General features: G+C 71.2%; 51 protein-coding genes. 27 read left to right on the forward strand and 24 right to left on the reverse strand.

Annotation, left to right across the window (positions count from 1 at the left end):
- From ACIGO6_RS18255 to glgB, 4 genes are all read left to right on the forward strand, one after another.
- Positions 1-458, forward strand: a 458-nt coding sequence (locus ACIGO6_RS18255) for a DUF3459 domain-containing protein (RefSeq protein ID WP_399877056.1), incomplete at its 5' end; no start/stop codon positions are given.
- On the forward strand, positions 455-2,155 hold the full coding sequence (treS, locus tag ACIGO6_RS18260; RefSeq protein WP_399877059.1) for a maltose alpha-D-glucosyltransferase: 1,701 nt from the start codon (positions 455-457) through the stop codon (positions 2,153-2,155). The genes ACIGO6_RS18255 and treS, both read left to right, overlap by 4 nt.
- Positions 2,156-2,276: 121 nt before the next feature.
- Positions 2,277-3,671: a phosphotransferase gene (locus tag ACIGO6_RS18265; protein ID WP_399877061.1), complete on the forward strand. Its 1,395-nt coding sequence runs from the start codon at positions 2,277-2,279 to the stop codon at positions 3,669-3,671.
- A gap of 52 nt (positions 3,672-3,723) precedes the next feature.
- Positions 3,724-6,201, forward strand: a complete 2,478-nt coding sequence (glgB, locus tag ACIGO6_RS18270) for a 1,4-alpha-glucan branching enzyme (RefSeq protein WP_399877064.1) — start codon at positions 3,724-3,726, stop codon at positions 6,199-6,201.
- A 3-nt stretch (positions 6,202-6,204) separates the two neighbouring features.
- On the opposite strand, the gene ACIGO6_RS18275 is transcribed toward glgB, so the two are convergent.
- The 4 genes from ACIGO6_RS18275 to ACIGO6_RS18290 all read right to left on the reverse strand — a co-directional run bounded on the left by ACIGO6_RS18275 (position 6,205) and on the right by ACIGO6_RS18290 (position 10,868).
- Entirely contained in the window at positions 6,205-8,472 is a 2,268-nt protein-coding gene (locus ACIGO6_RS18275; protein ID WP_399877066.1) for a HelD family protein, read from the reverse strand.
- A 118-nt stretch (positions 8,473-8,590) separates the two neighbouring features.
- On the reverse strand, positions 8,591-8,905 hold the full coding sequence (locus tag ACIGO6_RS18280; protein ID WP_399878167.1) for a thioredoxin: 315 nt from the start codon (positions 8,903-8,905) through the stop codon (positions 8,591-8,593).
- An 11-nt stretch (positions 8,906-8,916) separates the two neighbouring features.
- On the reverse strand, positions 8,917-9,315 hold the full coding sequence (locus tag ACIGO6_RS18285) for a MerR family transcriptional regulator (RefSeq protein WP_399877069.1): 399 nt from the start codon (positions 9,313-9,315) through the stop codon (positions 8,917-8,919).
- Between the two features lie 161 nt (positions 9,316-9,476).
- Positions 9,477-10,868 (reverse strand): cation:dicarboxylate symporter family transporter, encoded by a 1,392-nt coding sequence (locus ACIGO6_RS18290; protein ID WP_399877071.1) that lies wholly within the window; start codon positions 10,866-10,868, stop codon positions 9,477-9,479.
- 179 nt (positions 10,869-11,047) lie between these two features.
- On the opposite strand from ACIGO6_RS18290, the gene ACIGO6_RS18295 reads away from it, so the two are divergent.
- Positions 11,048-12,730 carry an ATP-binding protein gene (locus ACIGO6_RS18295; RefSeq protein WP_399877073.1) on the forward strand — a complete coding sequence of 561 codons (1,683 nt, stop codon included), beginning with the start codon at positions 11,048-11,050 and terminating at the stop codon, positions 12,728-12,730.
- The gene (locus ACIGO6_RS18300; protein WP_399877076.1) at positions 12,727-13,428 is read left to right on the forward strand and encodes a response regulator; all 702 of its coding nucleotides are present in this window, start codon (positions 12,727-12,729) and stop codon (positions 13,426-13,428) included. Before ACIGO6_RS18295 ends, ACIGO6_RS18300 begins: the two co-directional genes overlap by 4 nt.
- Before the next feature lie 16 nt (positions 13,429-13,444).
- Here the strand turns inward: ACIGO6_RS18300 and ACIGO6_RS18305 are convergent, their stop codons facing one another.
- The 3 genes from ACIGO6_RS18305 to ACIGO6_RS18315 all read right to left on the reverse strand — a co-directional run bounded on the left by ACIGO6_RS18305 (position 13,445) and on the right by ACIGO6_RS18315 (position 15,497).
- A complete protein-coding gene (locus tag ACIGO6_RS18305; protein ID WP_399877079.1) occupies positions 13,445-13,984 on the reverse strand; it encodes a hypothetical protein in 540 nt (179 codons plus the stop codon).
- Between the two features lie 87 nt (positions 13,985-14,071).
- Positions 14,072-14,614, reverse strand: a complete 543-nt coding sequence (locus ACIGO6_RS18310; RefSeq protein ID WP_399877081.1) for a DUF1707 domain-containing protein — start codon at positions 14,612-14,614, stop codon at positions 14,072-14,074.
- A gap of 4 nt (positions 14,615-14,618) precedes the next feature.
- Complete coding sequence (locus ACIGO6_RS18315) at positions 14,619-15,497, reverse strand: aminoglycoside phosphotransferase family protein (RefSeq protein ID WP_399877084.1); 879 nt, start codon at positions 15,495-15,497, stop codon at positions 14,619-14,621.
- Positions 15,498-15,616: 119 nt separating this feature from the next.
- Here ACIGO6_RS18315 and ACIGO6_RS18320 point away from each other — a divergent pair, with 119 nt between their 5' ends.
- From ACIGO6_RS18320 to ACIGO6_RS18335, 4 genes are all read left to right on the forward strand, one after another.
- Complete coding sequence (locus ACIGO6_RS18320) at positions 15,617-16,987, forward strand: extracellular solute-binding protein (protein ID WP_399877085.1); 1,371 nt, start codon at positions 15,617-15,619, stop codon at positions 16,985-16,987.
- Complete coding sequence (locus tag ACIGO6_RS18325) at positions 16,984-17,865, forward strand: carbohydrate ABC transporter permease (RefSeq protein WP_399877088.1); 882 nt, start codon at positions 16,984-16,986, stop codon at positions 17,863-17,865. Before ACIGO6_RS18320 ends, ACIGO6_RS18325 begins: the two co-directional genes overlap by 4 nt.
- Before the next feature lie 3 nt (positions 17,866-17,868).
- Entirely contained in the window at positions 17,869-18,762 is an 894-nt protein-coding gene (locus ACIGO6_RS18330) for a carbohydrate ABC transporter permease (RefSeq protein ID WP_399877091.1), read from the forward strand.
- A 92-nt stretch (positions 18,763-18,854) separates the two neighbouring features.
- Complete coding sequence (locus ACIGO6_RS18335; RefSeq protein ID WP_399877094.1) at positions 18,855-19,568, forward strand: helix-turn-helix domain-containing protein; 714 nt, start codon at positions 18,855-18,857, stop codon at positions 19,566-19,568.
- 62 nt (positions 19,569-19,630) lie between these two features.
- Here ACIGO6_RS18335 and ACIGO6_RS18340 read toward each other — a convergent pair whose 3' ends face one another.
- On the reverse strand, positions 19,631-20,656 hold the full coding sequence (locus ACIGO6_RS18340; RefSeq protein ID WP_399877096.1) for an ATP-dependent 6-phosphofructokinase: 1,026 nt from the start codon (positions 20,654-20,656) through the stop codon (positions 19,631-19,633).
- A 232-nt stretch (positions 20,657-20,888) separates the two neighbouring features.
- Between ACIGO6_RS18340 and pta the strand changes: the two genes are divergently transcribed.
- From pta to pyk, 3 genes are all read left to right on the forward strand, one after another.
- Positions 20,889-22,982: a phosphate acetyltransferase gene (gene pta / locus ACIGO6_RS18345; RefSeq protein ID WP_399877098.1), complete on the forward strand. Its 2,094-nt coding sequence runs from the start codon at positions 20,889-20,891 to the stop codon at positions 22,980-22,982.
- Positions 22,979-24,196, forward strand: a complete 1,218-nt coding sequence (locus ACIGO6_RS18350) for an acetate kinase (RefSeq protein WP_399877101.1) — start codon at positions 22,979-22,981, stop codon at positions 24,194-24,196. The genes pta and ACIGO6_RS18350 overlap by 4 nt, the downstream gene beginning before the upstream one ends.
- A 74-nt stretch (positions 24,197-24,270) precedes the next feature.
- Positions 24,271-25,701, forward strand: a complete 1,431-nt coding sequence (gene pyk, locus ACIGO6_RS18355; RefSeq protein ID WP_399877104.1) for a pyruvate kinase — start codon at positions 24,271-24,273, stop codon at positions 25,699-25,701.
- Between the two features lie 99 nt (positions 25,702-25,800).
- Here pyk and ACIGO6_RS18360 read toward each other — a convergent pair whose 3' ends face one another.
- The 4 genes from ACIGO6_RS18360 to ACIGO6_RS18375 form a co-directional block, all read right to left on the reverse strand.
- A complete protein-coding gene (locus ACIGO6_RS18360) occupies positions 25,801-27,189 on the reverse strand; it encodes a hypothetical protein (protein ID WP_399877107.1) in 1,389 nt (462 codons plus the stop codon).
- Entirely contained in the window at positions 27,179-27,763 is a 585-nt protein-coding gene (locus ACIGO6_RS18365; protein ID WP_399877110.1) for a DUF6114 domain-containing protein, read from the reverse strand. The genes ACIGO6_RS18360 and ACIGO6_RS18365 overlap by 11 nt, the downstream gene beginning before the upstream one ends.
- A 192-nt stretch (positions 27,764-27,955) precedes the next feature.
- On the reverse strand, positions 27,956-28,597 hold the full coding sequence (locus tag ACIGO6_RS18370) for a DUF6230 family protein (RefSeq protein WP_399877113.1): 642 nt from the start codon (positions 28,595-28,597) through the stop codon (positions 27,956-27,958).
- A gap of 661 nt (positions 28,598-29,258) precedes the next feature.
- On the reverse strand, positions 29,259-30,236 hold the full coding sequence (locus tag ACIGO6_RS18375) for a tetratricopeptide repeat protein (RefSeq protein WP_399877116.1): 978 nt from the start codon (positions 30,234-30,236) through the stop codon (positions 29,259-29,261).
- A gap of 251 nt (positions 30,237-30,487) precedes the next feature.
- Between ACIGO6_RS18375 and ACIGO6_RS18380 the strand changes: the two genes are divergently transcribed.
- A complete protein-coding gene (locus ACIGO6_RS18380; protein WP_399877119.1) occupies positions 30,488-31,150 on the forward strand; it encodes a TetR/AcrR family transcriptional regulator in 663 nt (220 codons plus the stop codon).
- On the opposite strand, the gene ACIGO6_RS18385 is transcribed toward ACIGO6_RS18380, so the two are convergent.
- From ACIGO6_RS18385 to ACIGO6_RS18405, 5 genes are all read right to left on the reverse strand, one after another.
- Entirely contained in the window at positions 31,147-32,847 is a 1,701-nt protein-coding gene (locus tag ACIGO6_RS18385) for a methylmalonyl-CoA mutase (RefSeq protein ID WP_399877122.1), read from the reverse strand. The two genes, ACIGO6_RS18380 and ACIGO6_RS18385, sit on opposite strands and share 4 nt — an antisense overlap.
- A gap of 75 nt (positions 32,848-32,922) precedes the next feature.
- Complete coding sequence (locus ACIGO6_RS18390; RefSeq protein WP_399877123.1) at positions 32,923-33,261, reverse strand: DUF3817 domain-containing protein; 339 nt, start codon at positions 33,259-33,261, stop codon at positions 32,923-32,925.
- A gap of 68 nt (positions 33,262-33,329) precedes the next feature.
- Entirely contained in the window at positions 33,330-33,839 is a 510-nt protein-coding gene (locus ACIGO6_RS18395) for a MarR family winged helix-turn-helix transcriptional regulator (protein WP_399877126.1), read from the reverse strand.
- A gap of 77 nt (positions 33,840-33,916) precedes the next feature.
- A complete protein-coding gene (locus ACIGO6_RS18400; RefSeq protein WP_399877129.1) occupies positions 33,917-34,210 on the reverse strand; it encodes an MTH1187 family thiamine-binding protein in 294 nt (97 codons plus the stop codon).
- Positions 34,207-34,551: a DUF3817 domain-containing protein gene (locus tag ACIGO6_RS18405; RefSeq protein WP_399877132.1), complete on the reverse strand. Its 345-nt coding sequence runs from the start codon at positions 34,549-34,551 to the stop codon at positions 34,207-34,209. The genes ACIGO6_RS18400 and ACIGO6_RS18405 overlap by 4 nt, the downstream gene beginning before the upstream one ends.
- Positions 34,552-34,724: 173 nt before the next feature.
- On the opposite strand from ACIGO6_RS18405, the gene ACIGO6_RS18410 reads away from it, so the two are divergent.
- The 4 genes from ACIGO6_RS18410 (at position 34,725) to ACIGO6_RS18425 (ending at position 37,358) form a co-directional block, all read left to right on the forward strand.
- A complete protein-coding gene (locus ACIGO6_RS18410; RefSeq protein ID WP_399877133.1) occupies positions 34,725-35,357 on the forward strand; it encodes an AIM24 family protein in 633 nt (210 codons plus the stop codon).
- Between the two features lie 2 nt (positions 35,358-35,359).
- Positions 35,360-36,010 carry an AIM24 family protein gene (locus tag ACIGO6_RS18415; RefSeq protein ID WP_399877136.1) on the forward strand — a complete coding sequence of 217 codons (651 nt, stop codon included), beginning with the start codon at positions 35,360-35,362 and terminating at the stop codon, positions 36,008-36,010.
- Positions 36,007-36,783 (forward strand): AIM24 family protein, encoded by a 777-nt coding sequence (locus ACIGO6_RS18420; protein ID WP_399877138.1) that lies wholly within the window; start codon positions 36,007-36,009, stop codon positions 36,781-36,783. Before ACIGO6_RS18415 ends, ACIGO6_RS18420 begins: the two co-directional genes overlap by 4 nt.
- 98 nt (positions 36,784-36,881) lie before the next feature.
- Entirely contained in the window at positions 36,882-37,358 is a 477-nt protein-coding gene (locus ACIGO6_RS18425; protein ID WP_073724102.1) for a MarR family winged helix-turn-helix transcriptional regulator, read from the forward strand.
- Between the two features lie 43 nt (positions 37,359-37,401).
- On the opposite strand, the gene ACIGO6_RS18430 is transcribed toward ACIGO6_RS18425, so the two are convergent.
- Positions 37,402-38,808 (reverse strand): ATP-binding protein, encoded by a 1,407-nt coding sequence (locus ACIGO6_RS18430; protein WP_399877142.1) that lies wholly within the window; start codon positions 38,806-38,808, stop codon positions 37,402-37,404.
- Entirely contained in the window at positions 38,805-39,473 is a 669-nt protein-coding gene (locus ACIGO6_RS18435; protein ID WP_399877145.1) for a response regulator transcription factor, read from the reverse strand. The genes ACIGO6_RS18430 and ACIGO6_RS18435 overlap by 4 nt, the downstream gene beginning before the upstream one ends.
- Positions 39,474-39,619: 146 nt before the next feature.
- On the opposite strand from ACIGO6_RS18435, the gene ACIGO6_RS18440 reads away from it, so the two are divergent.
- A complete protein-coding gene (locus ACIGO6_RS18440) occupies positions 39,620-40,336 on the forward strand; it encodes a PepSY domain-containing protein (protein ID WP_399877148.1) in 717 nt (238 codons plus the stop codon).
- Here the strand turns inward: ACIGO6_RS18440 and ACIGO6_RS18445 are convergent.
- The 3 genes from ACIGO6_RS18445 to ACIGO6_RS18455 form a co-directional block, all read right to left on the reverse strand.
- Positions 40,263-41,570, reverse strand: a complete 1,308-nt coding sequence (locus ACIGO6_RS18445; RefSeq protein ID WP_399877151.1) for an MFS transporter — start codon at positions 41,568-41,570, stop codon at positions 40,263-40,265. The genes ACIGO6_RS18440 and ACIGO6_RS18445 overlap by 74 nt on opposite strands.
- A gap of 165 nt (positions 41,571-41,735) precedes the next feature.
- Entirely contained in the window at positions 41,736-42,692 is a 957-nt protein-coding gene (gene meaB, locus ACIGO6_RS18450; protein ID WP_399877154.1) for a methylmalonyl Co-A mutase-associated GTPase MeaB, read from the reverse strand.
- Between the two features lie 55 nt (positions 42,693-42,747).
- Positions 42,748-43,971, reverse strand: a complete 1,224-nt coding sequence (locus ACIGO6_RS18455; protein WP_399877156.1) for an acetyl-CoA C-acetyltransferase — start codon at positions 43,969-43,971, stop codon at positions 42,748-42,750.
- A gap of 147 nt (positions 43,972-44,118) precedes the next feature.
- Between ACIGO6_RS18455 and mce the strand changes: the two genes are divergently transcribed.
- From mce to ACIGO6_RS18490, 7 genes are all read left to right on the forward strand, one after another.
- Complete coding sequence (mce, locus tag ACIGO6_RS18460) at positions 44,119-44,559, forward strand: methylmalonyl-CoA epimerase (RefSeq protein ID WP_399877159.1); 441 nt, start codon at positions 44,119-44,121, stop codon at positions 44,557-44,559.
- Between the two features lie 233 nt (positions 44,560-44,792).
- Positions 44,793-48,773, forward strand: a complete 3,981-nt coding sequence (scy, locus tag ACIGO6_RS18465) for a polarized growth protein Scy (RefSeq protein WP_399877162.1) — start codon at positions 44,793-44,795, stop codon at positions 48,771-48,773.
- Between the two features lie 207 nt (positions 48,774-48,980).
- A complete protein-coding gene (locus tag ACIGO6_RS18470) occupies positions 48,981-49,916 on the forward strand; it encodes a cellulose-binding protein (protein ID WP_399877164.1) in 936 nt (311 codons plus the stop codon).
- 133 nt (positions 49,917-50,049) lie between these two features.
- Positions 50,050-51,039 (forward strand): ABC transporter ATP-binding protein, encoded by a 990-nt coding sequence (locus ACIGO6_RS18475; RefSeq protein ID WP_399877167.1) that lies wholly within the window; start codon positions 50,050-50,052, stop codon positions 51,037-51,039.
- On the forward strand, positions 51,036-51,812 hold the full coding sequence (locus ACIGO6_RS18480) for an ABC transporter permease (protein WP_399877169.1): 777 nt from the start codon (positions 51,036-51,038) through the stop codon (positions 51,810-51,812). Before ACIGO6_RS18475 ends, ACIGO6_RS18480 begins: the two co-directional genes overlap by 4 nt.
- Positions 51,813-51,974: 162 nt before the next feature.
- On the forward strand, positions 51,975-53,237 hold the full coding sequence (locus ACIGO6_RS18485) for an ATP-binding cassette domain-containing protein (protein ID WP_399877171.1): 1,263 nt from the start codon (positions 51,975-51,977) through the stop codon (positions 53,235-53,237).
- Positions 53,234-54,103, forward strand: a complete 870-nt coding sequence (locus tag ACIGO6_RS18490) for an ABC transporter permease subunit (RefSeq protein ID WP_399877173.1) — start codon at positions 53,234-53,236, stop codon at positions 54,101-54,103. The genes ACIGO6_RS18485 and ACIGO6_RS18490 overlap by 4 nt, the downstream gene beginning before the upstream one ends.
- Positions 54,104-54,115: 12 nt before the next feature.
- Here ACIGO6_RS18490 and ACIGO6_RS18495 read toward each other — a convergent pair whose 3' ends face one another.
- Positions 54,116-54,448 (reverse strand): ATP/GTP-binding protein, encoded by a 333-nt coding sequence (locus ACIGO6_RS18495; RefSeq protein ID WP_399877176.1) that lies wholly within the window; start codon positions 54,446-54,448, stop codon positions 54,116-54,118.
- Between the two features lie 256 nt (positions 54,449-54,704).
- On the opposite strand from ACIGO6_RS18495, the gene ACIGO6_RS18500 reads away from it, so the two are divergent.
- Complete coding sequence (locus ACIGO6_RS18500; RefSeq protein ID WP_399877178.1) at positions 54,705-55,733, forward strand: LLM class flavin-dependent oxidoreductase; 1,029 nt, start codon at positions 54,705-54,707, stop codon at positions 55,731-55,733.
- A 92-nt stretch (positions 55,734-55,825) separates the two neighbouring features.
- On the opposite strand, the gene ACIGO6_RS18505 is transcribed toward ACIGO6_RS18500, so the two are convergent.
- Complete coding sequence (locus tag ACIGO6_RS18505) at positions 55,826-56,218, reverse strand: SCO5389 family protein (protein ID WP_399877180.1); 393 nt, start codon at positions 56,216-56,218, stop codon at positions 55,826-55,828.
- Positions 56,219-56,228: the final 10 nt, after the last annotated feature.

The raw sequence follows: 56,228 nt of genomic DNA on the forward strand, positions 1-56,228 counted from the left end.
AGGGCAGCGAGGAATACCTCGACAGCGAGAAGTACCAGCTCAAACCCCGCGACTGGGCCGCCGCCGCCCGCGAGGGCCGCACCATCGCCCCCCTCGTCACCAGGCTCAACACCATCCGGCGCGAGAACCCGGCCCTCCACCAACTGCGCGATCTGCACTTCCACCCCACGGACAAGGAGGCGGTGATCGCCTACTCGAAGCGGCAGGGGTCGAACACGGTTCTGGTGGTCGTGAACCTCGACCCCCACCACACCCAGGAGGCCACGGTCTCGTTGGACATGCCGCAACTCGGCCTGGACTGGCACGAGTCGGTTCCGGTGCGCGACGAGCTCACCGGCGAGACCTACCACTGGGGCAGGGCCAACTATGTGCGCCTGGAGCCGGGCCGTACGCCCGCGCACGTCTGCACGGTTCTGCGACCGTCCCACCCGCAGATCGGAGGGTCACCCACCACATGATCGTCAACGAGCCCGTGCCGGACACCTTCGAGGACACACCGGCCAAGGACCGGGACCCGGACTGGTTCAAACGAGCCGTCTTCTACGAGGTCCTCGTCCGCTCCTTCCAGGACAGCAACGGCGACGGCGTCGGTGACCTCAAGGGCCTCACCGCCAAACTGGACTACCTCCAATGGCTGGGCGTGGACTGCCTCTGGCTCCCGCCCTTCTTCAAGTCACCTCTGCGCGACGGCGGCTACGACGTCTCCGACTACACCGCCGTCCTGCCCGAGTTCGGCGACCTCGCCGACTTCGTCGAGTTCGTCGACGCCGCCCACCAGCGCGGCATGCGCGTGATCATCGACTTCGTCATGAACCACACCAGCGACCAGCACCCGTGGTTCCAGGAGTCACGCAGCAATCCGGACGGCCCCTACGGCGACTACTACGTGTGGGCGGACGACGACAAGCAGTTCCAGGACGCGCGGATCATCTTCGTCGACACCGAGGCGTCGAACTGGACCTACGACCCGGTCCGCAAGCAGTACTTCTGGCACCGCTTCTTCTCCCACCAGCCCGACCTCAACTACGAGAACCCGGCCGTGCAGGAGGAGATGATCTCCGCCCTGAAGTTCTGGCTGGACCTGGGCATCGACGGGTTCCGGCTGGACGCGGTGCCGTACCTCTACCAGGAGGAGGGCACCAACTGCGAGAACCTCCCGGCCACGCACGCCTTCCTGAAGCGGGTGCGCAAGGAGATCGACGCGCAGTACCCGGACACGGTGGTGCTGGCGGAGGCCAACCAGTGGCCCGAGGACGTCGTCGACTACTTCGGCGACTACGCCTCCGGCGGCGACGAGTGCCACATGGCCTTCCACTTCCCCGTCATGCCCCGCATCTTCATGGCGGTCCGCCGCGAGTCCCGCTACCCGGTCTCCGAGATCCTCGCCAAGACCCCGGCGATCCCGTCCGGCTGCCAGTGGGGCATCTTCCTGCGCAACCACGACGAGCTGACCCTGGAGATGGTCACCGACGAAGAGCGCGACTACATGTGGGCCGAGTACGCCAAGGACCCCCGCATGCGCGCCAACATCGGCATCCGCCGGCGCCTGGCCCCGCTCCTCGACAACGACCGCAACCAGATCGAGCTGTTCACGGCCCTGCTGCTCTCCCTGCCCGGCTCGCCGATCCTCTACTACGGCGACGAGATCGGCATGGGCGACAACATCTGGCTCGGCGACCGCGACGCGGTCCGCACCCCGATGCAGTGGACCCCGGACCGCAACGCGGGCTTCTCGTCGTCGGACCCGGGGCGGCTCTACCTGCCCACGATCATGGACCCGGTCTACGGCTACCAGGTCACGAACGTCGAGGCGTCCATGGCCTCGCCGTCCTCCCTGCTGCACTGGACCCGCCGGATGATCGAGATCCGCAAGCAGAACCACGCCTTCGGCCTGGGCACCTACACCGAACTGCCGTCCTCCAACCCGGCGGTGCTGGCCTTCCTGCGGGAGCACGAGGACGACCTGGTGCTGTGCGTCCACAACTTCTCCCGGTTCGCCCAGCCCACCGAGCTCGATCTGAGCGCCTTCACCGGACGCCATCCGGTCGAGCTGTTCGGCGGCGTCCGATTCCCGGCGGTCGGCGAACTGCCGTACCTGCTGACCCTGGCGGGGCACGGCTTCTACTGGTTCCGCCTGCGCAAGGACGCCCTCTAGGCCGTACCTCGGCCAGACCTGGGCCGGACCGGCCCGATCCCCGGGCGGCGCGGTTTCCGCCGCCCCGCCCGGGGCACGCATCAGTAACACCCCGACGACACCGGGGAAAGGACGCGACGCCATGTCGGAAGCCGTCACACGCACCGTCACGAGCCCGCCAGGCCTCCTGGCGTCACTTGATCCACTGCTGCGGGACTGGCTGCCGCGGCAACGCTGGTTCGCGGGCAAGGGACGTCCGGTCACCGGGTTCTCGCTGGTCGCCGCCACCGAACTGCTGCCGCCCGACGCCCGGGTCGGCCTGTACCACGTGCTCGTGCGCGCCCATCAGCAGCTCGTGCCGGCCCCGGCCTCCCCCGAGCAGCCCGGCGACTGCTACCAGCTCCTCATAGGCGTGCGCGAGGCGCTGCCGCCCCGGCTGGCGCCCGCGCTCATCGGGCATGTGACCGAGGGCCCCCTGGCCGGACGCACCGCCTACGACGCCCTGCACGACACCCGGCCCGCCGAGGTGCTCCTGGAGGCCCTGCGCACCCAGGCCCGCATCGGCGGGCTTCGCTTCGAGCGGGACCGGGACCGGGAGATCCGCACCGGACTGGTGCCGCGGCTGATGACCGCCGAGCAGTCGAACTCGTCGGTCGTGTATGGAGATACGTTCATTCTCAAGGTGTTGCGCCGGATCGTGCCCGGCATCAACCCCGACCTGGAGCTGCCGCTGGCGCTGGCCCGCGCGGGCTGCCCCCGGGTGCCGGCGCCGGCCGGGTGGATGGTGGCGGACCTGGGCGGCCGCACCTGGGTGCTGGGCGTGCTCCAGCCGTACGTGCAGGGCGCGACGGACGGCTGGGAGCTGGCCCTGCGCGAACTGGCCAAGGGGCAGGACTTCACCGCCGAGGCACGGGCGCTGGGGCGGGCCACCGCCGAGGTGCACACCGCGCTGGCCCGCGCGCTGCCGACCGTCACCCTCGGCCACGCCCAGATGCGCCGGCTCGCCGACGGCATGATCGAACGGCTGGAGGAGGCCGCGCAGGCGGTGCCCCTGCTGCGGCCGTACGCGCCCGCGCTGCGCACCGCCTTCACGGCCCTGGCCGACCTCGCCGCCGAGGGGCGGACCTGGACGGCGCAGCGCGTCCACGGCGACCTGCACCTGGGCCAGTGCCTGCGGTCGCCCTCCGGCCAGTGGTCGCTGATCGACTTCGAGGGGGAGCCGGCGAAACCGCTGGCCGAGCGGCGGATGCCCCAGCCGCCGGTGCGGGACATCGCCGGCATGCTGCGCTCCTTCGACTACGCCGCGCACTCGGCCGACGCCCCCGTGCCGGGCTGGGCCGAGGCGTGCCGGGCCGCGTACTGCACCGGGTACGCGGAGATCGGCGGCCGTGACCCGCGCACCGACCCGGTGATGCTGCGCGCCCACGAGACGGACAAGGCGGTCTACGAGGTCCTGTACGAGGCCCGGCACCGTCCCGACTGGCTTGCGGTGCCGCTGTCCGCGGTGCACCGCCTGGCCACGCCCGAACCGGTGTGACGCCGGTGCCGGACCCCCTTCCTGATCCCACTTCGCCCAGGAGGCCCCGCCCGTGACCCCCCGCCCCTCGTCCAGCGGCCCCGACCCGAAGAAGACGGCCGAGGAGAAGAGCGCCGCGAAGAAGGCGGCGCCGCCTCAGAAGGCGGTGGCCCAGAAGAAGACCGCGAAGGCGACACCTGCGAAGAAGGTGCCCGCCAAGAAGACGACTGCTGCGAAGACGACTGCTGTGAAGAAGGCGGCTGTGAAGAAGGCCGTCTCCAAGAAGGCCACGGCGAAGACCTCGAAGAAGGCCCCTGCCAAGAAGGCACCCGCGGCCACCGTCCCCGCCCCGGCCGAGGTCGCCGCCTCTCCCGTCCTCGACCCCGTCGACCGGGAGCGGCTGCTCGCCGGCACGCATCACGACCCGCACTCCGTGCTCGGCGCCCACCGGATACCCGGCGGAGTCGCCTTCCGGGCCCTACGGCCGTACGCCCGAGGGGTCACCGTCCTGTCCGGGGAGCTGCGGGCGGAGCTGCACGACGACGGGGGCGGGTTCTTCTCGGCGCTGCTGCCGCTGACCGAGGTCCCCGCCTACCGGCTGCTGGTGACGTACGACGGGACGGTCCAGGAGGTCGAGGATCCGTACCGCTTCCTGCCCACGCTGGGCGATCTGGACCTGCATCTGATCGGCGAGGGCCGGCACGAGCAGCTGTGGCAGGCGCTCGGCGCGCACCCGACGACCCACGAGGGCGTCCCCGGCACCCGCTTCACGGTGTGGGCGCCCAACGCGCGCGGGGTGCGGGTGGCCGCCGGCTTCAACTTCTGGGACGGCACCGGTCACCCGATGCGCTCGCTCGGTGCCACCGGTGTGTGGGAGCTGTTCCTGCCCGGTGTCGGCGCGGGCGAGCTCTACAAGTTCGAGATCACCCGCCCCGACGGCTCGCGCACCTTCCGCGCCGACCCGCTGGCCCGCCGTACCGAGGTGCCGCCCGCCACGTCCTCCGTCGTACACGCCTCGGACTACACCTGGGGCGACGAGGAGTGGCTGGCCCGGCGTGCGGAGGCGCCCGCGCACGAGGCGCCGATGTCGGTGTACGAGGTCCACCTGCCCTCCTGGCGTCCGGGACTGACGTACCGGGAGCTGGCCGAGCAGCTGCCCGCCTACGTCGGCGACCTCGGCTTCACGCACGTCGAGCTGATGCCGGTCGCCGAGCACCCCTTCGGCGGCTCGTGGGGCTACCAGGTCACCGGCTTCTACGCGCCCACGGCCCGCCTCGGCGACCCGGACGACTTCAAGTACCTGGTCGACGCGCTGCACCGGGCCGGCATCGGCGTCCTGATGGACTGGGTGCCGGCGCACTTCCCGCGCGACGACTGGGCGCTGGCCGAGTTCGACGGCCGTCCGCTGTACGAGCACACCGATCCGCTGCGGGCCGCGCACCCGGACTGGGGCACGCTGGAGTTCGACTTCGGGCGCCGGGAGGTGCGCAACTTCCTGGTCGCCAACGCCGTGTACTGGTGCGAGGAGTTCCACATCGACGGTCTGCGGGTCGACGCGGTCGCCTCGATGCTCTACCTGGACTACTCGCGCGAGCCGGGCCAGTGGACGCCGAACGAGCACGGGGGCCGGGAGAACCTGGACGCGGTGGCGTTCCTCCAGGAGATGAACGCGACGGTGTACCGGCGGGTGCCGGGCGTGGTGACGGTCGCGGAGGAGTCGACGGCCTGGGACGGGGTCACCCGGGCCACCCACCACAAGGGGCCCAGCGGTTTCGGCGGTCTCGGTTTCGGGCTGAAGTGGAACATGGGCTGGATGCACGACTCGCTCCAGTACATGAGCCACGAGCCGGTGCACCGCAAGTACCACCACGGCGAGATGACCTTCTCCATGGTGTACGCGTACAGCGAGAACTACGTGCTGCCGATCTCCCACGACGAGGTGGTGCACGGCAAGCAGTCGCTGGTCTCGAAGATGCCCGGCGACTGGTGGCAGCAGCGCGCGAACGAGCGGGCGTACCTGGGCTTCATGTGGGCCCATCCCGGCAAGCAGCTGCTCTTCATGGGGCAGGAGTTCGCGCAGGGCGCCGAGTGGTCCGAGGCCCGCGGCCCCGACTGGTGGCTGCTCGACCCGCAGTACGGGGCGGCGGCGGACCACCGGGGCGTGCTGGACCTGGTCCGCGACCTGAACACCGTCTACCGGGACACGCCGGCGCTCTGGCAGCGCGACACCCACCCCGCCGGTTTCGCGTGGGTGGTCGGGGACGCGGCCGAGGACAACGTCCTCGCGTTCCTGCGTCTGGACGCCGACGGGACGCCGCTGCTGGCGGTGTCGAACTTCTCCCCCGTCGTCCGCACCGACTACCGCCTCGGTGTCCCCGACGAGGTCCCCGCCTGGCACGAGGTGCTCAACACCGACGCCGCGCGGTACGGCGGTGGCGACGTGGGCAACCCGGACCCGGTCAAGCCGGAGCCGCAGGGGTGGCACGGCCGGCCGGCGAGCATCCGGCTGACCCTGCCGCCCCTGGCGACGGTGTGGCTGCGCCCCGCCTGACGATCAGGCCGCGTCCACCAGGCCCTTCGGCAGCGGCTCGGTGTGCAGCACGCCGAGCCGCTGGGTGGCCCGGGTGAGGGCCACGTACAGGTCGCTCGTGCCGTAGCGGCCGGGCTCGACCACCAGGACGGAGTCGAACTCCAGGCCCTTGGACTGGCGCGGGTCGAGAAGGACGACCGTGTGGGTCAGGTCGGGCTCGGCGCCCGCGGTGACCCCGTCCAGCCGGGCGGCGAGCGCGGCGTGCAGCTCGCGCGGGGCGATGACGGCGAGGCGGCCCTCGCCCGGGGTCAGCTCCCGGACGGCCTCGGCGACGGCGGCCGGGAGGTCGTCGGTGGCGCGGATCCAGGGTCGTACACCCGTGGTCCGGACCGAACTCGGCGGTTCGAACCCCGGGTCCTCGGCGCGGACCACGGCCGCCGCGACGTCCATGATCTCGGCCGGGGTGCGGTAGTTGACCCCGAGGCGGGTGTGCTCCCAGCGGTCCTCGACGTAGGGGTCGAGGATCTTCGACCAGGAGCCGACGCCGGCCGCCTCGGCGGTCTGCGCCGGGTCACCGACCAGGGTCATCGAGCGGGTCGGGCAGCGGCGCATCAGCAGCCGCCAGGCCATCGGGGACAGCTCCTGCGCCTCGTCGACGATGATGTGCCCGAAGGCCCAGGTGCGGTCGGCGGCGGCGCGTTCGGCGGCGCTGCGGTGGTCGTCCTCCTCCTGGCGTTCGGCGAACCGCTCGGCGTCGATGATGTCGTGCGCCGACAGCACCTCCGCGTCGTCGTCGTGCTTGTCCTCGAACTCGTAGGTCCGGGAGGCGTACGACACGTCGAGCACGCCCTGCGCGTAGGCGATCTGCTGCTGCCGTTCGCGTTCGGCGCGGGTGCGGGCGATGCGGTCGTCCTCGCCGAGCAGCTCGGCGGCCTCGTCCAGCAGGGGCACGTCGGCGACGGTCCAGCGCCGGGTGACCGGGCGGCGGACGGCGGCGGCGTCCTCGGGGCTCAGGAAGCCCTCGGGGGCGGCGAGGAAGTCGGCGACCAGGCGGTGCGGGGTGAGCCGGGGCCAGAGCTGGTCGATGGCGGACCAGACCTCGGGGTTCTCGGCGAGTTCGTCGCGGATCTGGGTGACGTCGCTCGCGTCGAGCAGGCTGGAGCCGTCGAAGGGGTCGGTGCCGATGCGCTCGGCGTACAGCTCGGTCAGCGTGTTGAGGATGTGCCCCTCGAAGTGCTCGCGGGCCGCGTTGTGCGGCAGCTTCGCGGCGCGGGTGCGCTCGCGGGCGACGCCGACGAGGCCGTCGTCCAGCATCAGGACCTCGCGGTCGTGCTCGATCGCGATCACCGGGTCGGGCAGCGCCTGCCGGTCGCGGACCACCTCGGCGAGCACGTCGGCCATGTCGGCGCGGCCCTTGACCGCCGCCGCCTCGGGCGTGTCCGTCGCCGTGGCCTTCACGCCGGGGAACAGCTCGCCGACCGTGGACAGCAGCACGCCGGTCTCGCCCAGGGAGGGCAGCACCTCGCCGATGTAGCCGAGGAACGCCGGGTTGGGGCCGACGATGAGGACGGCGCGCTTGGCGAGCAGCTCGCGGTGCTCGTAGAGCAGGTAGGCGGCGCGGTGGAGCGCGACGGCCGTCTTGCCGGTGCCGGGGCCGCCCTCGACGACCAGGACGCCGCGGTGCGGGGCGCGGATGATGCGGTCCTGGTCGGCCTGGATGGTCTGCACGATGTCGCCCATGCGGCCGGTGCGCGCCGAGTTCAGCGCGGCGAGCAGCACGGCGTCGCCGGACGGGTCCTCGTGGCCGGTCCGCGTCTGGTCGCCGACGTCGAGGAACTCGTCGTGCAGGGCGGTGACCTCGCGGCCCTCGCTCGCGATGTGCCGGCGGCGGCGCAGGCCCATCGGGGTGTGGCCGGTGGCCAGGTAGAAGGGGCGGGCGACCTCGGCCCGCCAGTCGATCAGGACCGGGGTGCGTTCGGCGTCGTCGGCGCGCAGTCCGATGCGGCCGATGTGGTGACCGGCGCCGGAGGTGAGGTCGATCCGGCCGAAGCAGAGGGAGCCGTCCACCGCGTTGAGCGCGGCGAGCAGCCCGGAGCGCTCGGCGACCAGGATGTCCCGCTCCAGCCGGGCCTGCATGGGGGTGTTGCCCTGCGCGAGGGCGTCCGTGACCGAGACCTCGGTGTCGCCGCGCAGCGCGTCCACGCGTGCGTAGAGTCCGTCGATGAATTCCTGCTCGTGCCGCAATTCATCGTCCGGAAATTCGGTGTTTGACAATTCCACTCCCGGCCGCATATACTGTGCCTACTGAACTTCTTCGCGGCCTCAATTTCCTGAAGTCGCGAATCAACAAATATACGCAGCGAAATCCCCCGAGCGCAATTGCTCGGGGGATTTTCGTGTGCCGGGCCGGTCAGACGACGTCGGCCAGTTCCTCGAGGAGCCGCCGCTTGGGCCGGGAGCCGACCATCGACTTCACCGGCTCACCCCCGCGGAACACCATGAAGGTCGGCATCGACAGCACCTTGTAGGCGTTCGTGGTCGCCGGGTTCCGGTCGACGTTCAGCTGCACCACCCGCAGCCGGTCGCCCTCCTCCTCGGCCAGGGCGCTGAGCACCGGCGCCATCTGCCGGCACGGCGGGCACCAGTCGGCGGTGAACTCCACCAGCACGGGCAGGTCCGACCCGATCACCTCCGCCGCGAAATCCACGTCCGTCACCTCGGGCACCCCGTTGCTCTTCATGCGTGTCCTCCCAGTTCGCACTTGGGCTCCGGACCCCCCGGAACCGCCGCCTCGGCCCGCGCCAGCTGCGCGGCGACCTGTGCGCGCACCGACGTGAGCTGATCGATCAGCGCGTCCAGCTCCGCCAGCTTGCGCCGGTAGACCACCAGGGACGCCGGGCAGGAGTCGCCCTCGGGGTGCCCGGCGCGCAGGCACTCCACGAAGGGGCGGGTCTCCTCCAGGTCGAACCCGAAGTCCTGGAGCGTCCTGATCTGCCGCAGCAGCTTCAGGTCGTCCTCGTCGTAGGTCCGGTAGCCGTTGTCGCCCCGCCGCGCGGGCAGCAGACCCCGCGACTCGTAGTACCGCAGCGTCCGCGTCGTGGTCCCGGCCCGTGCGGCCAGCTCGCCGATTCGCATGGGCACGAACGTAAGCCTTGACGCGGACGTCAAGGCAAGAAGGGGACGTCAAGGCAAGAAGCCCCGCGCCGACATCGCGCGGGGCTTCTTGCGGGGGCCGGGCGGCTGAGCAACGGGGGGAGCACCTCAGCCACCCGGAGTCCGGGGCCTTCGTACGGGCCTCAGGCCCTCGCCAGCTCCTTCTCGCCGCCCTGCTCGGGCAGCTCCGGGCCGCTGTCGTCGTCGGCGCCGTGGTGGTCGTCCAGGAGGGTCTTCTCGTCGAACGGGGCCCGGCCGGCGAGCACCTCGCCCATCCGGTCGCGGTCGATCTCCTTGGTCCAGGTGCCGATCAGGACGGTGGCGACGGCGTTGCCCGCGAAGTTGGTGAGGGCGCGGGCCTCGCTCATGAAGCGGTCGATGCCGACGATGAGGCCGATGCCGTCCACCAGGGCGGGCTTGTGCGACTGGAGGCCACCGGCCAGCGTGGCGAGACCGGCGCCGGAGACACCGGCGGCGCCCTTCGAGGCGACCAGCAGGAAGAGCAGCAGCGGGATCTGCTCGCCGATCGACATCGGCGTACCCATGGCGTCGGCGATGAACAGCGAGGCCATGGTCATGTAGATCATGGTGCCGTCGAGGTTGAACGAGTAGCCGGTCGGGACGGTGATGCCGACCACCGGCTTGCTGACGCCCAGGTGCTCCATCTTGGCGATGAGGCGCGGCAGCGCCGACTCCGAGGAGGAGGTGGAGAGGATCAGCAGGAACTCGCGGCCCAGGTACTTGAAGAGCGAGAGGACGTTGACGCCGGAGATGAGGCGCAGCATCGCGCCCAGCACCAGGAAGACGAAGAGGAAGCAGGTGACGTAGAAGCCGAGCATCAGCACGGCCAGGCTCTTGAGCGCGTCGACGCCGGCCGAGCCGGTGACGGCGGCGATGGCACCGAAGGCACCGATCGGGGCGGCCCACATGATCATCGCCAGGACGCGGAAGACCAGGCGCTGGATGTGCTCGATGCCGCGCAGGACGGGCTGTCCGGCGGAGCCCATGGCCTGCAGGGCGAAGCCGCAGAGCAGGGCGATCAGCAGGGTCTGCAGGACCTCGCCCTCGGTGAACGCGGAGACGATCGTCGTCGGGATGATGCCCATCAGGAACTCGACGGTGCCTTTGGCCTCCGCGTCGACCTGCGCCTGACCGGTCTCCTTCACGGCGTCGGTGACCGCGAGGCCCGTGCCCGGGTCGAGGATGTTGCCGACGACCAGGCCGATGGCGAGGGCCACCAGCGACATCACCAGGAAGTAGACCAGCGCGATACCGCCGACGGCGCCGACCTTGGCGGCCTTGCGCACCGACCCGATGCCCAGCACGATCGTGCAGAAGATGATCGGCGAGATCATCATCTTGATCAGGTTCACGAAGCCGGTGCCGAGCGGCTTCAGCTCGGTCGCGAAGTCGGGGGCGGCGAGACCGACGGCGATACCGAGGGCGACCGCGATGATCACGGCGATGTAGAGATAGTGCGTGCGGTCGCGCTTGGCTTTGGGTGCGGCAGGTGCCGTAGCGGCGTTGCTGGTCACGGCGGCCCTCCTTGACGACGTCGTCGGCATCACCGGCGTGCGGCTCACGTCCGGGGGATGGTGTCGGGGAATGGGTTCGGGGGTTGTTTCGGGGACGCGGTGACTATCTCCCGCGCTGTGAGCGCGGTCACCCTTGCGTTCATTTAGTTCACGATCCGGCCAGGGGGGAGACTGGCGGCATGCGCCTCCGCGTCCCCAGACCCCGCAGCCTGGCCGGTCAGCTCTTCGCCATGCAGGCCGTGCTGATAGCGGTCGTCGTGGCCGGATACGCGCTGTTCACCTACCTCAGCGACCGGGGCCAGGCGGAGGCGGCGGCCGGGCGGCAGGCCCGCGCGGTGTCGCTCGCGATCGCGGACTCGCCGTCCGTGGTGGAGGCGATCCGCACCTCGGACCCGACGGCCCGGCTCCAGCCGTACGCGGTGCGGGTCATGCGGGACACCGACGTGGACTTCGTGACGATCATGGATCCGGAGGGCATCCGCTGGACCCACCCCGACCCGAAGCAGATCGGCCTCCTCTTCCGCGGCCACATCGAGCGGGCGCAGCGCGGCGAGACCTTCACGGAGACCTATACGGGCACGCTCGGGCCCTCGGTGCGCGCGGTCACGCCGGTCAAGGACGGCGAGCGGGTCGTCGGTCTGGTCAGCGCCGGGATCAAGGTCGAGGAGATCAGCAAGCGGGCGCGGGAACAGCTGACGGCGCTGATGGGGGTCGCCGCCGGGGCGCTGCTGCTCGGCGCGGTCGGCACGTACGTGATCAACGCGAGGCTGCGGCGGCACACGCACGGGATGAACGCGGACGAGCTGAGCCGGATGCACGACTACCATCAGGCGGCGCTGCACGCGGTGCGGGAGGGGCTGCTGATGCTGGACGGGCAGTACCGGGTCGCGTTGATCAACGACGGCGGACGGGAGCTGCTGGGCGTGACCGGTGACGTGGTGGGCACCTCGGTCGCCGACCTGGGGCTGCCGGCGCAGCTGACGGGGGCGCTGCTGGCGTCGGAGCCCCGGGTGGACGAGGTGCATCTGACGGCGGAGCGGGTGCTGGTGGTGAACACCTCGCCGGTCTCCGGCGGTGAGCGGCGTGGCACGGTGGTGACGCTGCGGGACGTGACCGAGCTCCAGTCGCTGATGGGCGAGCTGAACTCCGAGCGCGGCTTCACCCAGGCGCTGCGCTCCCAGGCGCACGAGGCGGCGAACCGGCTGCACACGGTCGTCTCGCTGATCGAGCTGGGGCGCGCGGAGGAGGCCGTGGAGTTCGCGACGGCCGAGCTGGAGCTGGCGCAGGCGCTCACCGACCAGGTGGTGGCGGCGGTGGGCGAGCCGGTGCTGGCCGCGCTGCTGCTGGGCAAGACGGCGCAGGCCAATGAGCGGGGAGTGGAGCTGGTGGTGTCGCAGGACAGCCGACTGGACGACGGTCTGCTGCCACCGTCCCTGCCCGCCCGGGACCTGGTCACGATCCTGGGCAACCTGGTGGACAACGCGGTGGACGCGGCCCAGGGCCGGGTGCCGTCACGGGTGACGGTGGCGGCGTACACCGAGGCGGCCGGCGCGGACTCGACGGCGGGCGGCTCCGAGCTGGTGCTGCGGGTGTCGGACACGGGGGCCGGGGTCGATCCCGCCCACGCCGACCTGGTCTTCCAGCGGGGTTTCTCGACGAAGCCGGCCGGTGAGGGCGGCCGTGGCCTGGGGCTGGCGCTGGTCCGGCAGGCGGTGCAGCGGCACGGCGGCACCCTGACCGTGACGGAGGCCGAGGGCGGCGGCGCCCGTTTCGAGGCCCGGCTGCCGCTGGACGACCCCGGGGGCCGCGCGCCGGCCCTGGGCACGCCGACGGGCAGACATGAGCCCGGGGGTGCCGTATGAGCACCGCCGAGCAGCCCATCCGCGTCCTGGTCGTCGAGGACGACCCCGTCGCCGCCGACGCGCACATGATGTACGTCGGCCGGGTGCCGGGGTTCACGGCGGTCGGCAAGGCCCACACCGGTGCGGAGGCCCGGCGCCTGCTGGACCGTACGCCGGTGGACCTGCTCCTCCTCGACCTGCACCTTCCCGATGTGCACGGGCTGCAGCTGGCCCGTTCCCTGCGGGCGGCGGGGCATCACACCGACGTGATAGCGGTGACGTCGGCGCGGGACCTGACGGTCGTACGGGAGGGCGTCTCGCTGGGCGTCGTGCAGTACGTGCTGAAGCCGTTCACCTTCGCGACGCTGCGGGACCGGCTGGTGCGGTACGCCGAGTTCCGGGGCGCCGCCGGGGAGGCGAGCGGCCAGGACGAGGTCGACCGCGCACTGGCCACGCTCCGGGCTCCCGGTCCGGCCGCCCTGCCGAAGGGCCTGAGCGGCCCGACGCTGGAGCGGGTGACGGGCGCACTGCGGGGCGCGGAGGAGGGCCTCACGGCGGCCGGAGTCGCAGAGGCGGTGGGCATCTCGCGCATCACGGCCCGGCGCTATCTGGAGCACCTGGTGGACGCGGGGCGGGCCGGACGGAGCCCGCTGTACGGGCAGGTGGGGCGGCCGGAGTTGGTGTACCGGTGGGTGCGGGGAGTGGAGAAGGGGCGTTAGGGGGCGTCGAGCGCGCTCACGCCGCCTTCGCGTACCACACGACCTGCGAGCCCAGCCCCGCCACGGCGAGCGCCTCCAGTACCGACAGCGCGACGAGCAGTCCTCCGGCGTCCCCGTTCGCCCAGAACACGATCAGCGCCGCCAGCGGCACCGCGCAGAACGCCGTCAGGTCGATCACGGTCTGAATGGTCTTGCGGGACCGGCGCCGGGTGTCGCTCCGGTGGTATGCCTCCCATCCGAAGGTCGTGAAACCGCTCCCGTGCGCCGCGAGTCCGGCCAGCCGGGGACCCAGATCGTCCCGGACGTACAACCCGATGGCCGAGATCTTCTCGTCGTTGACGAGGTAGGTCCATCCGAGGACGAGACACACCGGCGGCAGTGCCAGCAGCATCGAGGGCTGCTTCGCCTGGGCCGTGGCGGCGATGACGGCGGCGACCACCGCGAGGGTGACGTACAGCAGGTTGTCCCGGAAGCCGATCCTCGCCTTCTGCTCGTCCTTCACGCTCTGGTACTCGGCGAGCAGCAACTGCCCGACGGTGACGTCCTGTTCCGGCACTCGATTCCCTTCTCCCGGCTCTTGCCCATGACCCTGCGGCGGCCCCGGAGGAGCGCCCCTCTCGAGCCTCACCGTCCGGGTGGAGTCTCAGCGCCACGCGTGGCGGATCCTCAACCGTCCGAATCCCATGGTCCCGGAGATGCGGATCCTGGGTCCGCCCGGTCGGGAAGGCCGCCGGACCTTGTACCTCACGTCCTTCCACCCCGCGTGCAGGTCCTCGACCTCCACGACCGCGTCGCGAGGCACCGTGATTCTGGCCCCGCCTGTGCCGAGTTGCAGCTCGATGTCGACGACCGGGTGCTCGATGATCGCCCGGGACAGATCCAGGCGCACCCTTCCGTATGCGGACCCGACCTTGAGGATCCGAGGCACCCGCCATGCGCCGCGCCGCCGGATCCGTCCGCCGGCGACGGCGATCGTCGACGTGGTGTCCGGCTGCGCCTGCGGGAGCGAGGCCAGGGCCGACGCGAGTTCGTCGTGCGCCTCGGCGGTGAGCACCCGGTGAAGGCGTCGGTCCAACTCCTCGTGCGAAAGGAGCCCTTTGGTGTACGCCTCCTGCAGGCGCCGCACGGCCGTGTCGCGGTCGTCCTCGCCGATCAACGGCGAGGAGTCTTCCGGTAAGGAGGTCACCGTTTCACCCTACTGGCGTGCCGGCTCCTCCCGCCTCGGGTCGGCCCGGTCCGCAGCGATCGAGTGCGGCCCGAACCCGGTTGAGCCCCTCCACTCTCCAATGGTCCCGGTCGGGCATGTGGTCGACCCGGCGCCAACGCCAGGCCGAGAACATCGCCCAGTTCAGGGCGCGGCAACGGTGAAGCAGTCCGTGGTCGGCTCCCCTGTAGTGCTGCGCCACGTCATCGGGCGCGTGGGCGAGGTCGAACTCGACCGGCCCTCGGCAGCACGTGGCGAGGTCCACGAAGAGCGGCCCTCTCCTCGTGTTCAGGAGGTTGCCCGGATGCGGCTCCCCGTGCAACAACTGGTCGTCGGCTCGGTCGGTACCGACGGCCGCGCCCAGTCCGCCGAGTGTGTCGCTGAGGAGTCTCCGGTCCGGTTCGGGCAGCTCGGGGGAGTGCTCCCGGTCGTTCACCTCTCGCAATGCCAGGGCGACTCGATCGGTGAAGTGCGGCGCGTCCAGATCGACCTGCCGCAGGGCGGCATGGTGCCGCAGGAGCGCGTCTGCGTAGTCGGTCGACGCGATCTCCGATCCCACAGGTTCGTAATAGGTCCAGAGCGAGACGGCGAAGGCATCACGCACATGGACGCGGGACTCGACCCGAGGGTCGAGCTCGGCCACCGGAGCGTCGCCGTCGGCGAGACGGCGGGCAACCTCTACTTCGAACTCCGAGGCGGCCAGATGCCCCAGAGGTGCGACCCGCGCCAGTACACCGCAGGGGACCAGGTGCAGCGCGACGCGGTCCGAGTCGTGGACAACGACGACGTCGTCGACGTCGAGCCCGAGCTCCGAAGCGGTCGCCCGTCCTGCCTCGACCGCGCGGCGGAGTTCCGATGCCTCCATGTGTTCTCCCTTGTCGACGGAGCCATTACCGAAGGATTGACCTGACTAGACCACTCCTCTTACGTTCACTGAGCAGTACTTCCGGCCACAACGACGTAGGCCAACAGGAGGTCGTGCCCGTGCGTCACACCGTCCGGTTCACCGCTCTGTTCACCCTCACCGCGCTCGCCTCCACCACCCTCGCCGCCTGCGGCAGCGGTTCCGGCAGCGATGCGGACACGGTGAAAGTCTCCTTCAAGCAGTCGACGGACAACTCCATCAAGGTGATGGACACGTATCTCGCCGACATCAAGAAGCAGTTCGAGAAGGCCAACCCGGGGAAGAAGGTCGAGCTCGTACCCATCAAGGCCCCGGACTCGGAGTACTACACCAAGCTCCAGCAGATGCTCCGCTCCCCCAAGACCGCGCCGGACCTGGTCTACGAGGACACCTTCCTCATCAACTCGGACATCACCAGCGGGTACTTGAAGCCCCTCGACGACTACCTCGCCGAGTGGAAGGACTGGGACCGGTTCATCGACACCGCGAAGGCCGCGGCGAAGGGCGAGGACGGCAAGACGTACGGCGTGCCGGACGGCACCGACACCCGTGGGCTGTGGTTCAGCAAGGACGTGTTCGCCAAGGCCGGGCTGCCCGCCGACTGGCAGCCCAGGACGTGGGACGACGTACTCGCCGCGGCCCGGACCATCAAGGAGAAGGTCCCCGGAGTCGTCCCCCTCAACGTCTACACCGGCAAGCCCGCCGGTGAGGCCGCCACCATGCAGGGCTTCGAGATGCTGCTGTACGGCACGAACGACGGGACCTCCGACCCCCTCTACGACAAGGGCAGCAAGAAGTGGATCACGGCGGGGAAGGGGTTCGAGGACTCCCTCGCCTTCGTGGAGACCGTGTACAAGGAGAAGCTCGGCCCGGAGGTCTCCGACGCGCTCGACCCCAACTTCGGCACCAAGGTGCGCGGTGAGCTGCTCCCCCAGGGCAAGCTCGGCATCGCCCTCGACGGCTCCTGGCTGCCGCAGGACTGGCTGGAGGGCAGCGGGCACGAGTGGCCCGAGTGGTCGAAGGAGCTGGGGCTGGCGGCCATGCCGACGCAGAACGGGCAGGCGCCGGGCCGGGTGAGCATGTCCGGCGGCTGGACCTGGGCGATCCCGGCCAAGGCGGCCAACCCCGACCTCGCCTTCGAGTTCGTCAAGACGATGCAGACCAAGGCCAACGCCCAGAAGTGGTACATCGCCAACTCCGGCATCGCGGTCCGCGAGGACGTCGCGAACGACCCCGCGTACGTCCGGGCCCAGCCCGGCATCGAGTTCTTCACCGACCTCGTCGCCGACACCCACTACCGGCCCGCCTACCCGGCGTATCCGAAGGTGTCCGTCGCCATCCAGGAGGCCATGGAGGGCGTGACGACCGGTGACAAGTCGGTCGAGGAGGCGGCCCGCGGCTACGACGAGGCGCTGAAGGAGGCCACCGACAACCAGGTGGTCGGCAGGTGACCGCGTCGCGGTCCGTCACCGTCCGCCGCTCGCTGCTGCGCGCCCTGCCCCTCTCCCCCGCCCTCGTCCTGCTGCTGCTCTTCCTCGCCGGCCCGATCGCCTACTGCGTCGTCATCGCCTTCACCGACCTCCAGCTCACCGGGCAGGCCGAGGAGTCCTTCGTCGGCTTCGAGAACTTCCGGCGGGCGTTCCAGGACGAGGCGTTCCTCAACGCCGTGTGGCTGACCCTGGTGTTCACGGTGGTGTCGTCGCTGATCGGGCAGAACACCCTGGGACTCGCGCTGGCGTCGCTGATGCAGCGGGCCTCGAAGCCGGTCCGTACGCTCACCGGCGGCATCGTGGTCACGGCGTGGGTGCTGCCGGAGGTGGTGGCGGGCTTCCTGCTCTACGCCTTCTTCCGACGTGAGGGCACCCTCAACGCCATCCTGGACCAGCTCCACCTCCCCTCCCAGAACTGGCTGTTCACGCTGCCGATCCTGGCGGTGTCCTTCGCCAACGTCTGGCGCGGCACGGCGTTCTCGATGCTCGTCTACTCCGCTGCCCTGAACGAGATCCCGAAGGAGGTCACCGAGGCCGCCGAGGTCGACGGGGCGAGCGGCTGGCGCCGGATGTGGCACATCACCCTGCCGATGATCCGGCGCTCCATCGGCACCAACCTCATGCTCAACACCCTGCAGACCCTGTCGGTCTTCGGGCTGATCTGGGTGATGACGCGGGGCGGGCCGAGCGGCAAGAGCCAGACGCTGCCGCTGTTCATGTACGAGCAGGCCTTCCAGAACAGCCTGATCGGCTACGGCACGGCGGTGGCGCTGCTGCTGTTGCTGATCGGGTCGCTGTTCTCGGTCGTGTACCTGCGCCTGCTGCGGACGGAGGTCTGACAAATGGCGTCCACGCTCGCGCCCCGGCGCACCCCCGCGTCCCGGCGCACACCCGCGCCTCGTCGCACACCCGCGTCCCGTCGCACCCGGCGCCGCCTTGCCGCCGACGCCGGGCTGCTGGTGGCCGCCGCCGCCTTCGTGCTCCCGCTGGCCTGGGTGGTGCTGTCCGCCCTGGACCCGCGCGCGAGCCTGAAGGTGAAGGTCCCCGACGGGGTGACCCTGGAGCACTTCGACGCGATCCTCACCCCGGAGATCACCTTCACCCCGCTGCTCAACAGCCTGATCCTGTGCGGCGGCGCGACCCTGCTGACGGTGGGGTGCGCGGCGCTCGCGGCGTATCCGCTCTCCCGTTTCCGGTCGCGGCTGAACCGGCCGTTCCTGCTGACGATCCTGTTCGCGACCAGCCTCCCCATCACGGCGATCATGGTGCCGGTCTACGCCCTCTTCGTGCGGGTGAACATGATCGACACCATGCAGGGGACGATCTTCTTCTTCGCCGCCTCCCAGCTCCCCTTCGCCATCTGGCTGATGAAGAACTTCATGGACGGCGTCCCCAGGGAGCTGGAGGAGGCGGCGTGGACGGACGGGGCGTCGTCGTTCCAGTCGCTGCTGCGGATCGTGCTGCCGCTGATGGGACCGGGGGTGGCGGTGGTGACGGTGTTCTCGTTCGTGATGATGTGGGGGAACTTCTTCGTCCCCTTCATGCTGCTGCTCACCCCGGACCAGATGCCCGCCTCGGTGAGCATCAACGACTTCTTCGGCAACCGGGGCATGGTGGCGTACGGGCAGCTGGCGGCGTTCTCGATCGTGTACTCGACGCCGGTCGTCCTGCTGTACGTGCTGATCTCCCGGCGGCTGGGCGGGGGGTTCGCGCTGGGCGGGGCGGTCAAGGGGTGAGGGCGTGCGGCGACGGGCGCGCGCCCGTAGGTTCGTACAATGCGTATCGCTGGCTGAACAGCCTGTAGTCAAGGTGCGCCGGTACCCCTACGGTGTGGCGCGTGCGCCGACCCTCACCTCACCCGAACCCGTCGGGTCCCCCGTTCAACGCCCTCGCCGCCCGCCGGCTGCGTGCCGCCCTCAACATGGGGCCCGAGCACGTCGCCCACGGCATGCGGGTGTCGTACGGACTGCCGTACGTCACCCCGGACCACGTCATCGCCTGGGAGCGCGGCGTCGCCTCCCCCGCCGGTTCCGAGCTCACCGCGCTCGCCGGGGTGCTGTGGTGCTCGCCCGGCGACCTGATAGGCCGCCCGCAGACCCTGCGCGAGCACCGCGTCGCGCGCGGTCTGGCGCCGGAGGACGTGGCCCGTGCCGCCGGGGTCGCGCTCGCGGCCTACCTGCGGATGGAGGAGACGGACGGCTGGCGCGGCACCGACCGGCAGTCGGCCGCGCTGGCCGACGTGCTGGAGCTCGCGCTGCCCGACTTCGTGACCGTCACGGGGCGCGAGGAGAAGCTCGCCGAGCTGCTGACCAGCGCCGTCACCACCCGCTGGCAGGGGTACGTGCGTCCGGTCGCCAAGATCGCCCCGCTGGACCGCCGGGTGCTGGAGAACGTCCTCCAGGTGCTGCACCAGGACTACCAGGGGCACATGACCGCCACCCTCAGCTGGGGCGGCGGCGGCCCCGACTCCAGCACGGCGGGCCGTGACTTCCTCGACCGGATCGTGGAGCACTTCTGGGCGGCGGTCGAGAAGCACCCGTGACGCCCGATGCCCGAGAAGCACCCGCGACCCACCCAGGCCCCAGGACCTGGGGCGCAGGGCGTCTAGAAGACCGACTCCGCCTCGTCCATCCGGTCCTTCGGCACCGTCTTCAGCTCCGTCACGGCCTGAGCGAGCGGCACCATGACGACGTCCGTGCCGCGCAGCGCGGTCATCCGGCCGAACTCGCCCCGGTGCGCGGCCTCCACCGCGTGCCAGCCGAAGCGGGTGGCGAGCACCCTGTCGTACGCGGTCGGTACGCCGCCGCGCTGGACGTGGCCGAGGATGACCGGCTTGGCCTCCTTGCCGAGCCTGCGCTCCAGCTCGTACGCCAGGGCCGTGCCGATGCCCTGGAAGCGCTCGTGGCCGAACTTGTCGATCGCGCCCTTGCCGTAGTCCATGGTGCCCTCGGCGGGGTGGGCGCCCTCGGCGACGCAGACCACGGCGAACTTCTTGCCGCGGGCGAAACGCTCCTCGACCATCTTGACCAGGTCGGCGGGGTCGAAGGGGCGCTCGGGCAGGCAGATGCCGTGGGCGCCGGCGGCCATGCCGGACTCCAGGGCGATCCAGCCGGCGTGGCGGCCCATGACCTCGACGACCATCACGCGCTGGTGGGACTCGGCGGTGGTCTTCAGGCGGTCCATCGCCTCGGTGGCCACGCCGACGGCGGTGTCGAAGCCGAAGGTGCGGTCGGTGGAGGAGATGTCGTTGTCGATCGTCTTCGGCACGCCGACCACCGGGAGACCGGCGTCGGACAGCATCCGGGCGGCCGTCAGCGTGCCCTCGCCGCCGATCGGGATCAGCGCGTCGATGCCGAAGTTCTGGATCATGTCGCCGGCGTTCTCGCAGGCCTCGCGGAGCCGGTCGCGCTCCAGGCGCGAGGAGCCGAGGATGGTGCCGCCGCGGGCCAGGATGCCGCTGACCGCGTTCAGGTCGAGGACGCGGTAACGGCCGTCGAGCAGGCCCGCGTAACCGTCCTCGAAGCCGATGACCTCGTCGCCGTAGTTGTCGACCGCTCGGTGCACGACCGACCGGATCACTGCGTTCAGGCCGGGGCAGTCGCCGCCTGCGGTGAGAACTCCGATACGCATCGTGCTGTGTCTCCTGCTCGCTGTGGACACCGGTGAGCCGATCCCAATTGTTTCACGGCCCGGGCGCCGAGGGGCACTGGCGGGCGCTGACGGGCGCCTTATCCATCGCCGGAGGTATTGTCAAGAGGGTTCCGCTCACCCCGGTGGGCGATTTTTGTGCACGGGAGTCGCCACCCCGGGCACGGGGCAGTCGCCCGGACGAAGCCGCCACCAGACGAAACGGAGAGCACGCGTGACGCGCAGCGTGTACGTGACCGGTATCGACCGCGGCGACGGCCGCCAGGTCGTCGAGCTGGGGGTGATGGAGCTCCTGACCCGGCAGGTCGACCGGGTCGGCGTCTTCCGTCCCCTGGTCCACGACGGGCCGGACCGGCTCTTCGAACTGCTGCGCGCCCGCTACCGGCTGGCGCAGGACCCGGCGACCGTGTACGGCATGGACTACCAGGAGGCGTCCGCGCTCCAGGCCGAACAGGGCACGGACGAGCTGGTGTCCGCGCTGGTCGACCGCTTCCACCTGGTCGCCCGCGACTACGACGTGGTCCTCGTCCTCGGCACCGACTACGCCGACACGCAGTTCCCGGACGAGCTGTCGCTGAACGCGCGGCTCGCCAACGAGTTCGGGGCCTCGGTGCTCCCGGTGGTGGGCGGCCGCAAGCAGACCGCGGAGTCGGTGCTCGCCGAGACGGTCAACGCCTTCCGCGCCTACGACGGGCTGGGCTGCGACGTGCTGGCCATGGTGACCAACCGGGTGGCCCGCGAGGACCGGGACCGGATCGCCGAGCGGCTCGCGAACCGGCTGCCGGTGCCCTGCTGGGTCGTACCGGACGAGCCCGCCCTGTCGGCGCCGACCGTCTCGCAGATCGCGCACGCCCTCGGCGCCCGGGTGGTCCTCGGCGACGACTCCGGACTCGCCCGCGACGCGCTGGACTTCGTCTTCGGCGGGGCCATGCTGCCCAACCTGCTGGGCGCCCTGACCCCGGGCTGTCTGGTCATCACCCCCGGCGACCGCGCCGACCTGGTGGTCGGCTCGCTGGCTGCGCACAGCGCCGGCACCCCGCCGATAGCCGGCGTGCTGCTGACCCTGAACGAGGTGCCCGGCGACGGCATCCTCACCCTCGCCGCCCGCCTCGCCCCCGGTACACCGGTGCTCGCGGTGACCGGCAACAGCTTCCCCACCGCCGAGCAGCTGTTCTCCCTGGAGGGCAAGCTGAACGCGGCCACCCCGCGCAAGGCGGAGACCGCCCTCGGCCTCTTCGAGCGGCACGTCGACACCGCCGAGCTGAGCAGGCGCGTCTCCGCGCCGAGCAGCGACCGCGTCACGCCGATGATGTTCGAGCACACGCTGCTGGAGCAGGCCCGTTCCGACCTGCGCCGGGTCGTCCTCCCGGAGGGCACCGAGGAGCGGGTGCTGCACGCGGCCGAGGTGCTGCTGCGCCGGGGCGTGTGCGAGCTGACGCTGCTGGGCCCGGTCGAGCAGATCCGCAAGAAGGCCGCCGACCTGGGCATCGACCTGGAGGGCGCGCAGCTGATCGACCCCGCGGTGTCCGAGCTGCGCGACTCCTTCGCCGAGAAGTACGCGGCCCTGCGCGCCCACAAGGGCGTCACCGTGGAGCTGGCGTACGACGTCGTCTCCGACGTCAACTACTTCGGCACGCTGATGGTGCAGGAGGGGCTGGCCGACGGCATGGTGTCGGGGTCGGTGCACTCGACGGCGGCGACGATCCGTCCGGCCTTCGAGATCATCAAGACCAAGCCGGAGGCGTCGATCGTCTCCTCGGTCTTCTTCATGTGCCTGGCCGACAAGGTCCTGGTCTACGGCGACTGCGCGGTCAACCCGGACCCGAACGCCGAGCAGCTCGCCGACATCGCGACGCAGTCGGCGTCCACGGCGGCGCGGTTCGGGGTGGATCCGCGGATCGCGATGCTGTCGTACTCGACGGGCACGTCCGGTTCGGGCGCCGACGTCGACAAGGTGCGCGAGGCGACGGAGCTCGTCCGTTCGCGCCGGCCCGACCTGCGCGTCGAGGGGCCGATCCAGTACGACGCCGCCGTGGAGCCGTCGGTCGCCGCGACCAAGCTGCCCGACTCGGAGGTCGCCGGGCAGGCCAGCGTGCTGATCTTCCCCGACCTGAACACCGGCAACAACACGTACAAGGCGGTGCAGCGCTCGGCCGGCGCGATCGCCGTGGGCCCGGTCCTGCAGGGTCTGCGCAAGCCGGTCAACGACCTGTCCCGGGGAGCGCTCGTCCAGGACATCGTCAACACGGTCGCCATCACGGCGATCCAGGCCCAGCAGTCCCCCAGCGAGAAGGCGTCCGACCTGTGAGCAGCCCCACCCGTGTCCTCGTCCTCAACTCCGGCTCCTCGTCGGTGAAGTACCAGCTGCTCGACATGCGCGACCACGCGCGGCTGGCGGTGGGTCTCGTCGAGCGGATCGGTGAGGAGACCTCACGGCTCAAGCACACGCCGACGGGTGGCGAGACGCGTGGGTGGAGCGGGTCCGTGCCCGACCACGACGCCGCGCTGAAGGCGGTGGCGGCGGAGCTGGCCAAGGACGGCCTCGGCCTGGACTCGCCGGACCTGGCCGCGATCGGGCACCGGGTGGTGCACGGCGGTCTGAGGTTCAGCGAGCCGACCGTGGTGGACGACGCCGTGCTCGCCGAGATCGAGCGGCTGGTGCCGGTCGCCCCGCTGCACAATCCGGCCAACCTCACCGGCATCCGCACCGCGCAGGCGCTGCGCCCGGACCTGCCGCAGGTCGCCGTCTTCGACACGGCGTTCCACACGACGATGCCGGAGTCCGCGGCCCGCTACGCCATCGACGTCGAGACGGCCGACGCGCACCGCATCCGGCGCTACGGCTTCCACGGCACCTCGCACGCCTACGTCTCCCGTGAGACCGCGAAGCTGCTGGGCAGGGCGCCCGAGGACGTGAACGTCATCGTGCTGCACCTGGGCAACGGGGCGTCCGCCTCGGCGGTGCGGGGCGGCCGGTGCGTGGACACCTCCATGGGTCTGACGCCTTTGGAGGGGCTCGTGATGGGTACGCGCTCGGGAGACATGGACCCGGCCGTCATCTTCCATTTGATGCGTGTTGGTGAAATGTCCGCCGACGAGATCGACACTCTTCTCAACAAGAGGAGTGGTCTGATCGGACTGTGCGGCGACAACGACATGCGGGAGATCCGCCGCCGTGTGGACGCCGGTGACGAGCGGGCGCGGCTGGCCTTCGACATCTACATTCACCGGTTGAAGAAGTACATCGGCGCCTATTACGCCGTTTTGGGGCGGGTGGACGCGGTGGCCTTCACGGCCGGGGTCGGCGAGAACTCGGCGCCGGTGCGGGAGGCCGCCGTGGCGGGCCTGGAGGGGCTGGGCCTGGCGGTCGACCCCGAGCTGAACGCCGTACGCGGTGACGGGGCGCGGCTGATATCGCCCGCGGACGCCCGGGTGGCGGTGGCGGTGGTGCCGACGGACGAGGAAATGGAGATCGCGACACAGACCTACGCGCTGGTAAATGATTCGGGGAATCTCACCTGAGCGGCATCCCGCCCTTTTGTATTTTCCGCCAGACGGAATATTCCGCGCCGAAACAAACCGATAGGATGGCCCCCATGCGCCGTTCGAAAATCGTCTGTACTCTCGGCCCCGCGGTCGACTCCCACGAGCAGCTCGTCGCTCTGATCGAAGCCGGCATGAACGTGGCCCGCTTCAACTTCAGCCACGGCACCCACGCCGAGCACCAGGGCCGTTACGACCGGGTCCGGGCCGCCGCCAAGGAGACCGGCCGGGCCATCGGTGTCCTCGCCGACCTGCAGGGCCCGAAGATCCGCCTGGAGACCTTCGCCGAGGGTCCCGTCGAGCTGGTGCGGGGTGACGAGTTCACCATCACCACCGAGGACGTGCCGGGCGACCGGACGATCTGCGGCACGACGTACAAGGGCCTGCCCGGCGACGTGACCAAGGGCGACCAGGTCCTCATCAACGACGGCAACGTCGAGCTGAAGGTCACCGAGGTCGAGGGCCCCCGGGTCAGGACGATCGTCATCGAGGGCGGCGTCATCTCCGACCACAAGGGCATCAACCTGCCCGGCGCGGCGGTGAACGTCCCCGCGCTGTCCGAGAAGGACGTCGAGGACCTCCGCTTCGCGCTGCGCATGGGCTGCGACCTGGTCGCCCTCTCCTTCGTCCGGGACGCCAAGGACGTCGCCGACGTCCACCGCGTGATGGACGAGGAGGGCCGCCGCGTCCCCGTGATCGCCAAGGTGGAGAAGCCGCAGGCGGTCGAGAACATGGAGGACGTCGTGATGGCGTTCGACGGCGTGATGGTCGCCCGTGGCGACCTGGCCGTCGAGTACCCGCTCGAGAAGGTCCCCATGGTGCAGAAGCGCCTGATCGAGCTGTGCCGGCGCAACGCCAAGCCGGTGATCGTGGCGACGCAGATGATGGAGTCGATGATCACCAACTCCCGGCCGACCCGCGCCGAGGCCTCCGACGTGGCCAACGCGATCCTGGACGGCGCGGACGCGGTCATGCTGTCGGCCGAGTCGTCGGTGGGCGCGTACCCGATCGAGACCGTGAAGACGATGTCGAAGATCGTCACGGCGGCCGAGCAGGAGCTGCTGTCCAAGGGCCTGCAGCCGCTGGTGCCGGGCAAGAAGCCGCGCACGCAGGGCGGTTCGGTGGCCCGTGCCGCCGCCGAGATCGCCGACTTCCTCGGCGGCAAGGGCCTGGTGGCCTTCACCCAGTCCGGTGACACGGCCCGCCGGCTCTCGCGCTACCGCGCGACCCAGCCGATCCTCGCCTTCACCACCGACGAGTCCACCCGCAACCAGCTGGCGCTCAGCTGGGGCGTGGAGCCGCACGTGGTGCCGTTCGTGAACACCACCGACGAGATGGTCGACCTGGTGGACCAGGAGACGGTCCGCCTCGGCCGGTTCAACGACGGCGACATCGTCGTGATCACCGCCGGCTCGCCCCCCGGCGTCCCCGGCACCACCAACATGGTCCGCGTCCACCACCTGGGCGAGACCCGACGCGGCTGACCCCCGCGCGCACGGCCGCTGTACGGCGCCGAGGGCGCCCCCTGTCGCAGGGGGCGCCCTCGGCGTGTGTGCGGCTCCCGAACGGGCCTGTGGGCGGGCTCAGTCGGTGACGTACTGCTGCAGCCCGGGGACGTGCAGGGTGCCGCCGAACTGACCGGCCTGGACCACCGTCACCTTCGTGAAGTAGATCAGCGGGATGTCCAGCGGCGGCGGGTGCTCCGGGTCGAAAGTGATCGGGATCAGCCCGAGCAGGTTGCCCGAGATGCTCTCGGTGTACATCACCGTGTCGCCGTCGCGGATCGTGGACGTCGAGCCCTTGGCCGCCTGCACGTGGTAGGTCTTGCCGTTCGGCTCGTCCTTCACCGTCTGGTGCAGGTCGCCGATGTCGGTGCCGTTGGACACGACGTACTTCAGCACCTTCTTGGTGGTGCCGTTGGCCGTCCGCACCTCGACGATGCCCTTGTAGGAGGCGCCCTTCAGCGTCAGCGAGCTGGCGTTGAGCCGCCAGGGCTCGTCGGGCAGGAGGATGGCGTTGTCGATGCCGCCCTTCTCGTCCGTGGCGACCGGGCAGTCCTCCGGGTCGGCGGACGCGCTCTCCGACGGGTCGGGGGAGGCGGTGGCGTCGTCGCCCGCCTCTTCGGACTCCTCGGACTCCTTCGCCTCCTCGGCGGCCTCCTTCGTCGCCTCCGCCGCCTTCTCGACGGTCTCCTCGGTGTCCCCGGCCGCCCCGGAGGCCGCGTCGGTCGTGTCCTCCACGGCGCCCTTGGCCGTGTCGGTGACCTTCCCGGTCGTGTCCTTCACGGCGTCGGACGCCGAGGCCGAGGGGGTCGGCGTGGGGCTCGGGCTCTCCTCGGCCTGCCGGCCGCCGGTGAAGATGCCCTCGATGGCGTCGCCGAGGCCCTCGAGCAGGCCGGCGCTCTCGCTCGCGGACGGCGAGGGGGACGCCGCCTCCTGGCTCTGCGCCTCCTTCGACGCGGAGGGGGCCGGGGCGGCCTCGTCGTCGGAACCTGAATCCGACGAAGAGGACGAACCCGTGGCCTTGGCGTCCGAGTCCTTCGCGTCCGTGTCCTTCGCGTCCGTATCCTTGGCCCCGGAGTCCGTCGAGGAGGCGGAGGGGTCCGGCTCCTCGGCGTCGTCCTTGGCCTCCTCCTTGGCGTTCCCGGTCTTCTCGGACGCCGAAGCCGAAGGCTCGGGGGACTCGGAGGACTTCTCCTCGGCATCCTCCAGGAGGGCCATGCAGGCCTTGTACTCCTCGGCCGTCAGGCTGTTGGCCGGCGGCGCCCCGTCGTTGCCGTCGGCGAGCGCCAGCGTCGGCGTGAACCCCATCCCCATGAGGACCGCCGTCGGCATCGCGGCCAGGGCTATCGCCTTGCCCCTGGGCACGTGGAACCTGGTGAAGAGCGGCTTCTTGGGGGCCGCGTGGCGCGGCCCTGTTCTCACTCGGCGGAAAGCATCGGCACTCTGGTCGCGGAGCTCGTCAGCCGACACGGTACCCCCCGGTGCGCTCCGCGGCCCGGGGCCCGTCCGCCTCCCCGGTGTCGCCGGCCTCGTACGACGCGTGCGGCTCCGATGCCGTGGCGTCGGCGCCCGCCGGAAGGTCCTTCGCGGCCCCTTCTCCCGCGGGCCCGTCGGAGGCGTCCGGCTCACCCGGCTCCTCGGGCTTCGCCCTGCCGGGCGCCCAGGAGACGGCGAGCGCACCGCCGATCAGCGCCAGCAGGAAGCCGATCAGGAAGCCGCCAATGTTGGACACCACCAGGGACACCAGTGCGAGGAGGATCGCCGCGACACCCGCGAAGATCCGGGTCGCCGCCTGGAACCACATCGTCAGCCCCAGCGTGATGAGCAGCACGCCGATGATCAGCGAGCCCGCGCCGGCGGTCGTCGCCATGGCGATCGACATGTTGCCCAGCTTGAGCGTGGCGTAGGGGAAGTAGGCGATGGGCACCCCGCCCAGCAGGGTCAGCAGACCCGCCCAGAATGGCCGGCTGCCCCGCCAGGCGCGGAATCGCAGACGCAGCCGGGTGAAGTTCCCGGCGCTCTGGACCGGAGTCTCGGCACTCATGGAAAACAGCTCCCTGGTCCGGTGAACGTACGTATCGGCTCGGCCTAGGCATGGAGAAGCCGGAAAGGTCTGGTTGTGTGCGAGCACCCGCTGCGCGGCAGCGGGGCGGTGTGCGGGGGCGGGGAAGCGGTCGCCTCCCCGCCCCTCCCCGGCAGCTCAGCAGGCCGAGGACACCTCACGGGCGAAGGCCCGTCAGAAGCACTCCATCTTGGGGTCCGCGCCGAGGCGCATCTTCAGGCCGCTGAGCTTGAAGGTGCCGGCCGTGGTCGCCCACGCCGTCTGCTCGACGCCCCTGAGGTCCGCCTTCTCCGCCTGCTGGGCGAAGGCACCGGGCTTGACGCTCGGGTCCTTCAGCGCCGGGCCGCGGGTCTTGTCCCCAGCCGCCACACCGATGTCGATGTTGGTGAAGGTGGCGTCGGCGTCGAGCTGAGCGACGTCGATGTAGAGGTTCTTGGCCTCGACCTTGTGGTCCTTGTCCGGACCCGCCTCAAGACGGAGGTAGATCGACTTCCCTATGAGGGGAATCTCCGTCTTGACGGACTGGCACATCTTGGTGATCTCGGCACGGTCGAACGACGAGATCGCGACCGGGCGCTGGGTCTTCTTGTCACCCTCGGTCGAGGTGTAGCCGGAGTCGAGACCGCCGTACTGGGCGAAGCCCCATCCCTCGAGATGTTCGGCCTTGACCTTGAACTCCTGGCCGGAGACGCTGAACGACGCCGCGAGGGCACCCTGCGCCAGTCCGATACCCACACACGCCGTGGCGGCCACGCTGGGCACCATGACCACAGCGAACCGCTTCCATCTGGTCCCGCCACGCACCTGGGACTCCATATTTCCTCCTTCTCGGACGTACATCTCCTGGCCTCGGCCCGCCTCCGGGATCGGCGGCTCGGCCTGGCAGGGATGGGAGAAGTGCTACGTCCTCGGGAAGGAGAGCGCCCGAGCTCGACGGCACGTAAACGCGCCCGAATCACCGGCGATCACCCCCGAGCGACAACCACTGGTCGCGCCTGACACGCATCACGCACAACCCTGCTGGACAGGCTTCGCCGGGTGGGCGAAGACCCCCCTGCCCAAGAGCCGGCTCCACTGCCGCCGGCTCTACTCGGTGGGGACCCAGGAAGCCCCGCGACCCGACTGGCTTTCGGGGTGCGGGAATGGACCGAGCGTCGCCGATCGTGGTGCATTCTCGCCGTCGACACAAGGGGGTTCGTTACTCACTAGTAACGGCCGGATAACCACGGCACGACGCACCGGCCCCGAACGGCGACGCTGGGTGTGCCACCGGGGCGGAACAAAACTATTGATCGCTGGACAGAATCCGACAGATCGACGCCGCTCGCCCGTCACCGACTTACTGGCAGTAACAGCGGCCGCGATTACCAAGATTTGGTAAAGCGCGGCCGCACTGGCGTCACGTCGACAGCTCCTTCACACGGGTACCACCCGCCGACCGGTCGCGGACCGGTCGCCCGAAGGGGCCGAAACCGGCTCAGAACAACGCGCGGGCGAGCGCCCTGCGTGCCGCGGCCACCCGCGGGTCCTCCGCGCCGACCACCTCGAACAGCTCCAGCAGCCGCAGCCGTACGGCGTCCCGCTCGTCGCCCGCCGTCACGCGCACCGTGTCGATGAGGCGCCCGAAGGCGTCCTCCACATGACCGCCCACCAGGTCCAGGTCGGCGGCGGCGATCTGCGCCTGGGCGTCGCCCGGCTTGTCGGCCGCTTCCTGACGCACCCGCTGCGGGTCGGCGTTCTGCACGCGCTGGAGCAACTCGGCCTGCGCCAGACCCAGTTTGGCCTCGGTGTTACCGGGGTCCTCGGCCAGCACGTTCTTGTACGCCTGGACGGCGCCGCCCAGATCACCCGCGTCCAGCGCCTGCACGGCGGCCTCGAGCGCCGCGTCGTGCGGCCCGGCCGGACGCTCGGGGGCGGCGGCGGACCGGTCCCCCGGCTCCGCCTCGGGGTCGACGGCGAGACCGGTCAGACCGAAGCGCTCCTCGGCGACCTGCACCAACTGGTCCAGGGTCTGACGGATCTGCGCCTCACCGGCGGCACCCTGGAAGAGCGGCAGCGCCTGACCGGCGACGACCGCGAACACGGCCGGGATCCCCTGGACGCCGAACTGCTGCATCAGCATCTGGTTGGCGTCGACGTCGATCTTGGCGAGGAGGAAGCGCCCGTTGTACTCGACGGCGAGCCGCTCCAGGACCGGGCTCAACTGCTTGCAGGGCTCGCACCACTCGGCCCAGAAGTCGATGACGACCGGAACCTCGGTGGACCGCTGCAGGACATCACTCTCGAAGCCGGCCTCGTCGACGTCGATGACGAGATCGGCCGGGGAGACGGCCCCCGCCCCACCGTGCCGGGCCGCCTCGGCGCGCGCCTGCTCCGCCTTCGCCTTGGCCTCCTGGGCCGCCTTCACCGCGGCGAGGTCGACGACCCCGCTCATGGACATGTTCCGTGGCTGCATGGGCCTATCCTCCCCCGTACTCCGCGCGTGCGTGAAAAGCGGGTCGAAAAGCCCGCCCTGAAGTGTTCGTCTGCAGTGTTCGCTCGGCGCCGGGTCCCCACCCGCGCCCGTGGTCGTCGCTGGGGCACGGGTGGAACCCACGCCTTTCGCTACGACCCGTAGCGTAATGCCATCAGAGGCCGCCGGAACACCCCGCTCCAGTGATCTCCCTCACGGACGGCGATGCGGAACCGGCCCGTTAGGGTCGGGGGATGCAGAGCAGCCCACCCGCCGGCCGTACCGGACGCCCGCGCAGCGCCGCGGCGGACGCCGCGATCCTGGCCGCGACGCGGGCGGCACTGGTCGACCTGGGCTGGTCGAAGCTCACCCTGGGAGACGTCGCGACGCGCGCCGGGGTTGCCAAGACGACGCTCTATCGTCGCTGGGCGGGCAAGAACGAGCTGGTGGTCGACGCGGTGGCGGAGCTCTTCGACGAGCTCGAACTCCCCGACCGCGGCTGTCTCGCCGCCGACATCGAGGGCGTGGTGCTCCAGTTCGCGGCGATCCTGGCCCGCCCGGAGGCCAAGAGCGGCCTGATGGCGGTGGTCGCCGAGTCCACCCGCGACGACGCCCTGCGCGAGCGCATCCGCACGTCGATCGTCGAGCGGCAGAAACGCCTGGTGCTGGAGGGCAGGGCCCGCGCCCAGACCAGGGGCGAGCTGCCCCCCGAGCCGGACGCGGCGGAGGCGGCCCGCACCGTCGACCTCATCTTCGACGTGGTCGCGGGCGCGGTGGTGCACCGCACCCTGGTCAGCGCGGAGCCGGCGGACGGGGAATGGGTGCGCGATCTCACACGGGTACTGCTGTGGGGCCTCACCACCGGACAACCCGAACCACCGGAGCCCCCGGCGGGTGACCTTCCAGCCGGCGCCTAGAACCCCGCCGGCTCCGTGTACACCCCCCACTCCTCCCGCAGTACCCCACAGATCTCACCCAGCGTCGCCTCCGCCCGCACGGCGTCCAGCATCGGCTCGATCATGTTCCCGCCGGAGCGCGCCGCGGCCAGCATGCCGTCCAGCGCGGCCCGCACGGCCGCGTCGTCGCGGGCGGCCTTGCGCTCGCCCAGCACCCGCACCTGCTCCCGCTCGACCTCGTGGCTGACCCGCAGGATCTCCAGGTCACCGGTGACGGACCCGGTGTGGACGTTGACACCGACGACCTTCTTGTCGCCCTTCTCCAGCGCCTGCTGGTACCGGAAGGCCGACTCGGCGATCTCGCCGGTGAACCAGCCGTCCTCGATGCCGCGCAGGATGCCGGAGGTGATCGGCCCGATGGGGTGCTGCCCGTCGGGGTGGGCCCTGAGCCCCCGCTCCCTTATCTGCTCGAAGATCTTCTCCGCGTCGGCCTCGATCCGGTCCGTCAGCTGCTCGACGAACCAGGAACCGCCCAGCGGATCGGCGACGCCCGCGACACCGGTCTCCTCCATCAGCACCTGCTGGGTGCGCAGGGCGATCTCGGCGGCCTGCTCGCTGGGCAGGGCGAGGGTCTCGTCGAGCGCGTTGGTGTGCAGGGAGTTCGTCCCGCCGAGCACCGCCGCCAGCGCCTCCACGGCCGTACGCACCACGTTGTTGTACGGCTGCTGCGCGGTCAGTGAGACACCGGCGGTCTGGGTGTGGAAGCGCAGCCACTGCGCCTTGTCGGACCGCGCGCCGTACACGTCCCGCATCCACCGCGCCCAGATCCTGCGCGCCGCGCGGAACTTGGCGATCTCCTCGAAGAAGTCGACGTGCGCGTCGAAGAAGAAGGAGAGACCGGGCGCGAAGACGTCCACGTCCAGCCCGCGCGAGAGCCCCAGCTCCACGTACCCGAAGCCGTCCGCCAGCGTGTACGCCAGCTCCTGCGCGGCCGTCGCGCCCGCCTCGCGGATGTGGTACCCGGAGACCGACAGCGGCTTGTAGGCGGGGATGCCGGCCGCGCAGTACTCCATCAGGTCGCCGATCAGACGCAGGTGCGGCTCGGGCTGGAAGAGCCACTCCTTCTGGGCGATGTACTCCTTGAAGATGTCGGTCTGCAGCGTGCCGTTCAGGACGGACGCGTCGACGCCCTGCCGCTCGGCGGCGACCAGGTACATGCAGAACACGGGCACGGCCGGCCCGCTGATCGTCATGGAGGTCGTCACGTCCCCGAGCGGGATGTCCTTGAACAGCACCTCCATGTCGGCGGCCGAGTCGATGGCGACGCCGCAGTGCCCGACCTCGCCGAGCGAGCGCGGGTCGTCGGAGTCGCGCCCCATCAGCGTCGGCATGTCGAAGGCGACGGACAGCCCTCCTCCGCCGTTGCGGAGGATCATCTTGTAGCGCTCGTTGGTCTGCTCGGCGTTGCCGAACCCCGCGAACTGCCGGATGGTCCAGGTGCGCCCCCGGTAGCCGGTCGGATACAGGCCGCGGGTGAAGGGGTACTCCCCCGGCCAGCCGATCCGTTCGAAGCCCTCGTAGGCGTCCCCGGGCCGGGGCCCGTACACCGGCTCCACCGGATCGCCGGAGAGCGTGGTGAAGTCGGCGTCGCGCTTGCGCGCCGCGTCGTACCGGGCCTGCCACCGAAGGCGGCCTTCCTCAATGGCGTCAGCGTCCATACCTTCGAATTTACTAGGACGTCCAAGTAAATGTCGATGGGGGACCGCCGTACGGGTGTCCGTACGGCGGTGGGGTCAGGCCTTGGCGGGCGCCGGCTCGGCCCCGGCGACCTTCGCGTCCAGCTCCTGGCTGATCCGACGCTCCACGAAGAAGGCGGCCGTCGGAACGGTCCCGGCGAGCAGCACCCAGAGCTGCTTCTTCACCGGCCACTTCGCCTTGGACCCCAGGTCGAAGGCGAAGATGAGATAGACGACGTACAGCCAGCCGTGGGCGATGCTGACGACCTGGGTGAAGTCGGCGGCGCCGTCCATCTTCAGGGCGTACTTGGCGATCATGCCAAGGCACAGCGCGATCAGCAGCACACCGGTGACGTACGCCATGACCCGGTAGCGGGTCAGCACGCTCTTTTTCATGCGTACGAGCGTAACCGCCCGTTTCGCGCGATCTTGCGGCGACCCCACCGACGCGCCCGGGGCGTCGCTCACTCCTCCTCGAAGTCCCCCGCGGCGACCCGCAGCGGCCGGAGCATCGCGAAGATCTCGGCGCACTCCTCGGCGTCGTACGCGCCCAGGCCGAAGTCCATCGCCATCAGGTCGCGCGTGGCCGACTCGACGACCTCGCGGCCCTTGTCGGTGATGGAGGCGAGCGTGCCGCGGCCGTCGTTGGGGTTGGGGCGCTTGTCGACCAGGCCGGACCTCACCAGCCGGTCGACGGTGTTCGTCACGGAGGTGGGGTGCACCATGAGGCGCTCGCCGATCTTGGACATCGGCAGCTCGCCCGACTTGGAGAAGGTGAGCAGCACCAGCGCCTCGTAGCGCGCGAAGGTCAGCCCGTACGGCTTGACCACGGCGTCGACCTCGGCCAGCAGGATCTGGTGCGCCCGCATGATCGAGGTGATCGCCGCCATGGAGGGCACGCCGCCCCAGCGCTGCTTCCAGAGTTCGTCGGCGCGGGCGATGGGGTCGAAGGAGAGACTGAGGGGCTTCGGCACGGCATCAGACCTTACCGGCCGGTCACATCCCGGTCAGCCCCGTCTCGCCCTTCGGTACCACCGCCCGCGGCACACGGCTACTCTGCGAGGTGCCGCTCCACCGTCTCGACCTTCGACGTGAGGCCGTCCGTCACGCCGGGGCGGATGTCCGCCTTGAGGACGAGGGAGACGCGCGGCGCCCGGGCCTCGACGGCGGCGACGGCTCGGCGGACGACGTCCATGACCTCGTCCCACTCGCCCTCGACGGACGTGAACATCGCGTCGGTGCGGTTCGGCAGGCCGGACTCGCGGACCACCCGGACGGCGTCGGCGACGTACTCCCCCACGTCCTCGCCGACGCCGAGCGGGGTCACCGAGAAGGCGATGATCATGCGTTGACGATCCCTTCCTGGCGGGCGCGGGAGGCGATGACCGCGCTCTCGGCCTCACGCTTGAGCTTGCGCTCGGCGAAGAAGCCGCCGGTCGGCAGGACCGACATCACGAAGTAGAAGGCGGCGGTGCCGAAGGACCACTTGGCGCGGTTCCAGGCATCCGCCCAGAAGAGCACGTACACGACGAAGAGGAAGCCGTGGACCGCTCCCATCACCGGCACCGCGTTGAAGTCCGTGGTCCGCTTCAGTACGGAGCAGACGAGCAGCAGGAGGAACGAGATCGCCTCGGGGCCGGAGACCAGGCGGAGGCGGCGGAGGGCGGAGGCGGTCTTGAGGTCCACGGGTCACCTTCGGTGGGAGAGGGGTCGGTACTCGGGGCGCGCCGACGAGCCGGCGGTTTGTGAACGTGCGCACAAGCGCGTGTCCATTGTGGCAAACCCCCGACGCGCCCGGGTGAGGGGGTCGGAGCACTGTCGGCAGCCCGGTCCGGCGGGCTACCTTCCCATTTGTGGCGATGTTCCGACTTCAAGGCAGCAGGGTCCTCGCCGTCGACATGACCGGAGACGCCGTGAAGGCGAAGAACGGCTCGATGGTCGCGTACGACGGGGAGATGGCCTTCAAGAAGCTGAGCGGCGGCGGTGAGGGGATCCGGGGGATGGTGACCCGGCGGATCACCGGTGAGCAGATGACGGTGATGGAGGTGAAGGGGCAGGGGACCTGCTGGTTCGCGGACCGGGCCTCGGAGATCACTCTCGTGGGTCTCCAGGGCGACAAGCTGTACGTGGAGTCCAGCAACTTCCTGGCGGCGGACGCCGGGCTGCGGACCGGCACCAGTTTCACGGGCGCGCGCGGCGCCTCGCAGGGCAACGGGCTGTTCACCACGACCATCGAGGGGCACGGGCAGGCGGCGATCATGTCGGACGGTCCGGCGGTGGTGCTGCGGGTCAGCGCGCAGTACCCGCTGACCGTCGACCCGGGGGCGTACGTGGCGCACCAGGGGAACCTGCGGCAGTCCTTCCAGTCGGGTGTGACGTTCCGCACGCTGTTCGGGGAGGGCGGCGGAGAGGCCTTCCAGATCCGCTTCGAGGGCGACGGACTGGTGTACGTGCAGCCGAGCGAGCGGAACACGATCGCGGGGGATGTCTGACCATGGCCTTCCAGGAGATCAATTCCAAGATGGTCCGGGCGGACGTCTCGCCCGGGCAGCGGCTGTTCAGTCAGCGCGGCGCGATGCTCGCGTACCAGGGTGAGGTGTCCTTCACTCCGAACCTGCGGGGCGGGCAGGGCGGTGTCATGTCGATGATCGGCCGCCGGGTGGCGAACGAGGACACCCCGCTGATGACCGTCGAGGGCAGCGGCACGGTGTTCTTCGGGCACGGGGGCCATCACGTGCAGGTGATCAACCTCTCCGGCGACACGCTGTACGTGGAGGCGGACCGGCTCCTCGCCTTCGAGGGCACTCTGGAGCAGGGCACGGTGTTCCTGGGCTCGCAGGGCGGGGTGATGGGCATGGTGCGCGGGCAGGTCAGCGGGCAGGGGCTGTTCACGACGACGCTCAGGGGCCACGGCTCGGTGGCGGTGATGGCCCACGGGGGCGTCTTCGAGGTCCCCATCACCCCGCAGCGGCCGGTGCGCGTCGACCCGCAGGCCTACGTCGCCCACCACGGGGACGTGCGCAACAAGCTGTCCACGGCGCTGGGCTGGCGGGACATGGTGGGGCGAGGCTCCGGCGAGGCGTTCCAGCTGGAGCTCAGCGGCAGCGGCACGGTGTTCGTCCAGGCGTCCGAGGAGAAACTGTGAGCACGGTTCACCACGACCCGGCGACGCTGCCGGCCGACGACAACGTCAACGCGTACACCTTCTGCGTGGAGCTCAAGGGGAGCCAGTGGTTCCTGCAGAAGGGGAAGATGATCGCCTACTACGGGTCGATCGAGTTCAACGGGGTGGGGCACGGTCGGCTGGACCGTCTGGTGCGTACGTCCTTCCATTCGCCTCTGCACGCGAGCGACTGGGTCGTGGCCGAGGGCTCGGGCAAGATGCTCCTCGCCGACCGGGCCTTCGAGGTGAATTCGTATGACCTCGAAGACGGCAACCTGACCATTCGCTCGGGCAACCTGCTCGCTTTTCAGCCAAGTCTCGCCCTCAAGCAGTCGATCGTGCCGGGATTCCTGACGCTGATCGGAACCGGAAAGTTCGTGGCCGCGTCGAACGGTCCGGTGGTGTTCATGGAACCCCCGATCCGGGTCGACCCGCAGGCCCTGGTCGGCTGGGCCGACTGCCCGTCGCCGTGCCATCACTACGACCACGGCTACATGACCGGCCTGCTGGGCGGTCTACGTGCCATGACGGGCCTCGGCGGGGCCTCCGGGGAGGAGCACCAGTTCGAGTTCGTCGGGGCGGGGACGGTGCTGCTGCAGTCGAGCGAGACACTGATGAAGGGGCAGGCCGTGGGAGCTCCTCCGCAGCAGGCGGGGGTGCCCGGCGGCGGAGCGTCCGCCGGGCCGGGAGGGCGGTCCGGGGTACCGGGGCTTCCCGGACAGCTGGGAGACCTCCAGCGCCGCTTCGGGCTGTGAGCGGTAATCTGCGGAGTGTGACATCGAACGCGTGCGCACCGTCACCGTCACGAACCCCTCACTAGTTCGCCTTTCAACCTTTTAGGTAGACTTCATTCATGGAGACCGAGACGGCCACCCGCTGGCTGACCGATACGGAGCAGTGTGCTTGGCGCACCCACCTGGAGGTCAACAGGCTGTTGACGCACCAGCTCGAGAAGGACCTGCAGCCGTTCGGCCTGACAATGAACGACTACGAAATCCTGGTGAACCTCTCCGAGTCGGAGGGCGACCGCATGCGGATGAGCGACCTGGCCACCGCCACGATGCAGTCCAAGAGCCGCCTCTCCCACCAGATCACCCGCATGGAGAACGCGAACCTGGTCCGCCGGGAGAACTGCGAGTCCGACCGCCGCGGGCTCTACGCCGTGCTCACCGAGCACGGCCTGGAGACGATGCGGAAGGTCGCGCCGCACCATGTGGCCTCCGTCCGCAGGCACTTCATCGACCTGCTCGCCCCCGAGGCCCTCACCGAGCTCGACAAGGCGCTCAAGCCCATCGCGGAGCACCTGCGCGGGCAGCGCGGGCGTCCTTGACCACAGCGTTGATCACACCCTTGATCACAGCCTGGGAAACGGCCTAGGCACCCGGCAGGCGGAGCTCGAACAGGGCCCCGCCTGCCGGTGCGTCGTGGACCGTGAGCGTGCCGCCGTGGCGTACGGCGACGTCGCGGGCGATGGCCAGGCCGAGACCGGCGCCGCCGTCGTCGCGGCTGCGGGCGGCGTCGAGCCGTACGAACCGCTCGAAGATCCGCTCCCGGTCGGCGGCCGGCACACCCTCGCCGTCGTCGGCCACCGCGACCACGGCCATGTCGCCGTCCCGTCGCACGGACACCTCCACCGCCGAGCGGGCGTGCCGCTGGGCGTTGTCGAGCAGGTTGGCCAGCACCCGCCCGAGTTGTCCTCGCGACCCGGCCACGGTCACCTCCTCCTCGCCCCCCACCGTCACCCCGGCCCGGCCCCCGGCCTCCTCCCGCGCGAGCGCGGCGAGGTCGACGCGCGCGTCGGCGGGCCGCTCCCCCGCGTCCAGCCTGGCCAGCAGCAACAGGTCGGCGGCGAGGTGCTGCAGCCGTACGGTGTCCTCCACGGCGCCGTCGAGGTCGAGCAGTTCCGGGTGGGCGGCGGCCACCTCCAGCTGGGTGCGCAGCGAGGCGATCGGGCTGCGCAGCTCGTGCGAGGCGTCGGCGACGAACCGCCGCTGCCGCTCCACCGAGGCCTCGAGGGCGGCCAGCGTCTGGTTGGTGGTCGACGCCAGCCGGGCCACCTCGTCGTGGGTGCCCGGCACCGGGACGCGGCGCGCGAGGTCCTCGCTGGCGGTGATCGCGGCCATCTCGCGCCGGATGCCCTCCACCGGGCGCAGCGCACGCCGGGTGACCAGCCAGGTCACCCATGCGACGACCGCGAGCAGCACCGGGAAGCCGATCAGCATGACGGTGAGCGCGGTGTTCACGGCGCCGTGCTCGGCGGACAGGGGGGCGCCGGCCCAGACGGTGAGCCTGCCCCGGTCCTCGGTCTTCACGGGTACGGCGGCGAAGCGGTAGTCCTCCGTGTCGCCGTCGATCGTCGCCGAGCCGTCGCCGGCGGTGATCCGCTCACCGATCTCACCGGGTTCGAGGGACTCGCCGGAGTCGTCATCGTCGTCGTCCTCCCCGTCGCGGGGAGCGGCCGGCTGCGGCTTCACCGCGTCGGTGCCGGTGCCGCTGATCCGCTCGAGGTCCTCGCTGGCGGCGACCAGCCCGCCGTCCTCGTCCACGACCTGCACCGGCCGGTCGTCCACGTCCAGCGAGAGCTCGCCGTACGGCGTTCCGACGGCCAGCTCGGTGGCGACCTCCCGCGCGGAGCGCTCCGCCTGGGTGCCGGCCTCGCCGAGCAGGTTGGAGCGCAGGGACAGCAGGACGGCGGCGCCGGCCGCGACGAGGGCGACGGCGACCACGAGGGTCGCGGCGAGCGTGGCCCGGGCGCGGACCGACCCGAAGAGCCGGCTCATCGCCCGCCCTCCAGCCGGTACCCGGCGCCGCGCACGGTCCGGATGAGCCCGGCACGCAGCTTGCGCCTGAGGGCGCTGACGTACACCTCGACGATGTTGGGGTCACCGGCGTAGGCGAAGTCCCAGACGTGCTCCAGGATCTCCGCCTTGGACACGACCTGCCCGGCCCGCACCACCAACTGCTCCAGGACCGCGAACTCCTTGGCCGTGAGAGTGACTTCGGCCTCGCCGAGAAAGACCCGGCGGGCGGCGGTGTCGACCTTCAGGTCCCCGTGGACGTGCACGGGCGAGGCCCCGGCGCCCTGCGCCCGTCGCCGCAGCAGGGCCTTCACGCGCGCGACGAGGACGACGTACGAGAAGGGCTTGGTGAGGTAGTCGTCCGCGCCCGTGTCCAGTCCCTCCGCCTCGTCGTACTCGCCGTCCTTGGCGGTGAGCATCAGGATCGGCACGTCGTGCCCGGCGGCGCGCAGGGCGGCGCAGACGCGGTAGCCGTTGAGGCCGGGCAGCATGATGTCGAGGATGACGAGGTCGTACGTGCCCTCGCCGGCGCGGTGCAGTCCCTCCCGCCCGTCGTGGACGACGTCCACGGCGTAGCCCTCGGCGGTGAGGCCCTTGGCGAGCGACACGGCGAGGCGCTTCTCGTCCTCCACGATCAACAGGCGCATGGGTCAAGAGTTCCAGAGCGAAGCTGAAGACGCCTTCAGGCGGCTTCAGCCTGCCCTCAGCGTCGGTCCGAGACAGTGAAGGCGTCGATATCGAAGCGACTCGCAACGAATCGCAACGACTCGCAATGACTCGGGAGGAAACGCACATGAAGCGCAACATCGTCATCGCCGCCGTCACCGCCGCCGCACTGATCGGAGGCGGTACGGCGACGGCTCTGGCGACGGGGGACGACGACACGGGCGCGACGACGCGTCAGGCGGACGTGCGCGTCGCCTCGGACGACGACACGCACGACGACGCACACGACGACGCGAACGACCGGGACGACTCCGACGACCGGGACGACGACGTCCGCGTCGCCTCCGCGAAGGTGACGGCGGCCGACGCCATCGCCTCCGCCCTGCGGGACACGCCGGGCACCGCCGTCTCCGCCGAACTGGACGACGAGGACGGCGACGACGACGGCGACGAGCGCGCCGCCTGGGAGGTCGAGGTCCTCGCCGGCGACGGCACCTGGCACAGCGTCCGGATCGACCCGGCGACCGGCAAGGTCCTCGGCTCGGAAACGGACGACGAGGACGACACCGACGAGGTCCGGGCCGCGCTGAAGGGCACGTCCGTGAACGCCGCCGAGGCCGCGAAGGCCGCGGCCGGCCACGGCACCGTCACCTCCGTCGAGTGGGACGAGGACGGTTACTACGGCGACGGCAAGCCCGCCTGGGAGGTCGAGACGCACGCCTCCGGCAAGGGAGAGCATGACTGGCGGGTCGACCCGAAGTCGGGCAAGGTCACGGCCGATCGCTCGCACGACTCGGACTCGGACCGCTCGGACTCGGACGACTCCGACTCGGACGACGACTGAGCAACCCGGGCCGCTCGGCGCCGCGACCGCGACCGAGGGGTCGCCCCGGCACCAGCGCCGCCGCCGCGGCGACCGCGCCGGACACCGCGAAGCACACCGGCAGCGGCAGCCGTTCCACCAGCAGGCCGACCACGGCGGCGCCGGCGGACATGCCGGCGTTCACGGCGGTGTTGCACCAGGTGCCCGCCCGCACCCGGAAACCGGGCGCCGCGCTCTCGTCGGCGATCAGGTACGCCGTGGTCAACGCCGGCGCCACGAACAGGCCCGCACAGGTGACGGCCAGGATCAGCGTGCCGAGGCCGGGCGCGAGGCCCGCGGCGGCGAGGCAGAGGCCGACACCGGCCGCGAAGAACGGGAGCCGGGCGCGGGTGGGCGAACGCCACGTGACGGCGCCGTTGGCGAGGCCACCGACCGCACTGCCCACCGACAGGGCCGCGAGCACCCAGGCGACGGCTCCGTCCCCCAGGCCGCGCTCCCCCGCGTAGGCGACGACGAGGAGGTCGACGGCGCTCACCGAGACGCCGACCCCCGCCGCGACGACGACGGGCTGCAGCAGGGCCCGGCCCAGTCCGGTACCGCCGCGCCCGGGTGCGGGGCCGTCCTCCTTCTCCCGGCCCGCCGGACGCAGCGCGGCCGCCGCCGGTGAGCCGGCGAAGGCGAGCGTGCCCACCGCCACCAGCAACGCGCTGAGCACGACACCGGCGGCCGGTGGCGCGACCGCGACAACGCCACCGACCAGGAGCGGGCCGGAGACGAAGAGCAGTTCCTCGGCGACACCGTCCAGGCTGTAGGCACGCTGCAACAGCCGCCGGTCCGGGAGCAGTTCGGCCCACACCGCGCGCATCGTGGACCCGAGCGGCGGCGTGCAGGCCCCCGCGAGCGCGGCGGCGACGGCGAGCACGGCCGCGGGCACGCCGGGACGCAGGCAGAGCGCCGCCAGCGCACCGAGCAGGGCGGCGTACAGCAGGGCCATGGGGATCAGGGCACGGCGCAGGCCGTGCCGGTCGACGAGTGCCGCGCGGTAGGGGGAGACGAGGACGCCGGTGGCGCCGAAGATCGCCATGCCGGTGCCGGCCACGGCGTAGGACCCGGTGGACCGGGTCAGGGAGAGCATCAGGGAGAGGGAGACCGTGCCGTACGACAGCCGGCCGACGAGGGCGGCCGCGAAGGTGCGGCGGGCATGGGGGACGCGGAGTACAGCGGCGTACGAGGGCCGCTCGGGGGGCGTGGACACGCGAAGGGTTCCTCAGCAGGAAGGCAACGAGGGGACGCCGATGCGCGCGACGGCCGGATGCGGCGGTCGCGTGCGGGGCGGGTCCTAGGCCAAGAGGAGGAACACGCGGTCAACGTACCAGCGCGGCTCGTTGGCCGCGCCGGCTTTTTCGGGTCCCGTCCGGCGTCAGCCGTTCGTCAGGCCCGTCACCAGTTCGTCCGCCGCGCGGTACGGGTCGAGGTCGCCCGCCACGATGCGTTCCGCCAGGGCTCCCAGACGGCGGTCGCCGTGGAGGTCGCCGATGCGTTCGCGCAGGGTGGTGACGGCGATGGTCTCGACCTCGCGGGCGGCGCGGGCCCTGCGTCGTTCGGCGAGGACGTCGCGCTCCTCCATCCACGCGCGGTGCTTCTCCAGCGCCTCGACGACCTCGTCGACGCCCTCGCCGCGGGCGGCGACCGTCTTGACGATGGGCGGGCGCCAGTCGCCGGGGCCGCGGGCCTCGCCGAGGCCCAGCATGTGGTTCAGCTCGCGTGCGGTGGCGTCCGCGCCGTCCCGGTCGGCCTTGTTGACGACGTAGACGTCGCCGATCTCCAGGATCCCTGCCTTGGCGGCCTGGATGCCGTCGCCCATGCCCGGGGCGAGGAGGACGACGGAGGTGTCGGCCTGCGAGGCGATCTCGACCTCCGACTGCCCGACGCCCACCGTCTCGACCAGGATCACGTCGCAGCCGGCCGCGTCCAGGACGCGGATCGCCTGCGGGGCCGCCCAGGCGAGGCCGCCGAGGTGGCCGCGGGTCGCCATCGAGCGGATGTAGACGCCCGGGTCGGAGGCGTGCTCCGACATGCGGACGCGGTCGCCGAGCAGGGCACCGCCGGAGAAGGGGGAGGACGGGTCGACGGCGAGGACGCCGACCCGCTTGCCCTGTGTGCGGTACGCCGTCACCAGCGCCGAGGTGGAGGTGGACTTGCCGACACCCGGCGAGCCGGTCAGGCCGACGACGTACGCGTTGCCGGTGAGCGGCGCGAGGGCCGCCATGACCTCCCTGAGCTGCGGGGACGCCCCCTCCACCAGGGAGATCAGCCGGGCCACGGCCCGCGGCCGGCCTTCTCTGGCCTGGGCGACCAGCGAGGAGACGTCCTGCATCACAGCTCCGTTCAGTGAGAAGTCGTCACGCGGGTCGTTGCCCGGTGACCCGAAGTCAGGCCTTGGGTACCCGCACGATCAGCGCGTCGCCCTGGCCGCCGCCGCCGCACAGCGCCGCCGCGCCGACCCCGCCGCCGCGCCGCTTCAGCTCCAGCGCCAGATGCAGGACGAGTCGGGCGCCGGACATGCCGATCGGGTGCCCCAGGGCGATCGCACCACCGTTGACGTTCACCTTTTCGGTGGATACGCCGAGGTCCTTCATTGACTGTACGGCGACGGCGGCGAACGCCTCGTTGATCTCGATCAGGTCGAGGGCCGCGACGTCCAGGCCCTCCTTCTTCAGGGCGTGCTGGATGGCGTTCGACGGCTGCGACTGCAAAGAGTTGTCCGGCCCGGCCACATTGCCGTGCGCGCCGATCTCGGCGAGCCATTCCAGGCCCAGCTCCTGCGCCTTGGCCTTGCTCATGACGACGACGGCCGCCGCGCCGTCGGAGATCTGCGAGGAGGAGCCCGCGGTGATCGTGCCGTCCTTGGAGAAGGCCGGGCGGAGCTTGCCGAGCGACTCGGCGGTGGTGTCGCCGCGGATGCCCTCGTCCTTGCTGAACAGCACCGGGTCGCCCTTGCGCTGCGGGATCTCGACCGGGGTGATCTCGGCCTCGAAGAGGCCGTTCTTCTGGGCGGCGGCGGCGCGCTGGTGGGACAGGGCGGCGATCTCGTCCTGGGCCTCGCGGGCGATGCCGAGGCGGGTGTTGTGCTTCTCGGTGGACTCGCCCATGGCGATGCCCTCGAAGGAGTCGGTCAGACCGTCGTACGCCATGGCGTCGAGCATCTCGACCGCGCCGTACTTGAAGCCCTCGCGGGACTTCGGCAGCAGGTGCGGGGCGTTGGTCATGGACTCCTGGCCGCCGGCCACGACCACGTCGAATTCACCCGCGCGAATGAGCTGGTCGGCGAGTGCGATGGCGTCGAGGCCGGACAGGCACACCTTGTTGATCGTGAGCGCCGGGACGTTCATGGGGATGCCGGCCTTGACGGCGGCCTGGCGGGCCGGGATCTGCCCGGCACCGGCCTGGAGCACCTGCCCCATGATCACGTACTGCACCTGGTCGCCACCGATCCCCGCACGGTCGAGGGCGGCCTTGATCGCGAAGCCGCCGAGGTCGGCTCCGGAGAAGGACTTCAGCGAGCCGAGCAGCCGCCCCATCGGGGTGCGGGCACCCGCGACGATGACGGAGGTCGTGCCGTTCGTCCCAGAGGTTCCAGAGGTTCCAGAAGACATGAGCTGCGATCCCCTTACCGGCCTGCACAGCCGAGGAGTGAACGAGGGTTTACTTGAATGTACTGAGCGGTATGCCGCCCGTCACCCGGCGGTCGGTGTGATCGCGCGCACGTTGCGTAACCACCTCCGGAGCGCTGCACTGAATCCATGCTGACGAGAATCGACCACATCGGAATCGCCTGCCACGACCTCGACGCGACCGTCGAGTTCTACCGTGCCACGTACGGCTTCGAGGTGTTCCACACCGAGGTCAACGAGGAACAGGGGGTGCGTGAGGCCATGCTCAAGATCAACGAGACCTCCGACGGCGGCGCCTCCTACCTCCAGCTCCTCGAGCCGACCCGCGAGGACTCCGCGGTCGGGAAGTGGCTGGCCAAGAACGGCGAGGGCGTCCACCACATCGCGTTCGGCACGGCGGACGTGGACGCGGACGCCGCGGACATCCGGGAGAAGGGCGTACGCGTTCTGTACGACGAGCCCCGGCGCGGTTCCATGGGGTCCCGGATCACCTTCCTGCACCCCAAGGACTGTCATGGCGTACTGACAGAACTGGTCACTTCGGCGGCCGTTGAGTCACCTGAGCACTGACCCTCGTACATAGGGGCCGGTAGGGTTGGGTGCGGTCGCCGCTCAGTCCAGGGTGACCCGGTCCTGTTGTCGGTGACGGCGGGATCGCCGGGGTCGTGTTCCGGGGGGCGGGCGACGGGGCAGCAGCCCATGCTCCGCCGTCGGTCTGACACCATTCCCCGGGGGCCCCGTTCGGCGGACGGACGGAGCTCGTTCTAAGGGATTTGCGACCAGGGGACGGATGGGACCGCGCAGTGCGGGGCTACGAGAGCCAGGAGCGAGAGCCGGCGGCTGACGTCGACCACCTCTCTCGGTTCGAGGCCGAGATGAAGCGGCTGAAGACCGAGCGGGAAAAGGCGATCCAGCACGCCGAGGACCTCGGCTACCAGGTCGAGGTGCTGCGCGCCAAGTTGCACGAGGCGCGGCGCACCATCATGTCCCGGCCCGCCTTCGACGGCGGCGACATCGGGTACCAGGCCGAGCAGTTGCTGCGCAATGCGCAGACGCAGGCCGACCAGTTGCGCGCGGACGCCGAGCGCGAGCTGAGCCAGGCCAGGGCACAGACCCAGCGCATCCTCCAGGAGCACGCCGAGCAGGCCGCCCGGCTCCAGGCCGAGCTGCACCAGGAGGCGGTCACCCGCCGCCAGCAGCTGGACCAGGAGCTGGCCGAGCGCAGGCAGACCGTCGAGTCGCACGTCAACGAGAACGTGGCGTGGGCGGAGCAGCTGCGTGCCCGCACCGAGCAGCAGGCCCGCCGGCTGCTCGACGAGTCCCGGGCCGAGGCCGAGCAGGCCATGGCCGCGGCCCGCGCGGAGGCCGAGCGGCTGACCTCCGAGGCCCGGGAGCGGCTGCGCAGCGACGCCGAGAGCGCCCGCGCCGAGGCCGAGCAGATCCTGCGCCGCGCCCGCACCGACGCCGAGCGGCTGCTGAACGCCGCGTCCACGCAGGCCCAGGAGGCCACCGACCACGCCGAGCAGCTGCGCAGCTCCACGGCCTCCGAGTCGGAGACCACCCGTCGGCAGGCCCAGGAGCTGGGCCGGGCCGCCGAGCAGCGCATGTCCGAGGCCGAGGAGGCGCTGCGCAAGGCGCAGACCGAGGCCGAGAAGCTGGTCGCCGAGGCCAAGGAGTCCGCGGCCAAGACCCTCGCGAGCGCCGAGTCGGCCAACGAGCAGCGCACCCGCACCGCCAAGGAGCAGGTCGCCCGGCTGGTCAGCGAGGCCACCAAGGACGCCGAGACCACCAGGTCCGAGGCCGAGCAGCTGGTCGCGGACGCCCGTGCCGAGGCCGAGAAGATCGTCGCCGAGGCCGCCGAGAAGGCCCGTACGCTCACCGCCGAGGAGTCGGCCACCCAGCTGTCCAAGGCGGCGAAGACCGCCGAGGACGTGCTGAACAAGGCGTCGGAGGACGCCAAGCGGACCACGAAGGCGGCCACCGAGGAGGCCGAGCGGATCCGCACCGAGGCCGAGGCCGAGGCGGACCGGCTGCGGGCCGAGGCGCACGACATCGCCGAGCAGCTCAAGGGCGCGGCGAAGGACGACACCAAGGAGTACCGGGCCAAGACGGTCGAGCTCCAGGAGGAGGCGCGCCGGCTGCGCGGTGAGGCCGAGCAGCTGCGCGCCGACGCGGTCGCCGAGGGCGAGAAGATCCGCGCGGAGGCCCGCAAGGAGGCCGTGGCGCAGATCGAGGAGGCGGCGAAGACCGCCGAGGAGCTGCTCGCCAAGGCCAAGGCGGACGCGGACGAGCTGCGGCAGACCGCGACGGCGGACAGCGAGAAGGTCCGCACCGAGGCCATCGAGCGCGCGACGACGCTGCGCCGGCAGGCCGAGGAGACCCTGGAGCGCACCCGCGCCGAGGCCGAGCGGCACCGCACGGAGGCCGAGGAGCGCGCCGAGGAGCTCCAGGCGGAGGCCGAGCGGGCCGCCCGCGAGCTGCGCGAGGAGACCGAGCGCGCCGTCGAGGCCCGTCGGGCGGAGGCCGCCGAGGAGCTGACGCGGCTGCAGACGGAGGCCGAGGAGCGCCGCACCGCCGCCGAGGAGGCGCTGTCGGAGGCCCGCGCGGAGGGCGAGCGGATCCGCCGCGAGGCCGCCGAGGAGAGCGAGCGGCTGCGGACCGAGGCCGCGGAGCGGATCCGTACGCTCCAGCAGCAGGCCGAGACGGAGGCCGAGCGGCTGCGCACCGAGGCCGCCGCGGACGCCTCCGCCTCCCGCGCGGAGGGCGAGGCCGTCGCCGTACGGCTGCGGTCGGAGGCCGCGGGCGAGGCGGAGCGGCTGAAGTCGGAGGCGCAGGAGAGCGCCGACCGGGTGCGGGCGGAGGCGCAGACGGCCGCCGAGCGCATCGCCGCCGAGGCGTCGGAGGCGCTGGCCGCCGCGCAGGAGGAGGCCGCCCGGCGCCGCCGCGAGGCCGAGGAGCTGCTCGGATCGGCCCGGCAGGAGGCCGACCAGGAGCGCCGGCGGGCCCGCGAGCAGAGCGAGGAGCTGCTGGCCTCGGCTCGCACCCGTGTGGAGGAGGCTCAGGCCGAGGCGGTCCGCCTGGTCGAGGAGGCCGACCGGCGCGCCACCGAGATGGTGTCGGCCGCCGAGCAGCACGCACAGCAGGTACGGGACTCGGTCGCCGGGCTGCACGAGCAGGCGCAGGAGGAGATCACCGGGCTGCGCAGCGCCGCCGAGCACGCGGCGGAGCGCACCCGGCGCGAGGCCGAGGAGGAGGCGGACCGGGTCCGCGCCGACGCCTACGCCGAGCGGGAGCGGGCGAGCGAGGACGCCGGACGGCTGCGGCGCGAGGCGCAGGAGGAGACGGAGGCCGCCAAGGCGCTGGCCGAGCGGACCGTGTCCGAGGCGATCGCTGAGGCCGACCGGATCCGTGCGGACGTCTCCGAGCACGCCCAGCGGGTGCGCACGGAGGCCTCGGACGCCATCGCCGAGGCGGAGCAGTCCGCGTCGCGCACCCGGGCGGACGCCCGTGAGGACGCCAACCGCATCCGGTCCGACGCGGCGACGCAGGCGGACACCCTGATCACCGAGGCGCGGTCCGAGGCGGAGCGCCTCACCACGGAGACGGTGGCCGACACCGACCGGCTCCGGACGGAGACGGTCGCGGAGGCGGAGCGGGTCCGCGGCGAGGCGGCGGACGAGGCCGAGCGGGTGCGGTCCGAGGCCCGCGCGGAGGCGGAGCGGCTCACCGCGGAGACGGTCGCCGAGGCCGACCGGGTGCGGTCCGAGGCGAGTGCCCGGGCCGAGCAGATGGTCTCGGAGGCCACCGGGGAGGCGGAGCGGCTGCGGGCCGAGGCCGCCGAGACGGTCGGCGCCGCGCAGCAGCACGCCGAGCGGATGCGCAGCGAGGCCGAGCGGGTCCGTCAGGAGGCGGCGGCGGAGGCCGAGCGGGTCACCGCGGCCGCGCGCGAGGAGGCCGAGCGCACCCTCGACGAGGCGCGCAAGGACGCCAACAAGCGGCGCTCGGAGGCGGCCGAGCAGGTCGACACGCTCATCACGGAGACGACGGCCGAGGCCGACAAGCTGCTCACCGAGGCCCAGCAGCAGGCCCAGAAGGCCACCGCGGACGCCGAGTCGCAGGCCGACACGATGGTCGGCGCGGCCCGCGCGGAGGCCGACCGGATCGTCGCGGAGGCGACGGTCGAGGGCAACGCGCGGGTGGAGAAGGCCCGTACGGACGCGGACGAGCTGCTGGTCGGCGCGCGCCGGGACGCGACCGCCGTCCGGGAGCGCGCAGAGGAGCTGCGCGAGCGTCTCACCGGCGAGATCGAGGAGTTGCACGAGCGGGCCCGCCGCGAGGCCGCCGAGACGATGAAGTCGGCCGGCGACCGCTGCGACGCGCTGATCAAGGCCGCGGAGGAGCAGCTCGCCAAGGCGGAGGCGAAGGCCAAGGAGCTGGTGTCGGAGGCCAACTCCGAGGCCGGCAAGGTGCGCATCGCCGCCGTCAAGAAGGCCGAGGGGTTGCTGAAGGAGGCCGAGCAGAAGAAGGCCTCGCTGGTCCGGGAGGCCGAGGAGCTCAAGGCCGAGGCGGTCCAGGAGGCCCGGCGCACGGTCGACGAGGGCAAGCGCGAGCTGGAGGTCCTGGTGCGGCGCCGCGAGGACATCAACGCCGAGATCTCGCGGGTGCAGGACGTGCTGGAGGCGTTGGAGTCCTTCGAGGCGCCGGCGGGCGGCAAGGAGAGCGGGGTCAAGGCCGGAGCCACGGTGGGTGCCCCACGTTCGGGTGGCAAGTCGTCAGAGGGCTAGCGCTCGGGGTGGTTTCGGTGTGTCCTGGAGATCTTTGGCCGAAACCCGGCCAAACCCTTGACCAGAACTTTGGCAAGCCTTCGGGAGGTCAGCCACCCGAAAGAGGTGTCATTCTCCGTATCAAACGTGCATCCGCTCGATGACACACCGCATTGGCGCCTAGGATTCCCTCTATCACCTCACCCGGTCTCTTTCGACAGGAACCCCATGAGCGACACTTCCCCCTACGGCTTCGAGCTTGTGCGGCGTGGGTACGACCGCGCTCAGGTGGACGAACGCATCTCCAAGCTCGTCTCCGACCGTGACAGCGCTCTCGCCCGCATCACCGCTCTGGAAAAGCGCATCGAGGAGCTCCACCTCGAGACCCAGAACGCCCAGGCCCAGGTGAACGACGCCGAGCCGTCGTACGCCGGTCTCGGTGCCCGGGTCGAGAAGATCCTGCGTCTCGCCGAGGAAGAGGCCAAGGACCTGCGCGAGGAGGCCCGGCGCGCGGCCGAGCAGCACCGCGAGCTCGCCGAGTCGGCCGCCCAGCAGGTGCGCAACGACGCGGAGTCGTACGCGGCGGAGCGCAAGGCGAAGGCCGAGGACGAGGGCGTTCGGATCGTCGAGAAGGCCAAGGGCGACGCCTCGCAGCTGCGTTCGGAGGCGCAGAAGGACGCGCAGTCCAAGCGTGAGGAGGCGGACGCCCTCTTCGAGGAGACCCGCGCCAAGGCCGCGCAGGCCGCCGCCGACTTCGAGACGAACCTCGCCAAGCGCCGCGAGCAGTCCGAGCGCGACCTGGCCTCCCGTCAGGCCAAGGCCGAGAAGCGGCTCGCGGAGATCGAGCACCGGGCGGAGCAGCTGCGCCTGGAGGCGGAGAAGCTGCGCACGGACGCCGAGCGCCGCGCCCGCCAGACCGTCGAGACGGCGCAGCGCCAGGCCGAGGACATCGTGGCCGACGCCAACGCCAAGGCCGACCGGATCCGTTCGGAATCGGAGCGCGAGCTCGCCGCCCTCACCAACCGCCGCGACTCCATCAACGCGCAGCTGACCAACGTGCGCGAGATGCTGGCGACCCTCACGGGCGCCGCGGTGGCCGCCGCCGGCACGCCGACCGAGGACGAATCGGTCACCCGCGGGGTCCCGGCCCAGCAGTCCCGCTGACCCCGGGCGTACACGCACCGGACAGGCACCGGACACGCACGGAACAAGGCAGAACAAGACGGAACGAGAACGACGGCGAAGCCTTCTGTCACTGGGGTGGCAGTGGGCTTCGTCCCGTTCTAGCGTGGGCGGCATGATCGAGCTCGAGGGCCTGACCAAGCGGTACGGCGAGAAGGTGGCGGTCAACAATCTCTCCTTCACCGTCAGACCCGGCATCATCACGGGCTTCCTCGGGCCCAACGGTGCGGGCAAGTCGACCACCATGCGCATGGTGCTGGGCCTGGACCGGCCCACCGCCGGGGACGTCCGGATCGACGGCAAGCACTACGACGAGCTCAGGAACCCGCTGACGTACATCGGCGCGCTGCTGGAGGCCAAGGCCTGGCACGGCGGGCGCAGTGCCTACAACCACCTGCTGTGCCTCGCGCAGAGCAACGGCATTCCGGCGAGCCGGGTGCGGGAGGTCCTGGACACGGTCGGGCTGTCGGCGGTCGCCCGGAAGAAGACCAAGGGCTTCTCCCTCGGCATGGGCCAGCGGCTCGGCATCGCCGGCGCGCTGCTCGGCGACCCGCGGATCCTGATGTTCGACGAGCCGGTCAACGGCCTCGACCCCGAGGGCATCCACTGGATCCGCAATCTGATGAAGACCCTGGCCGCCCAGGGCCGTACGGTCTTCGTCTCCTCGCACCTGATGAGCGAGATGGCGCTGACGGCGGATCACCTGGTCGTCATCGGCCAGGGCAGGCTGCTGGCGGACACCTCGATGGCCGAGTTCATCGCGGAGAACTCGCGCAGTTACGTCCGGATCCGCAGCCCGCAGCGCGAACGGCTGCTCGATGTGCTGGGCGGCGCGGGGATCACGGCCGTCGAGTCCGGCGCCGGGGTCCTCGAAGTGGACGGCGACAAGTCCGAGGCCGTCGGCGAGCTGGCGGCGCGGCACCAGATCGTGCTGCACGAGCTGAGCCCGCAGCGGGCCTCGCTGGAAGAGGCGTTCATGCAGCTGACCGCGGAGTCGGTGGAATACCACGCGCACGACGGGCAGCCGGCCGGGCCGGTGCCCCAGCAGCAACAACAGCAGCAAGCGCAACAGCAGCAGTGGGGCAGCGACTGGAGGAAGGGATGAGCATGACGGCGGCACAGGTCGTCCGGTCCGAGTGGACCAAGATCCGTTCGGTCGCGTCCACCGTGTGGACGCTGTCCCTCGCCGTGGTCGTCACCATCGCCCTCGGCATGCTGATCTCGGCCCTGTCGAAGAGCGAGTTCGACAACCTGAGCCCGCAGGACCGGATCGCCTTCGACCCGACGTTCATCAGCTTCGCCGGCACCAGCCTCGGCCAGCTGGCGATGATCGTGTTCGGGGTCCTGGTCGTGGGCAACGAGTACAGCTCCGGCATGATCCGCACCTCGCTGGCCGCCGTGCCCCAGCGCGGCACCTTCCTGTTCAGCAAGATCGCGGTGGCCACCGCCCTCGCCCTCGTCGTGGGCATGGTCACCAGCTTCGCCACCTTCTTCCTCGGCCAGGCGATGCTCGGCGACCTCAAGGCGTCGATCGGCGATCCGGGCGTGCTGCGCGCGGTCATCGGCGGCGGCCTGTACATGACCCTGATCGCGATGTTCTCGATGGGCGTGGCCGCGATGCTGCGCTCGCCGATGCTGTCGCTGGGCATCCTGATGCCGTTCTTCTTCCTGATCTCCAACATCCTGGGCAACGTCCCGGCGACGGAGAAGGTCGGCCGGTTCCTGCCCGACCAGGCCGGCAGCAAGATCATGCAGGTGGTCGCCCCGCTCGACGACGACGTCCCGTACGGTCCGTGGGGCGGCCTCGGGATCATGGCCCTGTGGGTGATCGCGGCGCTCGTCGGCGGCTACGTGGTCCTCAAGCGGCGGGACGCCTGAGGATCGGGCGTGCGGGATTCCGTGCGGGAATCGAGGACGGGGCCTGAGAACCGCTGACGGATTTTGCCCGCGCTTGAACGGAACCGTCAGCGCCTGGATATCCTCCTAACCCTTACGGGGGCGTGTGCCCTGCTGTCCTGAACCATTCGATGGGTGCGGAGCATGATCGAGGCTGTCGGCCTGACCAAGCGCTACGGCGACAAGACCGCTGTGTACAACCTGTCCTTCCAGGTGCGGCCCGGTGCCGTCACCGGCTTCCTCGGACCCAACGGTTCGGGCAAGTCGACGACGATGCGCATGATCCTCGGCCTGGACAACCCCAGCGCCGGTCATGTGACCATCGGCGGCCACCCGTACCGCAAGCTGCCCAACGCCCCCCGCCAGGTCGGCGCGCTGCTCGACGCCAAGGCGGTGCACGGCGGCCGGTCCGCCCGCAACCACCTGCTGAGCCTGGCCCAGCTGTCCGGCATCCCCGCCCGGCGCGTGGACGAGGTGCTCGGCGTGGTCGGCCTCCAGGACGTGGCCAAGCGGCGTTCCAAGGGCTTCTCCCTCGGCATGGGCCAGCGGCTGGGCATCGCCGCGGCCCTGCTGGGCGACCCCCAGGTGCTGCTCTTCGACGAGCCGGTCAACGGCCTCGACCCCGAGGGCATCCACTGGGTGCGCAACCTGATGAAGGCGCTCGCGGCGGAGGGCCGTACCGTCTTCGTCTCCTCGCACCTGATGAGCGAGATGGCGCTGACCGCCGACCACCTGATCGTCATCGGACGCGGCCAGCTGCTCGCCGACATGAGCGTGAAGGACTTCATCTCGGCCAACTCCGCCGACTTCGCGCGCGTGCGGACGCCGGACAGCGAGCCGCAGCTGCGCGAGAAGCTGACGTCCGCGCTGACCGAGGCGGGCGGGCACGTGCTGCCCGAGCAGGACGGCGCGCTGCGGGTGACCGGTCTCGCGCTGCCCCGGATCAGCGACATCGCGCACGACAGCGACGTACGGCTGTGGGAGCTGTCGCCGCACCAGGCCTCGCTGGAGGAGGCGTACATGCGGATGACGCAGGGCGCCGTCGACTACCGGTCGACCGCCGACCAGAAGGCCGGGCTCCAGCAGCCGCTGCCGCCCGGCGCGCAGCCGCCGATGCCGGTGCCCGGGCAGGGCCAGCCCGGCTGGTACGCCCCGCCGCCGCCCCAGCAGGGCGGTCAGCCCTTCGCGGCGCCGCAGGGCGCACCGCAGGGCGCCCCGGGCCAGGCCCCGGCGGGCCCGTACGGCGCCCCGGCGGTGCCCGGCGCGGTGCCGGGCGGTCAGCCGGCCAACCCGTACGCGCAGCAGGCGCCGCAGGCACCCGCCCAGGCCCCCGCGCCGTCCGGTGCCGCCCCCTCACCCGCCCCCGCGCCCGTCACCGACCCGACCAAGCCCGAGGACGCCCGATGAGCACGCCCCAGCCCCCGATGCCGCAGGCCGCACCCGACTGGCAGGCGGCGCCCGGCTCGCCCTACCCCACGTACACGTCGCCGATCCCGGTGGTGCGCACGCACCTCGGACACGCGCTCGCCTCCGAGTGGACGAAGATCAAGTCGGTGCGCTCGACGATGTGGACGCTGGGCGTCTTCGTCCTGCTGGTCCTCGGCCTCGGCCTGCTCACCGGCCTGGTGGTGGCGAGCTCGGACACCGATGTGGACGGCGAGAGCCCGCTCGCCCTCGGCTTCTTCGGCCTGCTGCTCGGCAGCATCTGCCTGATCACCCTCGGCGTGCTGACCACCGCCTCGGAGTACGGCACCGGCATGGTGCGCACCACGATGACGGCGTGCCCGAGCCGCGGCCGGGTCCTCGCGGCCAAGGCGATCGTGTTCTTCCTGCTCGCGTTCGTGGTGACGCTGGTGTCCGCCACGCTCGTCGGCCTGCTGCACGTGACCATGCTGGAGGACAACGGGGCCGGCGACCCCACCGGCGGCGAGTGGCTGAAGGGCACCGTCGGCGTCTCGCTCTACGTGGCGCTGCTCGGCATGCTCTCGCTGGCCGTCGGATCGATCATCCGCCACTCGGCGGGCGCCATCACCATCATGATCGGGGCCCTGCTCGCCCCGCTGGTGATCGCGTTGTTCATGTTCTCGGAGTCGCTGAAGGACGTGCAGCAGGCCCTGTTCGAGTACTCGATCCCGAACCAGATGAGCATCTTCTACGCCAACTCGCTCTCCGAGTCCGGGCCGTCCGGCTGGGACCCGCTGTGGATCGTGCTCGGCGTGACGGCGGCGGCGTTCGCCGGCGCCTTCGCCCTGCTGGAGAAGCGGGACGTCTGACCCGCCCAGACCCTAGAACCTCGGCGCGTTACGGGACCGCTGCACCCGCGTGGTGCGGCGGTCCTTCGCGTTCCAGCAGGCCTTGTGCCAGTGCCGGCGGTCGTCGACGCCCGAGTGGGCCGGCCACGCCACCACGTGCGGGACGCCGTCCGGGATCAACTGGTCGCAGCCCGGGCAGCGGTACGACTTGCCCTGCGCGCTCGCGCCCGCCACGTGCCGTACGCTCCAGTCCTCGCCCTGCCAGCTCTCCGAGGACTGCAGGCCGCCGTAGCGGCCGGAGGCGTCGTCCTCGGCGCTCCGGCCGGACGAACCGGCTCCCTTGGGTCGGTTGCGACGCGGGGACACAGAACACCTCACGGAGCTATACAGGAACTACGGGCCGCGTCCAGCCTACGCGGCGCGCGGCGGGGTACGCGTACGGCACCAACCACCACAACTCCCCCGCGCGGGCTTCTCCGAGGGCCACCGCAGCACCTCTCCACACCGGCTGATTTTGCAGACAATCCGCAAATCCCATCACCCGACCGTGTCCTCGGCACGTGTCGGACGGTTATGCCCTGTGGGGGAGCTCCGTGTCGGAGCCGAGGAAGCAGGAAAAGCAATGCGCGTAGGAAGTTTCGTGTTGGGCGCCCAGTTCCCGGGCCAGGGCCAGGGCGAGGCGCTGCACCGCGCGGTCCGTTCGGCCGAGGTCGCCGAGGAGGCGGGGCTCGACGCGGTGTGGCTGGCCGAGCACCACTTCGTGCCGTACGGCACGTGTCCGTCGGCCGTGACCCTGGCCGCGCTGCTGCTGGGCCGCACCCGCCGCATCCGGGTCGGCACGGCGGTCAGCGTGCTGCCCACCGTCCACCCCGTGGCGCTCGGCGAGCAGGCCGCCCTGCTGCACGTCACGAGCGGGGGCCGGTTCTCGCTGGGCCTGGGCCGGGGCGGCCCGTGGGTCGACCTGGAGGTGTTCGGCGCCGGCCTGGAGGCGTACGAGGAGGGGTTCCCCGGCTCCCTCGACCTGCTGCTCCGCTGGCTGCGCGAACCGGCCGTCGGCTCCTCGGAGGGCCGCTTCCGGTTCCGCGAGGTGCCCGTCGTCCCGCGTCCCTCGGAGTCCCTGTCGGAGGCCCCGGGCCCGGAGGTCGTCGTGGCCTGCACCTCACCGGCGAGCGTGCGCATGGCGGCCGAGCGCGGGCTGCCGATGCTGCTCGGGATGCACGTCGGGGACGAGGAGAAGGCCGAGATGGTCGCCCTGTGGCGCGGGCACGCCCGCGCGGCCGGGCGGCCGTCGGACGAGATCCACGGCGCGGCCCATGTCTCGGCCGGCGTCTGCCAGATCGCGGACCGGCGCACGGACGCGGCGGAGACCCTGCTCAAGGCGATGCCGGGCTGGCTGCGGCAGGGGCTGGACGCCCATGTCACGGTGGACGGCCGCGCCCGGCAGATGCGCGACCCGCACGCGTACACCGAACTGCTCTGCGGGCTCCACCCGGTGGGCCCGCCCCGGCTGTGCGCGGACCGGCTCGCGGCGACCGGCGAGCGGACCGGAATCTCCCGTTTCGCCCTGCTCGTCGAGGGGTCCGGAGACCTCGCGGCGACGGAGGAGAACGTACGGCGGCTCGGGACCGAGGTACTCCCCCAGCTCCGCTGACGGGCACCACCCGTGGCCCCGGGCGAGGGGCTTGCCGCTCCGGTACAGACTGCACCTCCCGCGTACGGAGCGGCAAGCCGACGATCGTCACCTCAGCAGTCGCGGAACTCCGGCGACTGGTTCAGTACTTGGCTGCGCACCGAGGTGAACTTGGTCAGCGTCTCGTCGACAGAGGAGTCCAACGGGAACACCGCCACCCGGTGGCAGTTCTGGAAGGCCAGCCGCACTCCGAAGTGCCGCTGCAGTGCACCGCGTATGGCGTCACTCGCGAGCGCACGCAGAAGCTGACCGCGCGCCTGCTCGTCCGGCGGGGGCGTCTGGTTGTCGGCGAACGCTCCACCGTCGACCTTCAGCTGTGCCACCAGGGAGCTGACCATCTCCCATGCGTAGGGCAGGGAAGTCCGGACGCAGTCGACGAAGGCTGCTTCGTCGACCTCGCCTCGCTCGGCCTGTTCGAGTAGGGCCGGTGAGACGTCGAGCGACATGGGTTCTCCT

The organism is Streptomyces sp. NPDC053750, assembly GCF_044544295.1.
In the GTDB taxonomy this organism is placed as follows: Bacteria; Actinomycetota; Actinomycetes; order Streptomycetales; family Streptomycetaceae; genus Streptomyces.

Excerpts from the sequence above, each read along its gene's own strand:
- treS (WP_399877059.1), top strand. The coding sequence starts at position 455 with ATGATCGTCAACGAGCCCGTGCCGGACACCTTCGAGGACACACCGGCC.
- ACIGO6_RS18265 (WP_399877061.1), top strand. The coding sequence starts at position 2,277 with ATGTCGGAAGCCGTCACACGCACCGTCACGAGCCCGCCAGGCCTCCTG.
- ACIGO6_RS18275 (WP_399877066.1), bottom strand. The coding sequence starts at position 8,472 with ATGCGGCCGGGAGTGGAATTGTCAAACACCGAATTTCCGGACGATGAA.
- ACIGO6_RS18285 (WP_399877069.1), bottom strand. The coding sequence starts at position 9,315 with ATGCGAATCGGCGAGCTGGCCGCACGGGCCGGGACCACGACGCGGACG.
- ACIGO6_RS18295 (WP_399877073.1), top strand. The coding sequence starts at position 11,048 with ATGCGCCTCCGCGTCCCCAGACCCCGCAGCCTGGCCGGTCAGCTCTTC.
- ACIGO6_RS18300 (WP_399877076.1), top strand. The coding sequence starts at position 12,727 with ATGAGCACCGCCGAGCAGCCCATCCGCGTCCTGGTCGTCGAGGACGAC.
- ACIGO6_RS18315 (WP_399877084.1), bottom strand. The coding sequence starts at position 15,497 with ATGGAGGCATCGGAACTCCGCCGCGCGGTCGAGGCAGGACGGGCGACC.
- ACIGO6_RS18330 (WP_399877091.1), top strand. The coding sequence starts at position 17,869 with ATGGCGTCCACGCTCGCGCCCCGGCGCACCCCCGCGTCCCGGCGCACA.
- ACIGO6_RS18340 (WP_399877096.1), bottom strand. The coding sequence starts at position 20,656 with ATGCGTATCGGAGTTCTCACCGCAGGCGGCGACTGCCCCGGCCTGAAC.
- pyk (WP_399877104.1), top strand. The coding sequence starts at position 24,271 with ATGCGCCGTTCGAAAATCGTCTGTACTCTCGGCCCCGCGGTCGACTCC.
- ACIGO6_RS18365 (WP_399877110.1), bottom strand. The coding sequence starts at position 27,763 with ATGAGTGCCGAGACTCCGGTCCAGAGCGCCGGGAACTTCACCCGGCTG.
- ACIGO6_RS18370 (WP_399877113.1), bottom strand. The coding sequence starts at position 28,597 with ATGGAGTCCCAGGTGCGTGGCGGGACCAGATGGAAGCGGTTCGCTGTG.
- ACIGO6_RS18375 (WP_399877116.1), bottom strand. The coding sequence starts at position 30,236 with ATGCAGCCACGGAACATGTCCATGAGCGGGGTCGTCGACCTCGCCGCG.
- ACIGO6_RS18380 (WP_399877119.1), top strand. The coding sequence starts at position 30,488 with ATGCAGAGCAGCCCACCCGCCGGCCGTACCGGACGCCCGCGCAGCGCC.
- ACIGO6_RS18385 (WP_399877122.1), bottom strand. The coding sequence starts at position 32,847 with ATGGACGCTGACGCCATTGAGGAAGGCCGCCTTCGGTGGCAGGCCCGG.
- ACIGO6_RS18390 (WP_399877123.1), bottom strand. The coding sequence starts at position 33,261 with ATGAAAAAGAGCGTGCTGACCCGCTACCGGGTCATGGCGTACGTCACC.
- ACIGO6_RS18400 (WP_399877129.1), bottom strand. The coding sequence starts at position 34,210 with ATGATCATCGCCTTCTCGGTGACCCCGCTCGGCGTCGGCGAGGACGTG.
- ACIGO6_RS18410 (WP_399877133.1), top strand. The coding sequence starts at position 34,725 with ATGTTCCGACTTCAAGGCAGCAGGGTCCTCGCCGTCGACATGACCGGA.
- ACIGO6_RS18415 (WP_399877136.1), top strand. The coding sequence starts at position 35,360 with ATGGCCTTCCAGGAGATCAATTCCAAGATGGTCCGGGCGGACGTCTCG.
- ACIGO6_RS18425 (WP_073724102.1), top strand. The coding sequence starts at position 36,882 with ATGGAGACCGAGACGGCCACCCGCTGGCTGACCGATACGGAGCAGTGT.
- ACIGO6_RS18430 (WP_399877142.1), bottom strand. The coding sequence starts at position 38,808 with ATGAGCCGGCTCTTCGGGTCGGTCCGCGCCCGGGCCACGCTCGCCGCG.
- ACIGO6_RS18435 (WP_399877145.1), bottom strand. The coding sequence starts at position 39,473 with ATGCGCCTGTTGATCGTGGAGGACGAGAAGCGCCTCGCCGTGTCGCTC.
- ACIGO6_RS18440 (WP_399877148.1), top strand. The coding sequence starts at position 39,620 with ATGAAGCGCAACATCGTCATCGCCGCCGTCACCGCCGCCGCACTGATC.
- meaB (WP_399877154.1), bottom strand. The coding sequence starts at position 42,692 with ATGCAGGACGTCTCCTCGCTGGTCGCCCAGGCCAGAGAAGGCCGGCCG.
- ACIGO6_RS18455 (WP_399877156.1), bottom strand. The coding sequence starts at position 43,971 with ATGTCTTCTGGAACCTCTGGAACCTCTGGGACGAACGGCACGACCTCC.
- mce (WP_399877159.1), top strand. The coding sequence starts at position 44,119 with ATGCTGACGAGAATCGACCACATCGGAATCGCCTGCCACGACCTCGAC.
- ACIGO6_RS18470 (WP_399877164.1), top strand. The coding sequence starts at position 48,981 with ATGAGCGACACTTCCCCCTACGGCTTCGAGCTTGTGCGGCGTGGGTAC.
- ACIGO6_RS18475 (WP_399877167.1), top strand. The coding sequence starts at position 50,050 with ATGATCGAGCTCGAGGGCCTGACCAAGCGGTACGGCGAGAAGGTGGCG.
- ACIGO6_RS18480 (WP_399877169.1), top strand. The coding sequence starts at position 51,036 with ATGAGCATGACGGCGGCACAGGTCGTCCGGTCCGAGTGGACCAAGATC.
- ACIGO6_RS18485 (WP_399877171.1), top strand. The coding sequence starts at position 51,975 with ATGATCGAGGCTGTCGGCCTGACCAAGCGCTACGGCGACAAGACCGCT.
- ACIGO6_RS18490 (WP_399877173.1), top strand. The coding sequence starts at position 53,234 with ATGAGCACGCCCCAGCCCCCGATGCCGCAGGCCGCACCCGACTGGCAG.
- ACIGO6_RS18500 (WP_399877178.1), top strand. The coding sequence starts at position 54,705 with ATGCGCGTAGGAAGTTTCGTGTTGGGCGCCCAGTTCCCGGGCCAGGGC.
- ACIGO6_RS18505 (WP_399877180.1), bottom strand. The coding sequence starts at position 56,218 with ATGTCGCTCGACGTCTCACCGGCCCTACTCGAACAGGCCGAGCGAGGC.